Source organism: Nocardioides sp. GY 10113 (assembly GCF_004919105.1).
Taxonomy (GTDB): domain Bacteria; phylum Actinomycetota; class Actinomycetes; order Propionibacteriales; family Nocardioidaceae; genus Nocardioides.
In genome coordinates this window covers 1-55,591 of sequence record NZ_STGK01000022.1, presented here as the reverse complement: position 1 = coordinate 55,591, position 55,591 = coordinate 1, and the positions used below count along the sequence as shown (strand labels likewise).

At 70.0% G+C, this 55,591-nt stretch carries 45 protein-coding genes; 23 read left to right on the top strand and 22 right to left on the bottom strand.

What is annotated here, in order from left to right; genetic code table 11:
- Nucleotides 1-243: 243 nt before the first annotated feature.
- Together E8D34_RS19740 and dndA are read right to left on the bottom strand one after the other, a co-directional pair.
- Entirely contained in the window at nucleotides 244-645 is a 402-nt protein-coding gene (locus tag E8D34_RS19740; RefSeq protein ID WP_136596312.1) for an Lsr2 family protein, read from the bottom strand.
- 59 nt (nucleotides 646-704) lie between these two features.
- Nucleotides 705-1,892, bottom strand: coding sequence for a cysteine desulfurase DndA (gene dndA / locus E8D34_RS19735; RefSeq protein ID WP_136596311.1), 1,188 nt, complete (start codon nucleotides 1,890-1,892; stop codon nucleotides 705-707).
- A gap of 120 nt (nucleotides 1,893-2,012) precedes the next feature.
- On the opposite strand from dndA, the gene dndB reads away from it, so the two are divergent.
- Genes dndB through E8D34_RS19710 form a run of 5 tightly spaced genes read left to right on the top strand, consistent with a single transcriptional unit; the run spans nucleotide 2,013 to nucleotide 8,482 of the window.
- A complete protein-coding gene (gene dndB / locus E8D34_RS19730; RefSeq protein WP_206056813.1) occupies nucleotides 2,013-3,137 on the top strand; it encodes a DNA sulfur modification protein DndB in 1,125 nt (374 codons plus the stop codon).
- Nucleotides 3,134-4,666: a DNA phosphorothioation system sulfurtransferase DndC gene (gene dndC / locus E8D34_RS19725; RefSeq protein WP_136596309.1), complete on the top strand. Its 1,533-nt coding sequence runs from the start codon at nucleotides 3,134-3,136 to the stop codon at nucleotides 4,664-4,666. Before dndB ends, dndC begins: the two co-directional genes overlap by 4 nt.
- Nucleotides 4,663-6,636 carry a DNA sulfur modification protein DndD gene (gene dndD / locus E8D34_RS19720; protein ID WP_136596308.1) on the top strand — a complete coding sequence of 658 codons (1,974 nt, stop codon included), beginning with the start codon at nucleotides 4,663-4,665 and terminating at the stop codon, nucleotides 6,634-6,636. The genes dndC and dndD overlap by 4 nt, the downstream gene beginning before the upstream one ends.
- 2 nt (nucleotides 6,637-6,638) lie before the next feature.
- Nucleotides 6,639-7,034 carry a DNA sulfur modification protein DndE gene (dndE, locus tag E8D34_RS19715; protein WP_136596307.1) on the top strand — a complete coding sequence of 132 codons (396 nt, stop codon included), beginning with the start codon at nucleotides 6,639-6,641 and terminating at the stop codon, nucleotides 7,032-7,034.
- Nucleotides 7,031-8,482 carry a DNA phosphorothioation-associated putative methyltransferase gene (locus E8D34_RS19710; RefSeq protein ID WP_136596306.1) on the top strand — a complete coding sequence of 484 codons (1,452 nt, stop codon included), beginning with the start codon at nucleotides 7,031-7,033 and terminating at the stop codon, nucleotides 8,480-8,482. The genes dndE and E8D34_RS19710 overlap by 4 nt, the downstream gene beginning before the upstream one ends.
- Nucleotides 8,483-8,491: 9 nt before the next feature.
- Here the strand turns inward: E8D34_RS19710 and E8D34_RS19705 are convergent, their stop codons facing one another.
- From E8D34_RS19705 to E8D34_RS19690, 5 genes are all read right to left on the bottom strand, one after another.
- Nucleotides 8,492-8,965 (bottom strand): DNA phosphorothioation-associated protein 4, encoded by a 474-nt coding sequence (locus E8D34_RS19705; RefSeq protein WP_276606607.1) that lies wholly within the window; start codon nucleotides 8,963-8,965, stop codon nucleotides 8,492-8,494.
- A complete protein-coding gene (locus tag E8D34_RS19700; RefSeq protein WP_136596304.1) occupies nucleotides 8,962-11,019 on the bottom strand; it encodes an AAA family ATPase in 2,058 nt (685 codons plus the stop codon). Before E8D34_RS19700 ends, E8D34_RS19705 begins: the two co-directional genes overlap by 4 nt.
- The gene (locus E8D34_RS20950) at nucleotides 11,016-11,177 is read right to left on the bottom strand and encodes a hypothetical protein (RefSeq protein ID WP_168929541.1); all 162 of its coding nucleotides are present in this window, start codon (nucleotides 11,175-11,177) and stop codon (nucleotides 11,016-11,018) included. Before E8D34_RS20950 ends, E8D34_RS19700 begins: the two co-directional genes overlap by 4 nt.
- Before the next feature lie 34 nt (nucleotides 11,178-11,211).
- Nucleotides 11,212-13,260: a DEAD/DEAH box helicase family protein gene (locus E8D34_RS19695; RefSeq protein WP_206056812.1), complete on the bottom strand. Its 2,049-nt coding sequence runs from the start codon at nucleotides 13,258-13,260 to the stop codon at nucleotides 11,212-11,214.
- A gap of 83 nt (nucleotides 13,261-13,343) precedes the next feature.
- Nucleotides 13,344-15,563, bottom strand: coding sequence for a sigma factor-like helix-turn-helix DNA-binding protein (locus E8D34_RS19690; RefSeq protein WP_136596303.1), 2,220 nt, complete (start codon nucleotides 15,561-15,563; stop codon nucleotides 13,344-13,346).
- Nucleotides 15,564-15,950: 387 nt separating this feature from the next.
- Here E8D34_RS19690 and E8D34_RS19685 point away from each other — a divergent pair, with 387 nt between their 5' ends.
- Nucleotides 15,951-17,807: a DUF262 domain-containing protein gene (locus E8D34_RS19685; protein WP_136596302.1), complete on the top strand. Its 1,857-nt coding sequence runs from the start codon at nucleotides 15,951-15,953 to the stop codon at nucleotides 17,805-17,807.
- A gap of 206 nt (nucleotides 17,808-18,013) precedes the next feature.
- Here the strand turns inward: E8D34_RS19685 and glnA are convergent, their stop codons facing one another.
- On the bottom strand, nucleotides 18,014-19,435 hold the full coding sequence (gene glnA, locus E8D34_RS19680; RefSeq protein ID WP_136596301.1) for a type I glutamate--ammonia ligase: 1,422 nt from the start codon (nucleotides 19,433-19,435) through the stop codon (nucleotides 18,014-18,016).
- A 234-nt stretch (nucleotides 19,436-19,669) separates the two neighbouring features.
- Complete coding sequence (locus E8D34_RS19675) at nucleotides 19,670-21,847, bottom strand: glutamine synthetase III (RefSeq protein ID WP_136596300.1); 2,178 nt, start codon at nucleotides 21,845-21,847, stop codon at nucleotides 19,670-19,672.
- A gap of 184 nt (nucleotides 21,848-22,031) precedes the next feature.
- Between E8D34_RS19675 and E8D34_RS19670 the strand changes: the two genes are divergently transcribed.
- Both E8D34_RS19670 and E8D34_RS19665 read left to right on the top strand, forming a co-directional pair.
- On the top strand, nucleotides 22,032-22,445 hold the full coding sequence (locus E8D34_RS19670; protein ID WP_136596299.1) for an RDD family protein: 414 nt from the start codon (nucleotides 22,032-22,034) through the stop codon (nucleotides 22,443-22,445).
- Between the two features lie 78 nt (nucleotides 22,446-22,523).
- On the top strand, nucleotides 22,524-22,811 hold the full coding sequence (locus E8D34_RS19665) for a hypothetical protein (RefSeq protein ID WP_136596298.1): 288 nt from the start codon (nucleotides 22,524-22,526) through the stop codon (nucleotides 22,809-22,811).
- Between the two features lie 24 nt (nucleotides 22,812-22,835).
- Here E8D34_RS19665 and E8D34_RS19660 read toward each other — a convergent pair whose 3' ends face one another.
- The 6 genes from E8D34_RS19660 to lipB all read right to left on the bottom strand — a co-directional run bounded on the left by E8D34_RS19660 (nucleotide 22,836) and on the right by lipB (nucleotide 27,701).
- Entirely contained in the window at nucleotides 22,836-23,069 is a 234-nt protein-coding gene (locus tag E8D34_RS19660; RefSeq protein WP_136596297.1) for a DUF3099 domain-containing protein, read from the bottom strand.
- 117 nt (nucleotides 23,070-23,186) lie between these two features.
- Nucleotides 23,187-23,906, bottom strand: coding sequence for a DUF4191 domain-containing protein (locus tag E8D34_RS19655; protein ID WP_136596296.1), 720 nt, complete (start codon nucleotides 23,904-23,906; stop codon nucleotides 23,187-23,189).
- Between the two features lie 92 nt (nucleotides 23,907-23,998).
- Nucleotides 23,999-24,940, bottom strand: a complete 942-nt coding sequence (lipA, locus tag E8D34_RS19650) for a lipoyl synthase (RefSeq protein ID WP_136596295.1) — start codon at nucleotides 24,938-24,940, stop codon at nucleotides 23,999-24,001.
- Between the two features lie 51 nt (nucleotides 24,941-24,991).
- Nucleotides 24,992-25,957, bottom strand: a complete 966-nt coding sequence (locus E8D34_RS19645) for an ABC transporter permease subunit (RefSeq protein ID WP_136596294.1) — start codon at nucleotides 25,955-25,957, stop codon at nucleotides 24,992-24,994.
- Nucleotides 25,954-26,868 (bottom strand): ABC transporter ATP-binding protein, encoded by a 915-nt coding sequence (locus tag E8D34_RS19640; protein ID WP_136596293.1) that lies wholly within the window; start codon nucleotides 26,866-26,868, stop codon nucleotides 25,954-25,956. Before E8D34_RS19640 ends, E8D34_RS19645 begins: the two co-directional genes overlap by 4 nt.
- A 110-nt stretch (nucleotides 26,869-26,978) precedes the next feature.
- A complete protein-coding gene (lipB, locus tag E8D34_RS19635) occupies nucleotides 26,979-27,701 on the bottom strand; it encodes a lipoyl(octanoyl) transferase LipB (protein ID WP_240771472.1) in 723 nt (240 codons plus the stop codon).
- 85 nt (nucleotides 27,702-27,786) lie between these two features.
- On the opposite strand from lipB, the gene E8D34_RS19630 reads away from it, so the two are divergent.
- A complete protein-coding gene (locus E8D34_RS19630) occupies nucleotides 27,787-28,380 on the top strand; it encodes a hypothetical protein (protein WP_136596291.1) in 594 nt (197 codons plus the stop codon).
- On the opposite strand, the gene E8D34_RS19625 is transcribed toward E8D34_RS19630, so the two are convergent.
- The 3 genes from E8D34_RS19625 to lpdA all read right to left on the bottom strand — a co-directional run bounded on the left by E8D34_RS19625 (nucleotide 28,317) and on the right by lpdA (nucleotide 32,562).
- Nucleotides 28,317-29,225, bottom strand: coding sequence for a TIGR01777 family oxidoreductase (locus E8D34_RS19625; protein ID WP_136596290.1), 909 nt, complete (start codon nucleotides 29,223-29,225; stop codon nucleotides 28,317-28,319). The genes E8D34_RS19630 and E8D34_RS19625 overlap by 64 nt on opposite strands.
- A gap of 124 nt (nucleotides 29,226-29,349) precedes the next feature.
- A complete protein-coding gene (gene sucB, locus E8D34_RS19620) occupies nucleotides 29,350-31,080 on the bottom strand; it encodes a 2-oxoglutarate dehydrogenase, E2 component, dihydrolipoamide succinyltransferase (protein WP_136596289.1) in 1,731 nt (576 codons plus the stop codon).
- A gap of 108 nt (nucleotides 31,081-31,188) precedes the next feature.
- On the bottom strand, nucleotides 31,189-32,562 hold the full coding sequence (gene lpdA, locus E8D34_RS19615; RefSeq protein ID WP_136596288.1) for a dihydrolipoyl dehydrogenase: 1,374 nt from the start codon (nucleotides 32,560-32,562) through the stop codon (nucleotides 31,189-31,191).
- A gap of 165 nt (nucleotides 32,563-32,727) precedes the next feature.
- Between lpdA and E8D34_RS19610 the strand changes: the two genes are divergently transcribed.
- Nucleotides 32,728-33,063: a hypothetical protein gene (locus E8D34_RS19610; RefSeq protein WP_136596287.1), complete on the top strand. Its 336-nt coding sequence runs from the start codon at nucleotides 32,728-32,730 to the stop codon at nucleotides 33,061-33,063.
- Here the strand turns inward: E8D34_RS19610 and E8D34_RS19605 are convergent.
- Nucleotides 33,041-34,594, bottom strand: coding sequence for a leucyl aminopeptidase (locus E8D34_RS19605; protein WP_136596286.1), 1,554 nt, complete (start codon nucleotides 34,592-34,594; stop codon nucleotides 33,041-33,043). The genes E8D34_RS19610 and E8D34_RS19605 overlap by 23 nt on opposite strands.
- A gap of 41 nt (nucleotides 34,595-34,635) precedes the next feature.
- On the opposite strand from E8D34_RS19605, the gene gcvT reads away from it, so the two are divergent.
- From gcvT to E8D34_RS19540, 13 genes are all read left to right on the top strand, one after another.
- Nucleotides 34,636-35,730 carry a glycine cleavage system aminomethyltransferase GcvT gene (gcvT, locus tag E8D34_RS19600; protein ID WP_240771470.1) on the top strand — a complete coding sequence of 365 codons (1,095 nt, stop codon included), beginning with the start codon at nucleotides 34,636-34,638 and terminating at the stop codon, nucleotides 35,728-35,730.
- Between the two features lie 55 nt (nucleotides 35,731-35,785).
- Nucleotides 35,786-36,052, top strand: coding sequence for a hypothetical protein (locus E8D34_RS19595; RefSeq protein ID WP_206056811.1), 267 nt, complete (start codon nucleotides 35,786-35,788; stop codon nucleotides 36,050-36,052).
- Nucleotides 36,053-36,077: 25 nt separating this feature from the next.
- On the top strand, nucleotides 36,078-36,929 hold the full coding sequence (locus E8D34_RS19590; protein WP_136596284.1) for a PhzF family phenazine biosynthesis protein: 852 nt from the start codon (nucleotides 36,078-36,080) through the stop codon (nucleotides 36,927-36,929).
- Nucleotides 36,930-36,939: 10 nt separating this feature from the next.
- Nucleotides 36,940-37,734, top strand: a complete 795-nt coding sequence (locus E8D34_RS19585) for a thymidylate synthase (RefSeq protein WP_136596283.1) — start codon at nucleotides 36,940-36,942, stop codon at nucleotides 37,732-37,734.
- A gap of 11 nt (nucleotides 37,735-37,745) precedes the next feature.
- The gene (locus E8D34_RS19580) at nucleotides 37,746-38,267 is read left to right on the top strand and encodes a dihydrofolate reductase (RefSeq protein ID WP_136596282.1); all 522 of its coding nucleotides are present in this window, start codon (nucleotides 37,746-37,748) and stop codon (nucleotides 38,265-38,267) included.
- A gap of 37 nt (nucleotides 38,268-38,304) precedes the next feature.
- A complete protein-coding gene (locus E8D34_RS19575; RefSeq protein ID WP_136596281.1) occupies nucleotides 38,305-39,258 on the top strand; it encodes an LLM class F420-dependent oxidoreductase in 954 nt (317 codons plus the stop codon).
- Between the two features lie 111 nt (nucleotides 39,259-39,369).
- On the top strand, nucleotides 39,370-40,254 hold the full coding sequence (gene dapA / locus E8D34_RS19570; protein ID WP_136596280.1) for a 4-hydroxy-tetrahydrodipicolinate synthase: 885 nt from the start codon (nucleotides 39,370-39,372) through the stop codon (nucleotides 40,252-40,254).
- The gene (locus tag E8D34_RS19565) at nucleotides 40,251-41,936 is read left to right on the top strand and encodes a ribonuclease J (protein WP_136596279.1); all 1,686 of its coding nucleotides are present in this window, start codon (nucleotides 40,251-40,253) and stop codon (nucleotides 41,934-41,936) included. The genes dapA and E8D34_RS19565 overlap by 4 nt, the downstream gene beginning before the upstream one ends.
- Before the next feature lie 186 nt (nucleotides 41,937-42,122).
- Nucleotides 42,123-44,786, top strand: coding sequence for a DNA translocase FtsK (locus E8D34_RS19560; protein WP_136596278.1), 2,664 nt, complete (start codon nucleotides 42,123-42,125; stop codon nucleotides 44,784-44,786).
- A 5-nt stretch (nucleotides 44,787-44,791) separates the two neighbouring features.
- Nucleotides 44,792-46,405: a helix-turn-helix domain-containing protein gene (locus E8D34_RS19555; protein WP_240771474.1), complete on the top strand. Its 1,614-nt coding sequence runs from the start codon at nucleotides 44,792-44,794 to the stop codon at nucleotides 46,403-46,405.
- A 156-nt stretch (nucleotides 46,406-46,561) separates the two neighbouring features.
- On the top strand, nucleotides 46,562-47,971 hold the full coding sequence (gene rimO, locus E8D34_RS19550) for a 30S ribosomal protein S12 methylthiotransferase RimO (RefSeq protein ID WP_206056814.1): 1,410 nt from the start codon (nucleotides 46,562-46,564) through the stop codon (nucleotides 47,969-47,971).
- Entirely contained in the window at nucleotides 47,968-48,582 is a 615-nt protein-coding gene (pgsA, locus tag E8D34_RS19545) for a CDP-diacylglycerol--glycerol-3-phosphate 3-phosphatidyltransferase (RefSeq protein WP_136596275.1), read from the top strand. The genes rimO and pgsA overlap by 4 nt, the downstream gene beginning before the upstream one ends.
- A 127-nt stretch (nucleotides 48,583-48,709) precedes the next feature.
- Nucleotides 48,710-49,021, top strand: a complete 312-nt coding sequence (locus E8D34_RS19540) for a helix-turn-helix transcriptional regulator (protein ID WP_136596274.1) — start codon at nucleotides 48,710-48,712, stop codon at nucleotides 49,019-49,021.
- Between the two features lie 196 nt (nucleotides 49,022-49,217).
- Here the strand turns inward: E8D34_RS19540 and htpX are convergent, their stop codons facing one another.
- The 3 genes from htpX to E8D34_RS19525 are packed head-to-tail and all read right to left on the bottom strand — an operon-like array spanning nucleotide 49,218 to nucleotide 55,547.
- The gene (gene htpX, locus E8D34_RS19535) at nucleotides 49,218-50,093 is read right to left on the bottom strand and encodes a zinc metalloprotease HtpX (RefSeq protein WP_136596273.1); all 876 of its coding nucleotides are present in this window, start codon (nucleotides 50,091-50,093) and stop codon (nucleotides 49,218-49,220) included.
- A gap of 54 nt (nucleotides 50,094-50,147) precedes the next feature.
- A complete protein-coding gene (locus tag E8D34_RS19530; protein WP_136596272.1) occupies nucleotides 50,148-50,948 on the bottom strand; it encodes a DNA-formamidopyrimidine glycosylase family protein in 801 nt (266 codons plus the stop codon).
- 27 nt (nucleotides 50,949-50,975) lie between these two features.
- A complete protein-coding gene (locus E8D34_RS19525) occupies nucleotides 50,976-55,547 on the bottom strand; it encodes an ATP-dependent helicase (protein WP_136596271.1) in 4,572 nt (1,523 codons plus the stop codon).
- Between the last annotated feature and the right edge of the window lie 44 nt (nucleotides 55,548-55,591).

Here is a 55,591-nt window from a genome sequence, read left to right as displayed (position 1 = left end):
CATGGCCCCGACCGCCGTCCAGGCGGCCTAACCCCAACTGTCACCTGTCCGTGCAGCAGTCCCCCTCTCGCTGGTGACGGGACAGGGCGGCGACCTCGGCGGGCGAGAGAAGAGCAAGACGATGCATGGCGCGAGCGAACGACATCCGGCGGGCGGTCACTCGTCGAGCAGCCGAACCTGTGTATGAGCACCCGGATCGCGGCGCTGTGGGCGCCAAGCGGCGCACGGTATGGCGCCGGATGGTCACCGAGACTGGGACATCGGACTGAGAAGCCGGCCGATCGTGGTCACGTCGCGGTGTACGTGCGCCGCCTTGTATGCCTCGCGCACCAACTCCGGCACACGGCCACGGGCGGGGACGTCGAACCCATTCTCGAGCGCCCACTGTCGCAGGGTTTGCGGGTCTGGAAGCCCCGCCTTCGACTCGTCGTTGACCGATCTCGGGTCATGGCTGCTCGTGGTCCGAACCCGTCTCGCAGCGGCAACGAACGGCGCCAATGCCTCACGCAGGGCTTCGTGTTCCTCAGGCGAAAGGTCGATCTCGAACGCATCGCCATCCAAGCCGAAGGGCACGCCGACGCCTTCGCTGCGGATCTCAGCCCCGCTCAGATCTGAGTAGTAGGTGACGATCGTTCGTCGCGCCATCGTTCCTCTCCTTCACCCACGAACCGTGACAGTACGGCAACTAGGTCCACTATCTGTGTTCAACGTCGCACGAGCTGAAGCAGGCGCTCCGCGATCAGATCCGTTGGGACGTCCGTCGTGTCCGGCCCCCATGAGAACCGGAGTGCGCCCTCGACAAGTTCGCGCGGCAATCCAGCTGCTGTCAGCACATGGCTGGGTTCGTAGCTCTGCGAGGTACACGCCGAGCCATTCGAGACCGCCACTACATCCTTGAGGGCCACGATCGCCGCTTCGGAGTCAACACCGGGGATTGACACGTTGAGCGTGGTGGCGACTGTCCGGTCCGGGTCCCCGTTGAGCACCGCGCCCAGGGGGCGGAGCGCCTCGATGAGCTTCGCCTTGATGGCCACTGCGGCTGCCGTCCGTTCGTCGGCCTCGTCGAGGGCTAGCGCTGATGCCGTTCCCAGCCCAGCGATGAGCGGCACGGGCAACGTGCCCGGCCTCAGGCCGCGCTCCTGACCGCCGCCGTACATCAATGGAGTCAGCGGCGGTCGCTTGTAGCCACGCCGCCGGGCAACGAGTGCCCCGATGCCCTTCGGTGCGCCGAGCTTGTGGCCGGAGATGGCCAGTAGATCAATTCGCGGGTGCTGCAGGGGTTGGACCAGCTTGCCGAAGGCTTGTGCACCGTCCACATGGAGGAACGCGTCATGCTCTGTCAGCACGCTGGCGATCTCCTCGATTGGCTGGATGACGCCAGTCTCGTTGTTGATGGCCATCACCGAGACCAGCAAGGTGTCTGGACGCAGCGCTGCCCGCACAGACTCGGCCGGGACCCTGCCGCCCTCATCTGGGGGGAGAAGGGTTATGTCGAAGCCGCGTCCGCCAAGCACCTCAAGAGGTTCAAGCACAGCCTTGTGTTCGATCTGGGTCGAGATAATGTGCCGGCGACCGCTGGCCTCGCCGTGACGTGCCAAACCGAGGATCGCCAGGTTGTCACTCTCGGTAGCGCCGCTAGTGAAGATCACCTCGTCCGGCTTGGCGGCGACCAGAGCGGCGACTTCCTGCCGAGCTCGGTTGACCCGCTCCTTGGCGACTTGGCCATAGGTATGAGTGCGGCTGCCCGCGTTCCCGAACTCCTGCAGCATGTAGCGCATGACCTCGTTCGCAACGCGCGGGTCGACGGGCGCCGTCGCATTGAAGTCCAGGTACGCCGGACGGGCGCCGGTGGAGGAACTCGCGAACGTGTCGGACGTGCTCGCTACGGTCATGTTTGGAAGTGTAGCCTTGCGTACGGACGATGTTTGGATCTATATGGGGCGGTGTTTGGAGTCGGTTCCAGACCGCGTTCCAGGCGAGGTGAGGCAAGCGAGGGTATGACGGAGACACAGGTGACCACGGGCCCCTCCCGGGCGGCAGGGGAGTTCGAGTACCTGTTCCCGGCCATCAAGGGTGTGCAGGCGGGACGCGAGTACTACGTCACGATGTGCCCGCTGCGAATCATCCCGAGGCTCTTCCTGTTCAACGAGGAAGAGCTGCCGCCTGAGATGCGCGCTCAGCGTTCGCTGAACAAGAGCCGCGTGCCGGAGATGGCTCGTTACGTTGTCGACAATCCCGACAGCTACATCTTCTCCGCGCTGACGGCGAGCGTGAATGCCGAGGTCCGCTTCGAGTCGTTGGCCGGGGGAAGCGGGGCCGCGGAGCGGGTGGGCATGCTCAGCATTCCGATGTCGGCGACATTCGTGATCAACGACGGGCAGCACCGTCGAGCGGCGATTCAGCAGGCGCTCGCGGAGAACCCTGCGCTTGCTGACGAGACGATCGCGATCGTCATGTTCATCGATGTCGGTCTGGACCGCTGCCAGCAGATGTTCGCGGACCTCAACCGCTACGCCATCCGACCGGCGCCCTCGATCGGTGTCCTGTATGACCACCGCGATCCCATGGCCGAGTTGACTCGACAAGTCGTGACGGGGGACCCGTTCTTGCGGGACGCAACCGAGATGGAGCACAGCAGCCTTTCTCTGCGATCTCGCAAGCTCTTCACGCTGTCGGCAGTTCACTCAGCGCACGCTTCGTTGCTTGACGGCATCAGCGAGGACGACTTCGACCGCAGGGTTGAGCTTGCCACCCTCTATTGGCAGGCAGTCGCCGACCAGTTCCCGCAGTGGGTGCAAGCGTCGCGTGGTGAGATCACCGCCGGCGGTCTGCGGCAAGACTTCATTCACACGCACAGCATCGTGTTGAACGCCCTGGGCAGGGTGGGGAACGCGCTCCTCCGGAAGAGCGACGACCCGAAGGTGTGGATCCGCACGCTCAAGAAGCTGCGGACGATCGACTGGCACCGCTCGAACGCCTCGATCTGGGAGGGGCGGGCGACGTCGGGCGGCAATGTGACGAACAGCCGGCGCAACGTCGAGCTGACGACGGCGTACATCAGGGGCGCTATCGGTCTACCTCTCCCACCAGATGAACAACGTGCCGAGGACGCTCTAGCTCGAGGAGAGAAGAAATGAAGACGACCCTGCCCATTCGGCCGCGTTCCGCCTTCGACGATCTGGGGTTCGCTGGCACCGTCGACTCCCTCGTCTCGCAGACCCAGCAGCTCTACCTCGCGGACGCTGTGCCGTGGGTAGTCGGCTACTCGGGTGGCAAGGACTCGACGGCCACGCTCCAGATCGTGTGGCTCGCTCTTGCCGGACTCGCGCCCGAGCAGCGCACCAAGCAAGTACACGTGATCAGCACAGACACGTTGGTTGAGAACCCGGTCGTTGCTGCTTGGGTGACGCACTCGCTTGACGTCATGGCTGAGGCTGCTGAGGAGCAGGGTTTGCCGCTGACCCCTCACCGGCTTACCCCCGCCGTCACGGACACCTTCTGGGTGAACCTCATCGGACGGGGTTACCCCGCGCCGAGGCCCAAGTTCCGCTGGTGCACTGAGCGGCTCAAGATCAAGCCGTCCAACTCGTTCATCCGCGAGATGGTCCGCTCGCACGGTGAGGCCATCTTGGTGCTCGGCACCCGCAAGGCGGAGAGCTCGGGTCGCCACGCCCGCATGGCGGCTCTCGAGTCACGGCGCGTCCGTGACTTGCTGAGCCCGAATGATTCTCTTCCCAACGCTCTCGTCTACTCGCCGGTGGAGAACTGGTCGAACGACGACGTCTGGACCTTCCTGATGCAATCGAGCAACCCCTGGGGCTACTCCAACAAGGAGTTGCTCACGATGTACCAGGGGGCCTCAGCCGATGGGGAGTGCCCGCTCGTAGTCGACTCGAGTACGCCGAGCTGTGGCGACAGCCGCTTCGGCTGTTGGACCTGCACTCTGGTCGAACAGGACAAGTCGATGGCCGCAATGATCCAGAACGACGAGGAGAAGGAGTGGATGCTCCCGCTCCTCGACCTGCGCAACGCCCTCGACGTCGCTGACGACAAGCACTTGCGCGACTTCCGACGCATGAACGGAACGGTGCAGCTCTTCCACGATCAGCCGATCCACGGCCCCTACAAGCAGTCGGCCCGTGAGGACTGGCTCAAGCGTCTCCTGGAGGCGCAGGCCTGGATCCGGGAGAACGGGCCGAAGTACGTCCGCTCGCTCGACCTGGTGACGCTGGCCGAGTTGGAGGAAATTCGCCGCATCTGGGTCGTGGACAAGCACGAGTTTGAGGACCGGCTGCCCGGCATCTTTGAGCAGGCGATGGGCGAGCCGTATCCGGGTGGACCGCTCGACGAGCACCTCCCGCTCGGCAGCGACATGATCGACTCGCTGCAGGCGGTCGTTGGCGAGGACCGACTCCACTTCGAGCTCGTGCGGGAACTGCTCGACATCGAGCAGCGCCAGCGTGCTCAGGTGCGCCGCGCCGGCCTGTTCGAGTCCCTGGAGAAGGCGCTGCGACGCGGCTTCTACGACGACATCGAGGACGCCACCGAGCGCGCCCGTAAGCGCAAGTCGGCACTCGACCGGGTCCCCGAAGAGTCCGCAGAGGCAGAGCCTGATCCGCTTGATCTGGCTGATGGCTACGTTCGCGCGAAGGAGCCCACCTCGTGATTCTGAACGAGCTGGTTCTTCACAATGTCGGCACCTTCGCAGACCGGCACGTCATCGACCTGACGCCGCCCTCGCGAACCAAGCCGATCGTCCTCGTCGGCGGTCTGAATGGCGCCGGCAAGACGACGATCTTGGAGTCCATTCAGCTGGCGCTCTATGGCTCGCTCTCGCAGAACACCGGCCGCCGAACCGGCAGCTACGAGAACTACCTTCGCGGCCTCATCCACCGCGGTGTGCCTGAGAGCGAAGGCGCAGCCATCGAGCTGACCTTCACCGCCCATCAGGAGGGGCGCGAGCATCGCTACTGGATTCGGCGCAGCTGGAAGAGCACAGGCGCCTCGATCCGGGAGATCCTGCTCGTCTCCGTCGACGGCAAACACAACCAGTCCCTCACCAGCACGTGGAACGAGCATGTCGAGACGTTCCTGCCGCGCGGTATCGCCGGCCTGTTCTTCTTCGACGGGGAGCAGATCGAGGCGCTCGCCGACCTCGACCGCTCTCGTCAGGTGCTCGGCTCAGCGCTCGACGCGTTACTCGGGCTCGACCTCGTTGAGCGATTGAGCACCGACCTGTCTGTTCTCAAGCGCCGCCACCGCGGCGCGCAGGTTCCAGACCACCTGCGTCAGAGCGTCGAAGAGAAGAAGCAGCTCGTCACGGCACATCGTCAAGCCGAAGAGGCCGCGGCCGGAGAGGTAGCGGCCCGGGAGACGGAGCTGGAGCGCGTGCAAAAGCTCTTCTTCGAGGCGACCGAGGCCTATCGTGCATCGGGTGGGGAACTGCTTGAACAGCGTGAATCTGCAGAAGCAGCCGCCACCATGGTCCGCTCGGGCCTCGCGCGCTGCGAGGACGAGATTCGCCACGAGCTCGCCGACGTGACGCCACTTCTGCTGGTCCCGTCCCTGCTTACCCAGGCCGCCACGCAGGTGCGAAAGCAGGCAGACGCCAAGCGCGACGCGCTGCTCGTTGAAGCCTTCTCCGCGCGTGACGACACGCTCCTTGAGAAGCTCGCCGACGCAAAGGTCAAGGCCTCCACCATCGCGGCCGTCGAGAAGTTCCTAAAGGGCGACCGCGAGCAGCGGCGCAGCTCGGCGGACACCCAAGAGCTAATCGACTTCCCCGATCATCTGGCGCTGGAAGGCCTGCTAGCTACGACGCTTCCCGAGTCACGCAAGCGGCTCGAATCGGCCCTGCGGCGCAGAGCGCAGTTCAAGGCTGAACTCGACCAAGTCGAGCGAACGCTGGCAGCAATCCCGGATGCCGAGGCGCTGGCTCCGCTCCACATGCGGCGCGAGGAGGCACGCGAGACCTTGATGCGTGCCGAGGCGGCCCACCACGTCGCGACCGAGCGTCTCGCCATGACGGGGGCGGATCGAGCGAAGGCAACTGCCGCCTACGAGGCGGCGCTCGACAAGGCAGCGCACGCTAACCTCGCGGCCGACGATGACCGGCGCCTGATCGAGCACGTCGACCGGGTTCGAGCCACGCTCGACGGCCTTCGGGTCGAAGCCACGAAGCGTCACCTGGTACGGATTTCCCAGCTGGTCCTCGAGGCGCTCGGACAGTTGCTTCGCAAGCAGCGCCTCGTCACGGACGTGCACATCGATCCCGAGACCCACACGGTCACCCTCACGGGTGTCGACGGGCACACCTTGCCGGCCAAGAACCTCTCGGCCGGTGAGCGGCAGCTGCTTGCAGTCGCACTCCTGTGGGGCCTGGCGCGCGCTGCCGGGCAGCCGTTGCCGGTGGTCATCGACACGCCCCTTGGACGTCTCGACGGCTCGCACCGTGGTCACCTTCTGGAGCGCTACTTCCCACAGGCCAGCCACCAGGTCGTGTTGCTCTCTACCGACACCGAGGTCGACGAGGAAGCCTTTGCGCGCCTTGCCCCGCACGTCGGACGCAGCTACCACCTGGAGTTCGACCCCGAGAGCAACGCAACCTTCGTCAACGACGGCTACTGGTGGGAGTGACCATGCCGCTTGATCACATTCGAGTCAGCCAACAGGCCCGCGACCAGCTGATCACCCTGAAGCGGCGTACCGGCATCCAGCACTGGAACGTGCTGTGCCGATGGGCACTGTGCCGTTCGCTTGCCGAGCCCGCGAAGCCGCCGACGATCAAGCTGACTTTGGACAGCAACGTCGAGATGAGCTGGCGCACCTTCAGCGGGGAGCTGGGCGACGTGCTTTGGGCGCTGCTGCAGATGCGTTGTCACGACGACGGTCTGCCGCTCGACGAGGAGACACTAGCCAACCAGTTCCGGCTGCATCTCCACCGCGGCATTGGCTACTTGGTGGGCGACACCCGTGTCACTGATGTGGCCGGCTTTGCCTCGCTCGGCCTCGAAGCAGGTTCGCCGGCGGCATGACCGTGGGGGCGGTTGCCCGGCACAAGACAGCGCTCACGCGGGTGGCGCTGTCTCGTCCCATGGCGACCGCGATGGCAGACGGTCTACTTCCCGAAGGCGCGACGGTCTTCGATTACGGCTGCGGCAAGGGTGACGATCTTCGGCATCTCCGAGCGCTCGGCTACCCGGCTGAGGGGTGGGACCCCACGCATCGACCCAACGCCGAGCGGCGCTCTGCTGCGGTGGTGAATCTCGGCTTCGTCGTCAACGTCATCGAGCATCCGAGGGAGCGGCGCGAGGTACTGCGTTCCGCCTGGGAACTAACTGAGCAGCTGCTGGTCATCTCGGCGCGCATGACGTGGGATGGCCGCGATCTCGTCGGACGCCCGATGGGCGATGGGCTCCTCACGCGGACTGGCACGTTCCAGAAGTTCTACGACCAGAACGAGTTGGCCGAATGGATTGAGTCGTCGCTCGATGTGAAGCCCTTTGCCGCAGCTCCTGGCATCTTCTACGTCTTCCGCGATGAGGCGGCAGCCCAGCGCTTCGTGGCCTCCCGCGTCTATACGTACCGGCCGCGCATGACCATCGACCCGCAGGCGCAGTACGAGGCTAACCAGCAGACCCTCGCCCCGCTGCTCGCATTCATGCAGGCGCACGCCCGTCCACCAAGGGTGGGGGAGTTGCCGCCCGGCGAGTTCGGGGCCGTTCAGGAGGCTCTCGGGAGCCTCGGCAAGGCGCAGCGCCTGATCCGACAAGTCACCGACGACGACTTTTGGGATCGGGTCACGGTCCAACGCCGGGCCGAGCTCCTCATCTATGTGGCACTGTCTCGCTTTGGCAGGCGCCCCAGGTTCTCCCAGCTCGACTCATCGCTCGCAGCTGACATCCGGGCGCTATTCGGCACCTACCAAGAGGCGTGTCTCCAGGCGGACCGCCTGCTGCTTGCCTGCGGTGACCAGGCCATGATCTATGTCAACGCACGGGGCTCCCAGATCGGAAAGCAGACGCCGAGCGCGCTGTATGTCCATCGCTCCGCGATGGCCGAGATCCCGCCCGTGCTGCAGGTCTACGAGGGCTGCGCTCGCGTACTTGCGGGCACGATCCCCAGTGCCAACATGGTCAAGCTTTCGGTGACGGAGCCGCAGGTGTCGTACCTGACGTACCCGAGATTCGACCGGGACCCGCACCCCACGCTGCGCTCTGCCATCACCGTCAACCTTCGAAAGCTGTCGGTCGAATGGCGCGACTACAGCCGCTCGGAGAACCCGCCGCTGCTGCACCGCAAGGAGGAGTTCCTCGGCGAGGATGATCCCAGGCGGCCGCTCTACTCCCGGCTCACACGCGCCGAGATGAGGGCAGGACTGTACGAGCATCCCGAACTCATCGGCACCGCGAAGGGTTGGCAGGCAACCCTTGCGAAAGCGGGGGTGTCCCTGCGCGGGCACAGGCTGGTCCGCTCCGGCTGACCGGCTAGGTCAGGCCCAAGTCACGCCGCCGAGCAACTCCTCTACTGTCGCCGGCTTGGCACCAGCATCGTCTGCAAGCGTCTCAGTTACGAGATCGAGAACAACCAGATCGACAGGCTGGTGCCTCACGTTGACCTGCTCCTGGATGAATTCGAGACCGCCATTGGCGAACTCCTCGAAGATCCTTACTCGTTCCTCTAGCCGTGGGGCATCCATGATCTCGGGATCGTCGGTGGCCACGTTTGCGGCGATCATGTTGATGAGCGTGTCACTGAATGCCGGTGCGGTGAGGGTCTCGTACCGGATCGGGTCGCCAGTCGACTCGGAGAACGGCGCGCGACGGTCGTGGTGATAGCCAACCGCCGCCGCGAACAGGAGGATGTCGCGGAACGTGGGAAACAGGGCCTCCTTCTGGAGCTCCGCCATCAACTGAGCGTGCTGCTCGGGCCGTCGAATCCGGATGTCGGAGGGAGCGGTCGTCACTTGATCACCTTCAACTGCGAGTAGTCGGCGTCGCTGGGTCGAATGTAGGGGTACTTCATGCCCTCGAGCTCGATGTCGTCGGAAGCGTTACCGCTCGCGGTCGTGTGCGTCTCGATCACCCCGAGGTTGCTGACGTGCGGCAAGAGCTCTGTCACCACCTTGCCGAGGCCCTGGCTCTTGCTCACCAGGACAACCAGTTGGGGCGCCATTCTCGCCAAGGCCCGTGAGACGGCTTCCTGGTAGTCCTGATCCAGCGACCCGAAGGCGGCATCCATCACGATGGGATACGTGCCCGCGTCCGGTGCGCTTTCGCCCTCCGCGCGGCGTCCGGACCGGATCTCTCGCGCCAGCTTTGATACGGCGGCGACAAAGCTCAGGCTCAAGATCTGGTTCTCGCCCGTCGACTTGGGCACCGGCAGCTGAACACCGTTGACGTCCTTGTACAGCGTCAGCTCGAAGCCCTCGCTCAGATGAGGCACATGGTTCTGGTGCGTGATGTCGGCGAACACGCGCTTGAGCTCCGCGTCGAGGCGCTGGCGCATGTCCTCTTCCCGGATGCGAAGGATCTCCTCCAAAGCACGCTTGACCTTCTGCACGAGGTCAGACCGAGAACGCGCCTTCGCCGCGATCTGGTCGTCCACCTGGGCACGCCCACGATCCTTGTTCTTCTGCTCGAGCTCCCTCACGGTGGTGTCAAGCTCAGTCTTCAGCGCACCGATCCTCTGGTCCTTCACTCGGATGCGGGCATCGAGGTCCAGGTGCTTGCTCTCCAAGGCCTGAACGTCCTCCATGCGGCTATCGCGGAGCTTGCCGTCGAGCTCGGACTTCCGCTCCTCAAGGCGCGTCACTCGGTCCCGCGCGTCACCGATCCGTTTCACCAGCCCAGCCAATTCGTCGCGCAGCTGGTCGCGCGCCGCGCTGAGCGGTTGGATCTGACCGCTGACCTGCTGCCACGCGGTCTCTACGGCCTGCAGGCCGGCCCGCTGTCGCCATTCCTTGACCTGATTCCAAGCGTGGTTGTGTTCAGTGAGGGCGGTACCGCAGATGCACGTTCCCTCGTCGAGCAGCTGGTCGACGAACTCACGCTTCAACGGCGCGGGCAGCGCGCCGCGGCGGTAGAGGCCGTCGGCCATGACCTTGGTCTTCTCGCCCAGGCCGTCTGTGAAGGCGAGGAATCCTCGCGAGGCCGCTACAGCCTTGCGCTCAGCGATCGCGGACTCACGGGCTGCACGTGCTTCGGCCAGCTCCTTCGTCACAGTGTCCCGCTCCTGCTGGATCGGTGCCGCCGCTTCGTGCTGCCGCAGCAGATTTCGGACACTCTCGCGCTCCTCGTCCAAGGTCGCGAGCTGTCCCTCTTGGAGCGCGAGTTCTTCCTTGAGCTTGGCTTCCTTGTCCTGAAGAGCGTCGATCGCCTCCTGGATCTGCGCTAAGCCGACGCCCTTGTTCTTGGTCAGTTCGCTAGTGATGCGGCGATCGACCTTCGGCAGATGCGCAATCGCTCGCTCCACCTGCTCCAGGTCCAGAAGGACCTTGATGTCCTTCTGGACCTCGGCGTAAGCACCCTTCTTCACGAGGTTCTCGATGCGCTCGCCGTTGAAGAAGAAGAAGCGACTGACTCCACGAGGAAGGATGCTGAGGACTGTCTCCTGGGGCGCTCCGACCACCTCGGACGATCCGTCCGGGCGAGTCACCCACAGCTGGATTTCGGGCGAGGGGACGCCCTGATGGTCTGACTCCTTGCGCAGACTGGCTGATCGCACGAGCCGGTAGTTGAGACCCTCGTGGTCGAACCGAAGCTCCACGGCGACCGTGGCTGAGTCGCCGATCGCCAGCTCCCGCCAGACCACATCCGTGACCATGCGGTCCTGCTGTTCGACGTCTTCGCTCATCGCGCCATAGAGGCACCAAGTGAACGCGTTCAGAAAGGTCGTCTTCCCGGCCCCGTTCGCGCCGAAGAGGAGCGATACGGGACGGCGGCTATCGGACGTGAGGTCGAACGTCTGAGTTCCTTTGAACTGACGAAAATTCGTCAAAGTGATCGACTGAAGCTTCACGGGAGGATCTCCTTCACCGCGGCCAGCAGGTCATCTGTGGCGTCATAGGCGGTCAGGTGCAACTTCGCACGCTCCACCTCCAGCACGCGCTTGAGCAACATCCGCTCCTCGTCGCTTAGCTCGCTCAGCACGTCGCGTTCGGTGCGCTCGTTGCTCACTTTCGAAGCTCCCTCAGTCGTTTCATTCATGCCATCACATGTCCATCAGTTGGTAGCGCTCCTTGAGGGGCCGCAGCACCTCGAGCGTTTCCTCGTAGTTTTCTGAAAGCTTTCCGAACTCATTCGCTCGCTGGAGCTCGCGAACAAGTAGGGACCGTTCAACGGAGAAGTTGATCGGAACGTCCCCGGGCGGCACGGCGAGGTAGTCGTAAATGATTGCGCGCTCTTTGCCCGGCGCTCTCCGCAACAGCCGCCCCCGGCGCTGGATGAACTGGCGCGGGTTCGAGCTGCTCGCGAGCAGGTAGCCGACTCGGGCGTCGGGGATGTCGACGCCTTCGTCGAGGCACCGCATCGCGACCAGCACCTGGAGGTCGACGCCGGTGTCGAAGCGCTTGAGCAGGTGCTTCCGCTCCGGGCGCGGAGTGTCTGACACGTAAGAGTGGGCGGCGAGACGCAGGTCGTTCCCGACGAGATGCATGACCTCTCGCAACTGCACGGGGCCCTCGGATTCGCCGGGAGCGACAGGACGCCTGCCCTCGCCGCAGTAGACCAACTGGTATCCAGATTCCCGGTGCGAGGCCATGTCGGCCTCAAGCGCCGCCAACTTGCCGGCGGCGTGGCCGAGAACCTTAGAGCGCTGCAGGAGTAAGAACCCGAGCGGCGAATTGGGGTCTGACGTGGCCAGATCCTCGCCCGCAGCGATCCGCGCCCCGATCTGGGCAGTTAGATCCGCGTAGAGTTCGGACTCGTTCGAGTCGAGCTCAACCAGGCGCGGGTAGTAGAGGTAGCGCGTGAGCGCTCCCATCTCGATTGCCGCCGACATATCGAGCTCGAACACGATCTTGTCGAAGTAGTCGATGAGGGCGTCAGTGCCCTCATCGTCGAACCAGCGCTCAGGCGTCGCGGAAAGCGCGAGCCGGTACGTCGCATTGCCAGGAAGCAGCGGCCGGTATGCCGCTGAGCCGAGGTTGTGGGCTTCATCAGCGATGACCATGAGGGGCTGGGTCACGCGTGACAGCAACGACTGGAACCTGGCGCCGGCGAACGACGCGTACGTCGCCACCAAGGCGACGACGGGGCGCTGCCCGAGGCGTGCTTCGGACAGTTGTTCCTCCACAAGCGGAAGCCATCGCTCGCTAGATTCGTAGACCGCGATGGGGCGGATTCCGAAGTCCTCGACCTCGGCGATCCACTGATCGACCAAGTGCTGGAGAGGTGCTAGGACCAAGACCACAAGGGGCTGTTCTTGCTGGCGAAGGGCGTTTCCGAGCTGGGTGGCCGCGAGCATCGCCGTCTTCGTTTTGCCAGTGCCCGTCGCCATCTTGAAGAGGCCTTGGCCGCGATTCCGGAGCCATGCCTCGACCGCTTCCCTTTGGTAGTCGCGCGGCTCGAGCCACGACGGAACCGTGAGACGAGCTTGGCGATTGGACGGTTCTACAACGGGGATGAGGGCATCGTCCGTGCCTGGTATAGGACTGGGTTTGCGGTCTGTGGCGAGCCGCACCAACCGTTCCCGTGCGACGTCCGGGAAGCGAATGACGCTCAGATTGGGTGTCTTGTCTGCCCAGAGCTTCTGGAAGTCGGCCTCGATGTCGAGCGCGCGCGCCCCGTCGCCCGCTTCCCAGCCGCGGTAAACGTCGATGGACTCGAAGTTCGCCTGCAGGCCGCCGTATGTCTCGTTGCTGCTACCCGTGAAGGCCACGAGGTCCCCGAACTCGTCGCGAAAGACGCCGATCTTCTCGTGGTAGATCCCGACGTGGCCTTCCTTCACGACAAAGGCAAGCTTGATATCGAGCCGGTCTTCTGCGATCAGGCGCCCGAGCACGCCGAGGCCATCGAGCACTGACTCGCGCTCCTCGATCTCGAGGGTGCGGATCGTGGCTCGCTCCATGACCTCGCGTACGTCGTACCCGCGTTCGATGTCGGCAACGTCCTCGTCGTTCAGATGGGGAGACGCCACGAGGCGCATCGACCCACCGCGTTTGGCGAAGGCGTCGATGCCGCGGGCGTACAGAGCCAGACTCGTCGAGGTGAAGTAGCCGACGGCGCGGCTATAGCTGTTCGCCGCCTTGAAGGAGGGCACGAAGAAGCCAGCAACTACGTCTTGTTCGGGACTCCGGTACCGCCGCCTGAGGTCGAGTGTGCGCAGTCCCCGGGGGCTATCAATCACAGGAGATCCAGGATGTCGTCAACGTCAGCAGTGTGCGTCCGAGCTTCCGGATTGTGGCCGGTCTCGAGGTACTCGCGCGCAGCCAGGATCAAGTCCGCCACGTCGTCGTCGCCGCGGGACCGGTACCCCGCAATGAGGCTGGATACAGGAGAGTCCTCCGGAAGCCCGATCGCGCTGGCCAGCGTTCGGCGGGCGGGCTCACGCTCGAACACCGACGCGGCACCGATCAGAGAGAGAGCGTCCGCGAGAGGATTCTGGATCAGTTCTCGTGCCTGCTCGAAGGTGAACGTCCGGTCATCGTGAATCACGAGGAACGCCTCGGTGCCGACGGGAATGTCCTCCTCCATCAAAAAGCGGCGGATGGTGCCGAACGACGGTTGGATCCCGGTCCACGACACAGTCTGAGGTCCGAGCGGCGACGGCAACTGGACTGACTGACCTGCCGGCAGACCCAAGATGGTCGCAACTGCCCTCGGTGCCACTGAACCGCTGCCTCGCAGATGGTCGGTCGTGATCCGCACCCGGTACGCCCAGGCGTCCTTTCGCCGGAACAGCCGGCGCGTCCGTTCTGGCGCGGTGTGGGCGGTGACGTCGCCGGCCAACTGAACGACACCATCCTTGGTCATGAACGGCGCCGCCGCCGCGTACGCAACAACGCTGCTGCTGGTGACGCTGAACCTCGCAGTGATGTACTCCACCAGATCGTCGAGTCGCGCCTTGCCCCCGGCGCGAGCGACCTGCTCGCGGATGACAGACCGAATCCCGCTGTAGGCGTCGAGACCCCACTCCTTAAGCGCCCACCGATCACGATCGACCCGCTCGAAGCGGTCGTCGATGCCCATGGCGTTGCGGGTGGATCCTGCCGATCGGTCGTGGACGAACCGATCAACGATCTCCTGAACGCTGAGTGGCGACCCTTCGATGGACAGAATCGCGGCCGCATAGTCACCGACTGATGACGTGCGGGTCAGTGCGAAGTCGCCGTCAACGATGTAGCCACAGTGGGTGAGCCAGGCTCCGGTCAGCGAAGCGAGGCGGTCTGGGTGCGACGACTGAATGAGACTGAGCTCGTCGAGCCGGACGACGCCATACTGGTTGGCGCTTTCCTCGAGCAGTTTCTGAGTGATGAGCTCTGCCTCTGTCATCGTCGGAACTACGCACCAACCATCGACAATCTCGTAGGCATCGTCGAGGCGATCGAGAACGCGCCACGCAGGCTGGCCAACCCGCTCGACGGTTCGCCCTAGCGCTGGGATGAGCTCGAGGAGGTCCTCTAGCGGCCGAATGGTCCCGATCAGCTCTCGAGCGCTGTCCGCGACCGCTGAGAGCGGCCCGGCTTCAGAGATGAAGCTGAGCATGGCCCCGCGTGCCTTGCCCTCGATCTGGCGGATCCGCTCACGGGTTACGTCGTGCACCTGGCCCAGCTGATCGAGCGTGGCCGGGTCATCGGCGAACAAGCGATGCGCAAGGACATGGACCGCGCGTGCGTCAAGGAGGCCCAACGCGTCGTCGAACAAGCCGGCGACATCCAACTCGAGTTCGCCCTCGCCAAGGATGTCAGCAGGGCATAGCGCTTCGATGCGCTGCCGAGCCTTGATGACCTCGGGGGGAGTCCCGGCCGGGGTCGGCATACCGAGGAGCGGCCGGCCGGGGAGTCCGACGGTTCCGTACCAGCCGGCGACCGTGTTGAGATCGTCCACGAGCGCGGACAGCCAATCAGGCATCCGGACCGTGTCGAAGGAGAACGACGTCCCCGGAGGCGGTTCGTACTCGTGTTGCGACACCGGCGGGGTAGCAGCGGACGTTGATGCATCCGCAAGGCGCTGCAGGATCGCGTCGACCGTGCCGACGCCGACCTGACGCCAACCGAGCACCTCGTCGAGGGTCAGCGCCATCAGTTCGCCCGACGTCCGGCACTCGAATCGCCCCAGAGCGTTGATGGCGCGGGCGGGCAGGTCAGTCGCGAGCAGGTCCAGGTTGGGGGAGAGGCCCGGGAAGATCTGCCCGATGGGCCACTGCGTGAGCCGCTCCATCGCGAGCTCAGAGATCTGCGCGAGGTATGACTGGCGGCTCGCGAAGTCGGTGTCGTCGATCGGGCGGTCGCGCCACGTTGCGCCCGTGACGCCCGCTGCGCCGGACAGCCACGGGAACGCGTCTGCCCACGTGCGCGGGCGGACGTCATCGAACGCGAAGTCGAAGTCGAAGTCGTCGGTCACCGTTTCTCTCTCCCTGTGAGGCCAGGGCAGTTCTAACCGAGACCTCCGACAATCTTGCCAAGGGAGCGGGGTGCGCGGAGCGATTCACTCGAACTTGGTGCCGCACGTGCCCTGGTCGCGAACGATCAAGCCTGCGCACGTGCTGGGCTCGACGCCGTCCATGCGCCGTCCAATGGCTCGCCAGCGGTCATCCTCTCCGATGCGACGCTCTGCGAGCCAGCGTGGTGACGCGCCTGTGCCGGAGCCAGTTCAAGTTCTCGTGACTTCAAGACGCGTGCCGCCTCTCGGACACACAAGTGCGAACAGCAGGGAAGCGACTTGGATCCGATCGCCGGTCTCTGGAGCGCCACCTCGCTAGGGTTCGAGTCGACGACGAGGAGGGTAGTCATGCTTCACGGTGCAGCTTCTGTCGACGCCTTCAGCATGAAGGTGGGCGACGTGCTCGGCGAGCGCTATCCATTTGCTGTGCCGCGGTACCAGCGCGCATATGCCTGGGACGATCAGGCGATTGACTACTTCGTTCGTGACATTGAGTCCCTGTTGGATCAACCAGCAGGCGAAACCAGTCACTTCTTCGGTGGCGTCGTATGCATCCAGCTGACCGATAATCAGCGAAATCGGCCCACGAGTTACGAAGTCGTCGATGGCCAGCAACGGCTCGCCACTCTCATGCTTGCTCTCTCGTGCGTGGTCGAGGTTGCAGGGGAACTGGCCGAGCGCAGCAAGGCGCGGAACAAGCAGGTGGCAAAGCGCGCGCGGACGCTTGAGGAGGACACTCGAGACAACTTCGTGACGTGGAAGGAGTCCGACGTCGCCGCTGGGTCGACGATGATCCGTCCCCGGATGAAGCTCTCGCTTGCCGATGACGACGTGTTCCAGGCGCTAGTGATGTCCGCGCCCGTCCCTGCGCCGACACGCGAGAGCCATCGTCTGCTGATCGAAGCACGGGGCGCGCTGCTCGGGATGACCCGAGCGTACGTCGGCACGTCCGGGCCCCTGAACAACCGCGTAGACCGGCTGCTGCGCCTCCGCCAAGCGCTAGTTCAGGACGCTCACGTGATCCACATCGTCTCGAAGGATCGACGCCAGGCGTACCGGCTCTTCTCGGTGCTCAACCATCGCGGTGAATCGCTTTCCGACGCCGATCTGCTGCGCAGCCGAAGCCTAGAACTGCTCGACGGTTACCCCGAAGAGCATGAGGAGGTCGCGGCGCACTGGGACGAGATGCTGGCGGCGCCCGCGGCGGACGTCGAGGACTTCTTCCGGGCACTTTATCCCTCGGTGACGGGACAACGAGCACGAGGTGATTTGTTCGAGGCTACCGCTGAGCGGTTCTTCCCGGAGGCGCCACCGTCGAAGCAGACAGACGCGCGTGAACTTGTCGAGACCATCGAGTGGTTGCGTGACGAACTTGTGGTCTTCCTGAAGCTCCTCGACGGCGAGTGGCCCTTCGAGCGCAAGGCGGGGAAGCCGACGAAGGTTCGAGCATGGCAGGTCGACCGACTTCGGCGTTTGGTGATCACGTTGAAGCATGAACTGGCGTTGCCGGTCTTGCTGGCGGGGGCACGCAGCCTCGACGAAGCGACCTTCGCGGACATGGTCTACATGCTCGAACTCTTCGCGTTCCGCTACAAGAACGTCTGCAACGGCCACGCAACGCGCCCGGCAAACGTGTACTACGCGCAGGCCAAGGCGATGCGGGAAGCGACGAAGAAGTCTCCTTATGCGCTGAAGCCCTTCCGCGTGGCCTTGGGTGGTCTCATCACGAAGCACGCGGGTGACTCGATCTTCAAGCAGTTGCTTGTGGAGAATCTGCGCTACTCAAACGCCAGCCAGCGCGCGAACATTCGCGAGTTTCTTACGACGCTTGAGGACCATCGCTCCTGGTGGCTCAAGACTGGTGCCAAGGACAAGGCGGCCAAGCCGAAACCGAAGATGACCAAGGTCATCGACATCGAGGACGCGACGCTCGAGCACATCTACCCGCAGAGCCCGTCGGCCGCTGACAAGGATCCGGCGCTGGAGCCGCTCAAGCACACGCTCGGCAACCTGACCTTCTTCGGCAGCACCGACAACGTGGCTGCTGAGAACAAGCCATTTTCGGCCAAGCGCAAACTCTACTACGAGCCGAGCGAGATCGCCATGACCGCTGACCTCGCCAAGAAGACGAGTTGGGGGAAGTCGGATGTGACGGACAGACAGAAGGACCTACTCGACCAAGCGGTACGGATCTTCATGGTCTAACTGGCTCCGGTCCGACCCGCGTTGTCCGCCATCAGCGAGGTGCGCAGACGAGACACGCAGTCTCGTCCCAAGCGAGTCGCGCTTGGGGTGCACTGGGTACGCACAAGGATGAGAAACGGCGTCTGACGCTGGAAGACGTTGGAAGACGTTTTCGCAGGTCAGACGCCGTTTCAGGCACCTAGGCGCAGGTCAGCGAGACCTGCGAATCAGATGTCGTAGTACAGCTCGAACTCGTGCGGGTGCGGCCGCAGCTGCACCGGCGCGATCTCGTTGGCCCGCTTGTAGTCCACCCAGGTCTCGATGAGGTCGGGGGTGAACACGTTGCCGACGGTGAGGAAGTCGTGGTCGGCCTCCAGCGCGTCGAGCACGGCACCGAGGCTGGTCGGCACCTGGGCGATCTCGGCCATCTCGTCCGGCGGGAGCTCGTAGATGTCCTTGTCGATCGGCGCGGCCGGCTCGGTCTTCTTCTGGATGCCGTCGAGGCCGGCGAGCATCAGCGCGGAGAAGGCGAGGTACGGGTTCGCCGACGGGTCGGGGAACCGGGTCTCGATGCGCTTGGCCTTCGGGTTGGAGCCGGTGATCGGGATCCGGACCGAGGCCGAGCGGTTGCGCGAGGAGTAGACCAGGGAGATCGGCGCCTCGTAGCCCGGCACCAGGCGGTGGTACGAGTTCACCGTCGGGTTGGTGAACGCCAGCAGCGCCGGGGCGTGCTCGAGGATGCCGCCGATGTACCAGCGGGCCATGTCGGAGAGACCGCCGTAGCCGGTCTCGTCGTAGAACAGCGGCGAGCCGTCCTTCCACAGCGACTGGTGCACGTGCATGCCCGAGCCGTTGTCACCGAAGATCGGCTTCGGCATGAAGGTGACCGACTTGCCCTGCTGCCACGCGGTGTTCTTGATGAGGTACTTGAACTTCATCACGTCGTCCGCGGCCTTGAGCAGCGTGTCGAACTTGTAGTTGATCTCCGCCTGGCCCGCGGTGCCGACCTCGTGGTGGGCGCGCTCGACCTGGAGGCCGCAGGCCTCGAGGTTCTTGACCATGTCGGCCCGCAGGTCCGAGTAGTGGTCGTAGGGCTCGACCGGGAAGTAGCCGCCCTTGAGACGGGTCTTGTAGCCGAGGTTGTCCTCGCCCTCCTTGCCGGAGTTCCACCAGCCCTCGACGGAGTCGATGTGGTAGTAGCCCTCGTTCACGCCGGTCGAGTACCGGACGTTGTCGAAGATGTAGAACTCGGCCTCGGGGGCGAAGAAGGCGGTGTCGGCGATGCCCGTGCTCGCCAGGTAGGCCAGCGCCTTCTTGGCGATGTTGCGCGGGTCGCGCGAGTAGGCCTCACCGGTGATCGGGTCGTGGATGAAGAAGTTGAGGTTCAGCGTCTTCGACTTGCGGAACGGGTCGATGTAGGCCGAGGTCGGGTCGGGGAAGAGCTGCATGTCCGACTCGTTGATGGCCTGGAAGCCCCGGATGGAGGAGCCGTCGAAGCCGAGGCCGTCCTCGAAGACCGACTGGTCGAACGACGACACCGGGACGGTGAAGTGCTGCATGATGCCGGGCAGGTCGCAGAAACGGACGTCGACCATTTCGACGCCCTCGTCGGCGATGAACTTGAGCAGCTCTTCGCTGTTGTTGAACATTCGTTCCTCCTTGGCTGGGCTCGGGCGCCAGCCATCGGTCAGCCGGTGACGGTCAGGGCCGCGGGCGCATCACTGCGCCGCGTCGCCGCCACGAACCTATCTGACCGGCAGTTTCCCGACCATCACTGGATTGTTTCCCGCATGTAACAAGATTTTCGTCGGGTGGAGGAACCGAGTCCCGGGGCCGCGGCGACGCCGCGACCCCGGGCTCGGAGATGGGCCGCTTCGGCGGCCTCAGAGGATGTAGAGCATCTCCTGGTACGTCGGCAGCGGCCACAGGTCGTCGGCGACGACGGCCTCGAGCGCGTCGGCCGCCGCGCGCACCTCGCCCATGGCGGCGAGCACCACGTCGCGGACGTAGACCGCCTCGGCGATGCCCTCGTGCTCGTGGGCCCCGGCGATCGCCTCGTCCAGCTCCCCGATCGCCGCGGTCAGCTGCGACAGCGGCTTCGAGACGGCCTCCAGCATCGTGGTGTCGGGGGTGACGCCGGCCTTCTTCAGCGCCGCCACGTTCTGGGCCAGCTCGGTCTGGTACCGGATCGCCGCCGGCAGCACGATCGTGGTGGCGATCTCGGAGGCCAGGTTCGCCTCGACGCCGACGGTGAGCAGGTAGTGCTCGATCGCGACCTCGTAGCGGGACTCCAGCTCGCGCTGGTTGAAGACGCCGTACCCGGTGAAGAGCTCGACCGACTCGGGGGTCAGCCACTCGGGGATCGCGTCGACGGTGGTCCGGAGGTTCTTCAGGCCGCGCTGCTCGGCCTCGACCTGCCACTCCTCGGAGTAGCCGTTGCCGTTGAAGATCACCGCGCCGTGGTCGGCGACGATCAGGGCCAGCAGGTCCTGGACGGCCGTGTTGAACTCGGTCCCCTCGGCGACCGCGGCCTCCAGCTTGGTCGCGCAGTAGTCGAGCGCCTCCGCGACGATCGTGTTGATGACGACCATCGGGGCGGCCACCGTCTGCAGCGAGCCCGGCGCGCGGAACTCGAACCGGTTGCCGGTGAACGCGAACGGGCTCGTCCGGTTCCGGTCGCCCGGGTCCTTGGTCAGGTCGGGGAGGGTGTCGACGCCGATCATCAGCGTGCCCTTCTCCTTCGACCGCGTCGCGCCGCCCTTGGCGATCTGGTCGAACACGTCGGCCAGCTGGTCGCCCAGGAAGATCGAGATGATCGCCGGCGGCGCCTCGTTGGCGCCGAGGCGGTGGTCGTTGGAGGCCGACGCGACCGAGAGGCGGAGCAGGCCGCCGTACTTGTGGACCGCGCGGATGATCGCGGCGCAGAAGACCAGGAACTGCGCGTTGTCGTGCGGGGTGTCGCCCGGCAGCAGCAGGTTGCCCTGGGGGCCGTTGCCGAAGGAGAAGTTGACGTGCTTGCCGGAGCCGTTGACGCCGGCGAACGGCTTCTCGTGGAAGAGGCACTCCATGCCGTGCTTCTTGGCGATGGTGCGGAAGGTGGTCATCAGCAGCTGCTGGTGGTCCGAGGCCAGGTTGGCCCGCTCGAACATCGGGGCCACCTCGAACTGCCCGGGGGCGACCTCGTTGTGGCGGGTCTTGGCCGGGATGCCGAGCTTGAACAGCGCGCGCTCGGTGTCGTGCATGAAGCCCAGCACGCGCTCGGGGATCGCGCCGAAGTAGTGGTCGTCGAACTCCTGGCCCTTCGGCGGCTTGGCGCCGAACAGGGTGCGCCCGGCGTTGAGCAGGTCGGGGCGGGTCAGGAAGAAGTGGTTGTCGACCAGGAAGTACTCCTGCTCGGGGCCGCAGAACGAGACGACGTTGTCGGGCTCGTCGTGGCCGAACAGCCTCAGCACCCGGATCGCCTGGGCGGACATCGCCTGCTGCGAGCGGAGCAGCGGCGTCTTGTGGTCCAGCGCCTCACCGGTCATCGACACGAAGACCGTGGGGATGCACAGCGTGTTGCCGTTCGGGTTCTCCAGCACGTACGCCGGCGACTGGATGTCCCAGCCGGTGTAGCCGCGCGCCTCGAAGGTCGCTCGCAGGCCGCCGTTCGGGAAGGACGAGGCGTCCGGCTCGCCCTGGACCAGCGTCTTGCCGGCGAACTCGGCGATCGCGGTGCCGTCGCCGACCGGGTCGAGGAAGCTGTCGTGCTTCTCCGCGGTCAGGCCGGTCAGCGGGTAGAAGACGTGGGCGTAGTGGGTCGCGCCCTTCTCCATCGCCCAGTCCTTCATCGCCGAGGCGACCGCGTCGGCGACCATCGGGTCCAGCGCCGTGCCGCGCTCGATCGTCGACTGCACCGACTTGAAGACCGACTTCGGGAGCCGGCGCTGCATCACGGTGAGGCTGAAGACGTTCTCGCCGAAGATGCCTCCGGGCGTCTCGGCCGGGTCGAAGGACGCCTCGGGCGGCTCGTAGGCCTCGACGTCCTGGATCGCCCCGAGTCGAACGATGTTGGCGGTCATGCGCTGCTCCTCGCGTTGGTGCTGTCCCCTAGTTGGTGGCCCGAAACTAGGGGCGCCACGTTTCGGTCCCGTGGTGCGAGGTTTCGGTCCCATGAACGGGGCCGCGAAACGCGGTCGTGGCGCGGAAGGCGGGGGAGGGCGCGGGGTTTCGGTCCGACCGGCGGGCTCGCCCTAGGCTGCTGACGTGTCCACCGCAGCACTGCCCACCGCCTCCTGGGGGCGCCGGATCCTCGCGCTGATCGTCGACTGGCTGGCCTCGACGCTGGTCGTGATCGCCTTCGTCGGCCTCGACAGGTACGCCGAGCCGGGGTCGACCGCGTCGTTCTGGACCCTAGTGGTCTACGTGATGGAGTCGACGACGCTGACCTGGCTGGTCGGCGGCTCGTTCGGCAAGCTCGTCACCGGCCTGCGGGTGGTGCCGGTCGACGGTCGCATCCGGCCGCTGAACCCGCTCAAGCTCTTCGTGCGCCAGGTGCTGGTCGCGCTGGTCATCCCGCCGCTGGTGTTCCGCCCCGACGGCCGCGGCCTGCACGACCTCTTCGCGGGCACGGCGACGGTCACGAAGGAGACCTTCCACAGCCTGGTCGCCGCCCGGTAGCGGCCGCCCGCGCGAGCGCTCGTGGTGCGCGGTGCGGCCCGTTGTCGCCCGCGCCGGTTCGGAGGAACATAGGGCGCTATGGCTGTGGTGATCCGGTACCTGCTGAGCCCCGCGAGCCGGGAGCAGCTCCTTGCGCTCGACACCTTGGTGGGGGACTCGCTGCTGGGGGCCGGTGGCCCCCCGGCGGGCCTGATGTCGCACGTGGGCTACCCCGTCGGCGACGGGGTCGAGATCGCGGACGTGTGGGCGAGCGAGGAGCAGGGCCGGGCGTGGGTCCAAGAGGTGCTGCGGCCGCTGCTGGCCCGCGCGGGGCTCACCGCCGGTGAGGTCGACGTCGTCCCGGTCTGGTCGTTCGCACGGCCCTGAGGGCCTCCCGGCGGTGCCGGCTCGTCAGTGGTCCTCGCCCCAGTTGGCGACGATCACCGCGATGGGCGGGATCACCGCCGCCACGGCCGACATCACCACCGCCGCCGTCGTGGACCAGAAGCGGACCACGTTCCAGGCCAGCAGGATCAGCGTGATGCAGACGCCCATCAGCGCGAAGTACCACCGCTGCCGGCGGCGCAGGCGATCGCTCTGCGAGCGCGGCACGTCGCTGATCCGGTAGCGCCGGCGGCGTCTCATGCCCCCCACCTACCCATGGTGGGCCGCGCGAGAACCCCCTCACCCCATCAGGGCCGCGGAACGACGAACGCCCCGACCGAGACGGTCGGGGCGTTCGTCGTACGGGAGAGCGGGTGATCAGCGGCCGCGCAGGTTGCCGCGCATGCCCTTCATGCTGGTCGGCACCGGGCCCTTGGGGAGCGGAACCTTGGGGCGCTGGGCGTCGAGCGCGCGGAGGCGGCCCTTCAGCTCGGTGATCTCGGCGGGCTTGACCTGCTTGCCGAGCTTCTGCACGTGGCGGACCAGCTTGGGCAGCGGGACCTCGCCCTCCCCGGTGCCGACGACGATCTCGTGGACCGGGTAGTCCGTGGCGACGCGCTCGTGCTTCTTGCGCTCGCCGGCCATCAGCGGCTTGAGCCGGCCGGCGTTGCCCTCGCCGACGAGGATGATGCCCGGAGGGCCGACCACTCGGTGCACCATGTCCTGCTGGCGGGTGAAGGCCACGACCTCCTCGACCGTCCAGCCGCGGCGCAGCATGGTCAGCGCACGGGCGCCGCCGCCCGGCTGGCCCTCGAGCCGCGCGTACGCCGCCTTCTGGGCGCGGCGGCTGAAGACGATCATCAGCGCCAGGAAGCCGACCAGGATGCCGCTGATGACGGCCATGATCGTGGTGAACAGGTTGTCGCCCGGCAGCGCCATGAACAGCCCGAAGCCGAGCGCACCGAAGACCAGGAAGGAGCCGAGCAACCACCAACCCAGGGCGGGGTCGACCTGCTTGGACATCCGGTAGGTCTCGATGATCTGCCGGGTCCGGCTCATCGACGAGGGGTCGAGGGGTGCGTTCTTCTTCTCGGCCATGGTGGGTGCGGGTGTGCTTCCTGTCAGCGGTGGGTTCTGCGGGTGCGGTACTGCGGGTGACTGGGCGGGCCAGTGACCGGGTGGATCGGCGACTAGGCGCTCGCCTCGGCGGCGCGCGCGTCCATCGCCTGACGGTACAGGCGACCGGCACGGTACGACGAACGGACGAGCGGACCGGACAGCGCTCCCGCGAATCCGATCTCCATGGCCTCCTCCTGGAGCTCGACGAACTCCTCGGGCTTGACCCACCGCTCCACCGGGTGGTGGCGCAGCGAGGGGCGCAGGTACTGGGTGATGGTGACCAGGTCGCAACCCGCGTCGTGGAGGTCCTGCAGCGCCTGCGAGACCTCCTCGCGGGTCTCGCCCATGCCCAGGATCAGGTTCGACTTGGTGACCAGACCGAACGCGCGCGCCTGGGTGAGCACGTCCAGGGAGCGCTCGTAGCGGAACGCGGGCCGGATCCGCTTGAAGATCCGGGGCACGGTCTCCACGTTGTGGGCGAGCACCTCGGGACGGGACTCGAAGACCTCGGCCAGCAGGTCCGGGAGGCCGTTGAAGTCCGGGATCAGGTTCTCCACGCCGGTGCCCGGGTTGAGCTCGTGGATGGCGCGGACGGTCTCCGCGTACAGCCAGGCGCCGCCGTCGGGCAGGTCGTCGCGGGCGACGCCGGTGATCGTGGCGTACCGCAGGCCCATCGTCTGCACCGACTCCGCCACCCGGCGGGGCTCGTCGCGGTCCAGGGGCTGCGGCTTGCCGGTGTCGATCTGGCAGAAGTCGCAGCGCCGGGTGCACTGGTCGCCGCCGATGAGGAAGGTGGCCTCGCGGTCCTCCCAGCACTCGAAGATGTTGGGGCAGCCGGCCTCCTGGCAGACCGTGTGCAGCCCCTCGGACTTCACCAGCTTCTGCAGCTCGGTGTACTCCGGTCCCATCTTCGCGCGCGTCTTGATCCACGACGGCTTGCGCTCGATCGGGGTCTCGGCGTTCCGGACCTCGAGGCGGAGGAGCTTGCGGCCTTCAGGAGCGGGTGCACTCACACGTGCCAGCCTACTCGGCGCCGGTGCGCCGTCCGATTCGGCACCGGCCGATCACGGCACGTCGCGACGGCGGAAGGACCACACCGATCCGAGGGCCACCACGACGAGGCCGCTCCCCAGGTACCCGGCGCCCTGGCCCAGGGTGCGCAGCTCCTCGCGGCCGCAGTTGTTGTCGACGTCCTCGGGGGAGCCGCAGGGCAGGTCCACCCAGTACCGGGTCCCGTCGCGCAGGACGGCGTCCACGTTGGTCGCCGGGTTGAGCGCCCCGCTGAACCCGGTCGCGGCCAGCACGATCCCGCCCGCGACCGCGACCGCCGCGATCACCCCGAGCGCGCCGACGGTGCTGCGCAGCAGCATCGTCAGGGCGTAGCCGCCGACGGCCGCGCCCGCCGCGACGACCGCCGCCCGCCAGCCCATCTGCAGGCAGTCGAGCAGCACTCCGTCGCCCACGGGCAGGTCGCGGCGCGCGGCGACCGCGCCCAGCAGCAGCCAGTACGCCGTCAGCGAGACCGCCGCCCAGGCCAGGGCGGTGACCGCCAGCGCCACGGCCTTGGCGAGCCAGACGGGCACTCGACGCGGCGTGAAGAGCAGCTGGTTGCTCACCGACCCGCTGGCCCAGTCGTGGCCGATGAAGGTGGTGCCGGCCAGCAGCGCCAGGGCGATCACCACGAGCGCGGCCGCGGCCCCGCCCTCGGTCTGGTCGCTCCGGAGGTCCAGGGTGGGGCGGTAGATGTACCACTCGGGGCTCGGATCGATGTTCCTGGTGCAGAACCGCTCCGCGTCGGCGGCCCGCGGTGCCCCCCACCTCCGGGGGTGCTGGATGCACTCCTGGAGGTCCCGCTGGGCCTGCGCGGCGGCCTCTGCGCGCTCGCCGTCCGACAGCGGCCGGCTGTTCCAGGCGACGAGCCCGCCGATCGCGAGCGGCACCAGCAGGATCGCCGCGGCGATGACCAGCACCGCGCGGCGCCGGCGGAGGCGGATCAGCTCGACGCGGAGCACGCGGGAGAAGGTGCTCATGCGGCCAGCCCCTCGCCGCGGGTGAGGTCCAGGAAGACGGTCTCCAGGTCGGCCCGGGCGGGGGCGAGCTCGGAGATCCAGATGCCGGCCTCGCCGAGGGTCCGGCTGATCGCGGCGGGCTCGGCCGCGTCGACGACCAGCCCGCCGTCGACCTCCAGCACGCCGAAGCCCGCTCCCAGCAGCACGGCGGCGGCAGCGACCGGGTCGGTCGTGACCACCCGGTGCCGGTCCGTGGACCCGAGAAGATCCTCGACGGCGCCCGAGGCGAGCAGGCGCCCCTTGCCGATGATGGTGGCCGAGGTGCACACCTGCTGCACCTCGGCGAGGATGTGGGAGCTGAGCAGCACGGTCACGCCGTCCGCGGCCAGGGTGCGGATCGTGTCGCGGATCTCGCGGATGCCGGCGGGGTCGAGGCCGTTGGTCGGCTCGTCCAGGATCAGCAGCTCGGGCTCCTTGAGCAGGGTCGCCGCGATGGCCAGGCGCTGCTTCATGCCGAGCGAGTAGGTCTTGAAGCGGTCGCCGTCGCGGCCGGTGAGGCCCACGGTCTCGATCGCGCGGTCGACCTGGCGGCGCGGCGCGTCGATCGAGGTCGCCAGCAGCTCGAGGTTGGTGCGCCCGGTCAGGTTCGGCGAGAACTTCGGCGACTCCACGACGGCGCCGATCCGGTCGATCACCGACGGCAGCTGCCGGGGGACCTCCTCGCCGAAGAGACGCATGGTGCCGCCGGAGGCCCGGGACAGCCCGAGCAGCATCCGGATGGTGGTGGTCTTGCCCGATCCGTTGGGACCGAGGAAGCCGTGCACGCCGCCCGCGGGGACCGCCAGGTCGAGCCCGTCGACGGCGACCCGGCGTCCCTTCCGCCCGTGGTACTCCTTGCGGAGCCCCTCGGTCTCGATCACCAGCTCGGCCATGCCACGCCCCCCGTCGTCCGGGGTGCGCGTCTCGTCCCCCGAAGACGGAACGATCCAGCATGCCGGACGTTCCGCGCCGGCGACGCGCCGGGACGTCGGTCGCCTGTGACTCAGCCGACGGTGGCGGGGCGGATCAGCGTGACCTGGGGGTGCTTGGCCGGGTCCGGTCGCGGCTCGTAGTCCGGCGTCGGCACGTAGGGCTCCCAGGCCAGCAGGTCATCGAGGTGGCGCCGTACCGAAGGGATCACCTCGGCGACGGTGACGTCGCGGCCGAGCTCGGAGGAGAACGAGGTGACGCCGGCGTCGGCGATGCCGCAGGGCACGAACCGGTCGTACCAGCCCAGGTCGACGTCGCAGTTGAGCGAGAAGCCGTGCATCGCGATGCCGCGGCGGACTCGGATCCCGATCGCGGCGATCTTGCGCTCCGGGCCGCGGTCGTCCGCCCGCAGCCAGACGCCCGTGCGGCCGGGGATCCGGGCGGTGGCGACGCCGAAGTCGGCGCAGACCCCGATCAGCGCCTCCTCGATCCGACGCACGTAGTCGACCACCTTGACGTGGTCGGGAAGCCGGAGGATCGGGTACCCGACCAGCTGGCCGGGCCCGTGGAAGGTGATCTTGCCGCCACGGTCCACGTCGATCACCTGCGCGCCACCGGTGTCGACGGGCTTCTCGGCCTCCAGCGTGCGTCGGCCGACGGTGAAGACCGGCGGGTGCTCGAGCAGCAGCACGGCACCGGGGTCGCCCTCGACGACGCCTGCGTGGATCTCGCGCTGCAGGTCCCACGCGGCCATGTAGTCGAGCGAACCCAGCTCCCGGAACTCCTGCGACGTCACGGCGCCGACCCTACTCCGGGGCTCGGCACGGCCTGCCTGTGGATGACCGGATGCGCCGGCCGGCGGATCGGCGTAGGACCGGAGCATGCAACCGAGGGCCGCCGGCGACCGCCGCTCGATGATCGTGGTCGGCGCCGTCGTCGCGGTCCTCGCCTGGGGAGTCCTCGGCCGGCCCGGTACGCCGGCGGGCCGGCCCGCCGCGACTCCGGACGTGCCGGTGGTGGTCGATGCCGCCCCGGTCGCCGAGACACCCGAGGGCGTCGCGCTGCGGGTGCTCCACACCTGGGACCGGCGCCGCGCTCGGGCGTGGGCGCGGCAGGACGCTGCGGCGCTGGGGAGCCTCTACGCCCCCGGGTCGGTCGCCGGGGCGCGGGACGCCGCGATGCTCGGCGCCTGGGCGGAGCGCGGCGTCAGGGTGCGGGGCCTGCGGATCCAGCTGCTGGGCATCGAGGTGCGCCAGCACGGGCCGCGGCGCCTGGTCGTGGTGGTCACCGATCGCGTGGTGCGGGGGCGAGGCGTCGGTCCGGGCGGCGTGGTGCGGTTGCCGCGCGACCGTGAGAGCACCCGTCGGCTGGTGCTCGTCCGGCCCGCTGGGCGGTGGCTGCTGGCGGGCGCCTACGACGTACCGGCCAGGCCGGTGGCCAGCACGTCCTCGACGGAGGGGTCGCGCAGCTCGTAGCCGGCCTCCCGCAGCGCGGCCGGCACCGTGCGCACCGAGCCGAGGATCTCCGGCGCGACGGGGCCCGCGACCACCCGCAGCACCGGGGCCGGCACCGGGAGAACGGCCGGGCGGTGCAGGAGCTCGGCCAGCGCCCGGGTGAACTCCCGGTTGGTCGGCGTCGGCTCGCAGCACAGGTTGACCGGGCCGGACGCGCTCGGGTGCTCGGCGAGGAACGCCACGGCGCCGACCCAGTCGCGCAGGCTGATCATCGGCATGTACTGGTCGCCGGAGCCGAGCCGACCACCCAGCCCGAGAGAGAACAGCAGCCGCAGCTGCGGCAGCGGCGGGGCGGACCGGTCCATCACCGGAGCGGTGCGCAGCACGCAGACGCGGGCGCCGGCCTCCGCCGCGGGAAGCGTCGCCGCCTGCCACTCCCGGCACGTCTGGGTGAGCAGCGACTGCCCGGCGCTGTCGGCGTCCTCGGTGAGCTCGTCGGCGCCGTGGTCGCCGTACCATCCGACCGCGTTGCCCGCCAGGAACGCCGGGGGCGTGCTCGCCCCGGCGATGGTCTCGGCCAGCAGCCGGGTGGTCGCCACCCGGCTCTCGCGGTGCCGCTCCGCCCACCGACGCGAGTGCGGGTTGCCGAGGTTGGGGGAGCCTGCCAGGTTGACCACCACGTCGGCGGTGCGGACCAGCGACCGGTCCAGCTCCCCGGCGTAGGGGTCCCAGGTCGACTCGTTGTCGGAGGCGGCCGGCCGGCGGACCAGGCTGACGACCCGGTGACCGCGGCGCTCCAGCTCCTCGCGCAGGTTGCTGCCGAGGAAGCCGGACGCGCCGGCGATGACCACGGAGAGCTCGCTCATGCCTCGAGTCTGCCCGGGCGCGCCCGCCGAAAACGCCGAGAGTCGGCAGAAACTCCCTGCCGACTCTCGGATTCCGGCGCCGCGTCGGCAGGGAGCCCCTGCCGACGCGGCGATCGGTGCTGGCTCAGACCTCGAACTGGCCGGCCTCCAGGCGCTTCTTCACGTCCTGGAGGAAACGGCCCGCGTCCGCGCCGTCGACCAGGCGGTGGTCGTAGGTGAGTGCGAAGTAGCACATGTGGCGGACCGCGATCGTCTCGCCCAGGTGCGGGTCGTCGATCACCACGGGGCGCTTGACGACCGCGCCCGGACCGAGGATCGCGACCTGCGGCTGGTTGATGATCGGGGTGTCCCAGAGGGCGCCCACGCTGCCGAGGTTGGTGATCGTGAAGGTGCCCCCGGACAGCTCGTCCGGACCGATCTTGTTGGTCCGGGTGCGCTGCGCGGTGTCGGCGATCTTCTTGGCCAGGCCCGAGACCGACAGGTCGCCGGCGTGCTTGATCACCGGGGTGATCAGGCCCTTCTCGGTGTCGACGGCGATCGCCAGGTGCTCCACGTCGTAGTAGGTGATCTCACCGGCCTCGAGGTCGAGCGTCGCGTTCAGCGACGGGTGCGACTTGAGGGCGTCGATCGCGGCCTTGGCGAAGAACGGCAGGTACGACAGCTTCACACCCTCGCGGGCCAGGAAGTCGGCCTTGGCCGACTCGCGGAGGCGGGCGACGTTGGTGACGTCGATCTCCACGACCTGGGTGAGCTGGGCCGAGGTCTGCAGCGACTCGACCATCCGGTCCGCGATGATCTTGCGAAGGCGGCTGACCTTGACCGTCTGGCCGCGCAGCGGCGACGAGGCGGCGGGCGCGGCGGCGGCCGGGGCGGTCGCGGCGGGAGCGCTCGCTGCCGGGGCGGCGTCCGCGGCGGCCTTCTGGGCGGCCGCGGCGTCGAGCACGTCCTGCTTGCGGATCCGGCCGCCGACGCCGGAACCGGTGACCGAGGCGAGGTCGACGCCGTGCTGGGCCGCGAGCTTGCGGACCAGCGGGGTCACGTAGCCGGCGCCGTCGCCCGGGGGCGCGGCGGCGGGTGCCGGGGCCGCGGGAGCGGCGGGGGCCGCCGGTGCGGGCGGCGGGGTCGGCGCGGCCGCGGGGGCAGCCGGCTCGGGCTCCGGCTCGGGCTCCGGCTCGGACTCCGGCTCGGGCTCCGGCTCGGGCTCGGGCTCGGGCTCCGGCGCGGCGGCGGGCGCGCCGCTTCCGATCATCGCCAGGACGGCGCCGACCTCGACGGTCTCGTCCTCGTTCGCCTTGATCTCGAGCAGGGTTCCGGCCACCGGCGAGGGGATCTCGGTGTCCACCTTGTCGGTGGAGACCTCGAGCAGCGGCTCGTCCACGGCCACGGAGTCGCCGACCTGCTTGAGCCAGCGGGTCACGGTGCCCTCGGTCACCGACTCACCGAGCGCCGGCAGGGTGACCTCGGTGGCGTCGCCGCCGGAGGCCGGTGCGGCGGGCGCGGCGGGCTCCTCGGCGGCCGGCTGCTCCTCGGCCGGGGCCGCGGGCTCCTGGGCCGGGGCCGCGGGCTCCTCCTCGGCCGGCGGGGCTGCGGGCTCCTCGCCGCCGGCGGGGGCCTCGTCGGAGTCACCGATGACCGCGAGCACGGCGCCGACCTCGACGGTGTCGTCCTCGTTCGCCTTGATCTCGAGCAGGGTTCCGGCCACCGGCGAGGGGATCTCGGTGTCCACCTTGTCGGTGGAGACCTCGAGCAGCGGCTCGTCGACGGCGACGGTGTCGCCGACCTGCTTGAGCCAGCGGGTGACGGTGCCCTCGGTGACGGACTCCCCGAGTGCCGGGAGGGGGACTTCGGTGGCCATGGATTCCTCGTCTTCGCTTCTGAACTTCTCTGGACGGATGGTGCCGTACTTCTGTCACTACTAGGTGACCTGGGTGTCGGTCAGTGGCTCTTCATGATCGGCGATGGATCAGCCGTGGTGGTGGAGCGGCTTGCCGGCGAGGGCCAGGTGGGCCTCGCCGAGCGCCTCGCTCTGGGTCGGATGGGCATGGACGAGTGGCGCCACGTCCTCGGGGTGCGCCTCCCAGCCGTAGATCAGCTGCGCCTCGGCGATCAGCTCGCCGACGCGGTCGCCGACCAGGTGCAGCCCGACGACCGGGCCGTCGGCGACCCGGACCAGCTTCACGAAGCCCTTGGTCTTCAGGATCTGGCTGCGGCCGTTGCCGGCCAGGTCGTAGGTGAACGTCGCGACCGCGTCGCCGTACCGGTCGCGGGCCGCGTCCTCGGTGAGGCCGACCGAGGCGACCTCGGGGCGGGAGTAGGTGATCCGCGGGATGCCCGCGTCGTCGATCGGCGCGGGGGTGAGCCCGGCGATCTCCTCGGCGACGAAGATGCCCTGGGCGAACCCGCGGTGGGCCAGCTGCAGGCCGGGGACGATGTCGCCGACCGCCCACACGCCCGGCAGGGAGGTGCGCAGTCGCTCGTCCACGGTGACGAAGCCGCGCTCGAGTGCGACGCCCTGCGCCTCGAGGCCGAGGCCGGCGGTGCGCGGGCCCCGGCCCACCGCGACCAGCAGGATCTCCGCGCGGAGCTCCTCGCCGCCCTCGAGCGTCACGGTGACGCCGTCGCCGTCCGCCACGGCGGAGGCGACCGGCGCCCCGGTGCGCATGCCGATCCCGCGCTTGCGGAAGGCGCGCGCCAGCGCCTTGGACGAGGCCTCGTCCTCCGGCGGCAGCAGCCGCGGCAGTGCCTCCACGACCGTCACCTCGGCGCCGAAGCTGCGCCACACGCTGGCGAACTCGCAGCCGATCACGCCGCCGCCGAGGACGACCACCGACGCGGGGACCCGGTCCAGGCGGAGGGCGTGCTCGGAGGTGATGATCCGCCCGCCGTCGACCTCGATGCCCGGGATCAGGCGCGGCTCGGAGCCGGTGGCCAGCACGACGTGGTCGGCGGTGTACGCCGTGCCGTCGACCGTGACCTCACGGGGGCCGGTCAGCCGGCCGGTGCCGGTGACGACGTCGATGCCGGCCGCGGCGACCAGCCCGGTCAGGCCGCGGTACAGGCGGGCGACGACGCCATCGGCGTACCCGACCACGCCGGTCGCGTCGATGCCCTCGAGGGTGGCGCGGACGCCGAACTGCTCGGCCTCGCGCGCCGCGTCGGCGACCTCGGCCGCGTGCAGCAGTGCCTTCGTCGGGATGCACCCGACGTGGAGGCAGGTGCCGCCGACCTTCGACTCCTCGACCAGGCGCACGCTCATCCCCAGCTGCGCGGCGCGAAGTGCGCAGGCGTAGCCGCCGGACCCCGCACCGAGGATCAGAACGTCGACCACGGCGCCCATCCTTGCACCTCACGCTCACGCGTGCGCACCGGCCCGTCCGCGACGTCCAGGTGACTCGCGGGTAGCCGTCGGCGTGCCTCTCGGGGCGTTGCCGGCCGCAGGTCAGGCAGCATCGGGCACACTGGGGACATGGGCTTGTTCGACCGTTTCCGCCGTGGTTCGCGGATGAGTGGTCCCGCGAAGGACGCCGCGAGGACCGGTTCCACCCGCGTGCGGGCCGCCGACCGCACCGATGAGCAGCACCTGCGCGAGTGGCTCGGCGCCAGGCGCGGCGTCGAGGGCTTCGTCGAGCCGCGCACGGCGGTCAGCGAGGTCACGCTGCTGCTCGTGGCCCACGACGGCGAGTGGACCCGACGGCGGGTGCCCGGGGTGCAGTGGGCCCACGACTTCTGCAACCGCAACCAGGTGCCGTCCTACGACGCGGCCGTCGTCGGCGTCCCGCAGCGGATGCGGGACTACAACTCGCGGCAGCGGGCGCTCAGGAAGCAGCAGGGGCTGTAGCTCCGGCGTCCCCGGGCTCGGTCGCCGCGGCGCCGGCCGCGGCGCGCGTCCGCAGGAGGTCCAGCAGCGTCGCCACGCCGTAGCCGGTGGCGCCGGGCGTGAGGTGGCCGCTCGGTCCGCCCTTGATGAAGGTCGGGCCGGCGATGTCCAGGTGCGCCCACGGCACCCCGCGGTTGAACTCGCGCAGGAAGGCGGCGGCGAACAGCCCACCGCCCCAGCGGACCCAGTCGTGCTGGGCGAGGTCGGCGACCGTGCTCGACTTGATCCGGGAGTCCATGTACTCCGGGATCGGCATCGGCCACGCGTCCTCGCCGGCGGACTTCGCCGCGGCCAGCACCTCCGCGACCACGTCGTCGTCGCCGAGCACGCCGGCCATCTTGTCGCCGAGCGCGATCACCATGTGACCGGTGAGGGTGGCCATGTCCACCAGAACGTCGGGCTCGCGCTCGGCAGCCCGGCCGAGGCAGTCGGCGAGCACCAGGCGACCCTCGGCGTCGGTGTTGGCGATCTCGACGGTCGTGCCGCCGTAGATGGTGACCACGTCGCCGGGGCGGTACGACGATCCGGCCACCATGTTCTCCGCCAGGCCGACGACGGCGGTGACCGCCACCGGGAGGCCGAGCCGGGCGGCGGCCAGCGTCGCCTGGACGACGCCCGCGGCTCCCGCCATGTCCTCCTTCATGGTCTGCATGCTGCCGGCGGGCTTGATGGAGAGGCCGCCGGAGTCGAAGGTGATGCCCTTGCCGACCAGCGCGACGTGTGCGGTCGCGCCCTCGGGGGCGTAGCTCAGCTCGACGATCCGCGGCGCGGCGTGGGAGCCCTGCCCGACCGCGAGCGTCCCGCCGCAGCCCAGCTCGGCCAGTCGCTCCTCGTCGAGGACCTCGACCGAGACGGTCGCGGCGCCCTTGGCCAGGGCCTTGTTGGTGGCCTCGGAGGCCGCCGCGATCGCGTCGGCGAACACCGGAGGTGTCAGGTCGCCCGGCGGCGTGTTGACCCAGTCGCGGGTGGCGATGACGGCGTCGGCGAGCACCTGGGCGTCGGCGACGGCGGAGGCCACCTCCTTGCGGCGGGCGCCGGGGGAGAGCAGCACCAGCTCGGCGGGCGCGGTCTGCTCCGGCGGGCTGCTCTTGTAGCGCGTGAAGGTGTAGGCGCCCAGGCGGTAGCCCTCGACGACGGCCGCGGCCTGCTCGGGGGTCTCGGCGGGCAGCGCGAGAGCGACGGAGGCGGCGTTGGGCACCGCGCGGGCGGCGGCGCCGGCGGCGCGGCGCACGGCGTTGGCGTCGGGGTCGGCGCCGAGCCCGACCAGCACCAGCAAGGGGGAGTGGATCGTGCCGCCGGTGGGGATCTGGGTGACCTCGCCCGGCTTGCCCTGGACGCCGAGGGTGGCCAGCAGTCCGCGCAGCTTGCGCCCGTAGGCCTCGGCGACGTCCTCTGCTCCCGGCGCCAGCTCGGGCCCGGGGAGCACGCCCACCACCACCGCCTCAGCGCGGGTCTTGGCAGGACTGGCGGTGCGGAGCGCGAAGGACGTCACCGCCGCAGGATAGCGAGCCGGCTCCGCATACGATGCCGGCCATGGACCTGCTGCACTCCCCGTTGCACGACCGTCACGTGGCGCTGGGCGCCAAGTTCTCCGAGTTCGGCGGCTGGCAGATGCCGCTGGAGTACGCCGGCGTGGTCGCCGAGCACACCGCCGTGCGCACCGGCGTCGGCGTCTTCGACGTCTCCCACCTCGGCAAGATCGTGGTGCTCGGCCCGGGCGCGGCGGACTTCGTCAACGCCACGCTGAGCAACGACCTGGGCCGGATCGGTCCCGGCGGGGCGCAGTACACCCTGTGCCTGGACGAGGAGACCGGCGGCATCGTCGACGACATCTTCAGCTACTACCGCGACCCCGAGCACGTGCTGCTGGTCCCGAACGCGGCCAACAACGCCGAGGTCCACGCGCGGCTGCTCGCGGCGGCCCCTGCCGGCGTCTCGGTGACCAACGAGCACGCCGACTACGCGGTGATCGCGGTCCAGGGCCCGCGGTCGGAGACGGTCCTGGAGGTCGCCGGCCTGCCGGTGGGCCACGACTACCTCACGTTCGTCGAGGCCGACGTCGACGGGGCCGAGGTGATCGTCTGCCGGACCGGGTACACCGGCGAGCACGGCTACGAGCTGATCGCGCCCGCCGCCGTCGCCGCCCAGGTCTGGGACCGGGTGCTGGAGGCCGGTGCCGGGTTCGGCATCGTGCCGTGCGGTCTCGGCGCCCGCGACACCCTGCGCACCGAGATGGGCTACCCGCTGCACGGCCAGGACATCGGGCCCGACGTCACGCCGGTGCAGGCGCGGCTCGGCTGGGCGGTCGGCTGGAAGAAGCCGGCGTTCTGGGGCCGCGACGTCGTCGTCGCCGAGCGCGAGGCCGGTGCCGGTCGCAAGCTGCTCGGCCTGGTCGCCTCGGGCAGGGGCATCCCGCGTCCGGGGATGGGCGTCTACCTGCACGGCATCCCGGTCGGCAAGATCACCTCCGGCACCTTCTCGCCGACCCTCAAGAAGGGCATCGCGCTGGCGCTGACCGACGCCGCGGTGCCCGACGACGCCGAGGTGGCCGTCGACATCCGCGGCCGGCACGAGACGTTCGAGGTGACCAAGCCGCCGTTCGTCGACCCGTCGGTGCGCAAGGGCTGAACCGGGTCCGCAGCGTCCGGCCCGCGGCGTCGGGCCCGTGGTGCAGACTCGGAGCGTGAACCTTCCCGAGCAGCCGCCCACGTTCGCCCCGCCGAGCCCCGCCGAGCGCCCCTGGCGCTGGCGGCTGGAGGATCCCGCCGGCGCTCCGGTCACCCTGCCGGGGGCGCTGGCCGCCGAGTACGACCAGGCGTTCCCCACCCGCGCCGACGCCGAGTCCTGGATCGGTGAGACCTGGTCGGAGATGGCGTCGGCCGGGATCGCCCAGGTGACGCTGTTCGACGGTGAGCGCGAGGTCTACGGACCGATGTCGCTCTCGGCGTGAGCGGCCCGGCCCGGACGAGATCGTGATGGCACCCCGGCCCTTCCGCCAGGTCGATGTCTTCTCCGACGCCGCGCTCGGCGGCAACCCGGTCGCCGTGGTCCACGACGCCGCTGACCTGGACGACGAGCAGATGCAGGCCTTCGCGGCCTGGACCAACCTGTCGGAGACGACGTTCCTGCTGCCGCCGACCGTGCCGGAGGCCGACTACCGGCTGCGGATCTTCACCCCCGGCAACGAGCTGCCCTTCGCCGGCCACCCGACCCTCGGCTCGGCGCACGCCTGGCTCGAGGCGGGCGGTCGCCCCGCCGGGGCCGACGTCGTGCAGGAGTGCGGCGCCGGGCTGGTGCGGCTGCGGCGACACCGGGGGCTGCTCGCCTTCGCCGCGCCGCCGCTGGTCCGCTCCGGTCCGTTGGAGCCCGCCCTGCTGGACCGGATCGTGGCCGCCCTCGGAATCGGCCACGACGACGTGGTGGCGTCGGCCTGGGTGGACAACGGCCCGGGCTGGACCGGGATCCGGCTCGCCTCCGCCGACGCGGTGCTCGCGCTGCGGCCCGACTTCGCCGCGCTCCCCGCCGACGTCGGCGTGGTCGGCCCCTACCCGCCGGGGTCGGAGTGCGCGGTCGAGGTCCGCGCCTTCTGCCAGCCCGCGATGGGCCTGGCCGAGGACCCGGTGACCGGTTCGCTCAACGCCTCGCTCGCGCAGTGGCTCGCCGGGGACGTGCTGCCCTCGTCGTACCTCGCGGCGCAGGGGACGGTGCTCGGCCGCACCGGCCGGGTCCACGTCGAGACCGACGGGGACGGCGTGATCTGGGTCGGAGGCGCGACGCGCACGACCATCCGGGGCCACCTCGACCTCGGTGGGGGTCGCGCCGACTAGGGTTGGGGCCGTGCAGGCCTACCACGATCTCGTCCGCCGGATCCTCGACGAAGGAGCCGAGAAGGGCGACCGCACCGGCACGGGCACGCTGAGCGTGTTCGGCCACCAGATGCGGTTCGACCTCGCCGACGGCTTCCCGCTGGTGACGACCAAGCGGATCCACACCCGCTCGGTCTTCGGGGAGCTGCTGTGGTTCCTGCGCGGCGACACCAACGTGAAGTGGCTGCAGGACCGCGGCATCTCGATCTGGGACGAGTGGGCCGACGAGAACGGCGACCTCGGGCCGGTCTACGGCTACCAGTGGCGCTCCTGGCCGACCCCCGACGGCGGTCACGTCGACCAGATCGCGCAGGTCGTCGAGCAGATCCGGCGCGACCCCGACAGCCGGCGGCACATCGTCTCGGCCTGGAACGTCGCCGACATCCCGCAGATGGCGCTGGCGCCGTGCCACACGCTGTTCCAGTTCTACGTCGCCGACGGCAAGCTCAGCTGCCAGCTGTACCAGCGCTCGGCCGACGTCTTCCTCGGCGTCCCGTTCAACATCGCCTCCTACGCGCTGCTCACCCAGATGGTCGCCCAGGTGACCGGGCTGGAGCCCGGGACCTTCGTGCACACGCTCGGCGACGCGCACCTGTACTCCAACCACCTCGAGCAGGCCCGGCTGCAGCTGACCCGCGAGCCGCGGCCGCTGCCGACGCTGTGGCTGGACCCGTCCGTGACCGCGCTCGACGCCTTCGACCTCGAGCACATCCGGGTGGACGGCTACGACCCGCACCCGGGCATCAAGGCCCCGATCGCGGTCTGAGGGATACCGAGATGACGACTCCCGCCGGGCGGCGGGTCACGATGGTGGCTGCCCTCGCCGAGAACGGGGTGATCGGTGCGGACGGCAACATCCCGTGGCACCTGCCCGAGGACTTCGCCCACTTCAAGAGCACCACGATGGGGCACGTCCTGATCCTGGGGCGGACCACCCACGAGGGCATCGGTCGTCCGCTGCCCGGGCGCCAGACGATCGTGCTGACCCGCGACCCCGAGTGGAGCGCCGAGGGCGTCCGGGTCGCCGCCGACGTACCGTCGGCCCTGGCGCTGGCCGACGAGCTGCTCGCGGGCGCGCCGGCCGACAAGCACGTGATGATCGGCGGCGGCGGCCACGTCTACCGGGCGGCGATGCCGTACGCCGACGAGCAGATCCTCTCCGAGGTGCCGATGACCCCGGAGGGGGACGCCCACTACCCGGAGTTCTCCACGAAGCGCTGGGTCGAGGTGCGCCGGGAGCCGCGCGAGGGCTTCACCGTGGTCTGGTGGGAGCGCGTCTTCGCCTGCGGCGGCGACTGACGTCAGCCGGCCACCAGGGGTCTGGAAGGCTGGCCCCATGGAGCTGCGCGTCTTCACCGAACCCCAGCAGGGAGCCACCTACGACGATCTCCTCCGGGTGGCACTGGCCGCCGAGGAGCTCGGCTTCGGGGCGTTCTTCCGATCCGACCACTACCTGACCATGGGCGGCGACGGGCTGCCCGGATCCACCGACGCCTGGACGACGCTGGCCGGGCTGGCTCGAGAGACCAGCACGATCCGCCTGGGCACGATGATGACCTCGGCGACCTTCCGTCACCCCGGCGTGCTGGCGATCCAGGCGGCCCAGGTGGACCAGATGAGCGGCGGCCGGGTCGAGTTCGGCATCGGCGCCGGCTGGTTCACCCAGGAGCACACGGCGTACGGCATCCCGTTCCCGTCCACCAAGGAGCGCTTCGAGCGGTACGCCGAGCAGCTGGAGCTGATCACCGGCCTGTGGGCCACGCCGGTGGGGGAGACCTACGACTTCGACGGCACCCACTACCAGCTCGCCGACTCCCCGGCGCTGCCGAAGCCGGTCCAGCTGGGTGGCCACCGCGGCGGTCCGCCGGTGCTGATCGGCGGTCTGGGAGCGAAGAAGACCCCGGCACTGGCGGCGCGCTACGCCGACGAGTTCAACCTGCCGTTCGTCGACCTGGAGACCACTGCGCTCCAGTTCGGCCGGGTGCGGGCCGCGTGCGAGGCGATCGAGCGCGATCCCGCCGAGCTGACCTGGTCCAACGCGCTGGTGCTCTGCGTGGGCAGCGACGAGGCGGAGATCGCCCGGCGGGCCGCGGCGATCGGCCGGGAGGTCGACGAGCTGCGGGTCAACGGCCTGGCCGGCACGCCCGAGGAGGTCGTGGACAAGATCGGCCGCTACGCCGAGCAGGGCGCCCAGCGGATCTACCTGCAGACCCTCGACCTGACCGACCTCGACCACCTCCGCCTGGTCGCGGCCGAGGTGATGCCGAAGGTGGGAGACCTGGCCGACTGACCGTGGCGCCCGTCCGCGGGTCGGCGGGCCTGCCGCCCCGCGGCGCCGCCGACCCGTTCCGCGGGAGAGCGGGGTGGTCGGAGCAGCGGTGGCACCCGGTAGCCTGCTCGCATGACTTCCGCACCATTCGGCACCGTGCTGACCGCCATGGTCACGCCGTTCCACTCGGACGGCACCGTCGACCTGGACGGGGTGCAGAAGGTGGCCAAGCACCTGGTCGACCACGGCCACGACGGCCTGGTCGTCTCCGGCACCACCGGCGAGTCCGCGACCACCACCAAGGAGGAGGACGGCGAGATCCTCGCCGCCGTCCGGGACGCGGTCGGTGACCGCGCCAAGCTGGTCGCCGGCGTCGGCACCAACGACACCTCGACCTCGATCTGGCTGGCCCAGCAGGCCGCCAAGAACGGCGCGGACGGCGTGCTGCTGGTGACGCCGTACTACAACAAGCCCGGTCAGCGCGGTGTGCTGCACCACTTCCGCCAGGTGGTCGAGGCCGCCGAGCTGCCGGTGATGCTCTACGACATCCCGGGACGCACCGGCACGCAGCTGGCGATGGAGACCTACCAGGCGATGGTCGACTGGGAGCCGGTCGTCGCGGTCAAGGACGCGGTCGGTGACCTGGCCCGCGGCACCCGGATCCAGCAGCTCGGCTTCAAGGTCTACTCCGGTGACGACGTGGCCAACCTGGCCTGGCTGGCGCACGGCGCGGTCGGCTTCGTCTCCGTCGCGGGCCACGTGCTCGGTGACCGGCTCCGCGCGATGTACGACACGTTCGGCACGGACCCGGCCCGCGCCCGGGAGATCTTCGAGGGGATGCTGCCCGCGATCGACGCGATCATGGGCGCCCCCAACTACGGCGCCACGACCGCGAAGGCGTCGCTGCAGCTGACCGGCGTACTGGAGAACCGGCGCGTCAGATCGCCACTCGTCGAGCTGGACGACGACGAGCTCGCCGCGCTGCGCGCCGGCCTGGTGGCGGGTGGCGTGCTGTGAGCCACCCGCACCCCGAGCTGAGCGCCCCGCCGGAGCTGCCCCAGGGCGGTCTCCGGGTGATGCCGCTCGGCGGCCTCGGTGAGGTCGGTCGCAACATGACGGTCTTCGAGTACGACGGCCGCCTGCTGATCGTCGACTGCGGCGTGCTGTTCCCCGAGGACCACCAGCCCGGCGTCGACCTGATCCTCCCCGACTTCGGCCCGATCCGGGACCGGCTCGACGACGTCGAGGCGCTGGTGCTCACGCACGGTCACGAGGACCACATCGGTGCGACGCCGTACCTGCTGCGCGAGCGGCGCGACATCCCGCTGGTCGGCTCGGAGCTGACGCTGGCGCTGGTCAACGGCAAGCTGCGCGAGCACCGGATCAAGCAGACGCCGTTCTACACGGTCAAGGAAGGCGACACGATCACCTTCGGGCCCTTCGAGCTGGAGTTCGTGGCGGTCAACCACTCGATCCCGGACGCGCTCGCCGTGGCGATCCGCACCGGCGCCGGCCTGGTCCTGCACACCGGCGACTTCAAGATGGACCAGCTTCCCCTGGACGGCCGGATCACCGACCTGCGGGCGTTCGCGCGGCTGGGGGAGGAGGGCGTCGACCTCTTCCTCACCGACTCCACCAACGCGGAGGTGCCCGGCTTCACCACCGCGGAGAAGAAGATCACCCCGGTCCTCGACCAGGTCTTCCGCGAGTCCGAGCAGCGGATCATCGTCGCCTGCTTCGCCTCCCACGTGCACCGCGTGCAGCAGGTCCTCGACACCGCGGTCGCGCACGGCCGCAAGGTCGCCTACGTGGGCCGCTCCATGGTGCGCAACATGGGCATCGCCCGCGACCTGGGCTACCTCACGGTGCCGCCCGGCGTGATGGTGGAGGCCAAGGAGCTGGCCAAGCTGCCGCCGGAGAAGCAGGTGCTGATCTCCACGGGCTCGCAGGGCGAGCCGCTGAGCGCGCTGGCGCGGATCGCCCAGCGCAACCACAACTTCGTCCACCTCGAGCCCGGCGACACCGTGGTGCTGGCCTCCAGCCTGATCCCCGGCAACGAGAACGCCGTCTACCGGGTGATCAACGGCCTGGCCCGACACGGCGCCCGGGTGGTGCACAAGGGCAACGCGCTGGTGCACGTCTCCGGTCACGCCTCGGCCGGCGAGCTCCTGTACTGCTACAACATCGTCAAGCCGAAGAACGTGCTCCCGGTGCACGGCGAGATCCGCCACATGCTGGCCAACGGCGAGCTGGCCAAGCAGACCGGCGTGGAGAACGTCGTCTACGCGGAGGACGGCGTCGTGGTCGACCTGGTCGACGGCGTCGCGGCGGTGTCGGGCAAGGTCGAGGTCGGCTACGTCTTCGTGGACGGACAGACCGTCGGCGACGTCACCGAGACCGAGCTGAAGGACCGCCGGATCCTCGGCGAGGAGGGCTTCATCTCGGTGATCGTGGTGGTCGACTCGGTCTCGGGCAAGGTCTCGGCCGGCCCGGAGATCCACGCCCGCGGTCACGCCTGGACCGATGCGATGTTCGACGACATCAAGCAGCCGATCATCGACGCGGTGAACTTCCAGCTCTCCGAGGGCAACACCGACACCTACCAGCTGCAGCAGGTGGTCCGCCGGACCATCGGGCGGTGGGTGAGCGGCGCGCACAAGCGGCGTCCGATGATCATCCCGGTGGTCGTCGAGGCCTGATCGGCGCGGCCGGGATCACCGGTCGACCGGGGAAGCTCGCAGTTGTCACCCGTTGCGCCGGGTGACAAGTGCGGGAACCCCCGGTCAACCGGTGATTCATGCGCTCCCTGTGACGCCCGCGACCCCTGCGCACCACGCCCGCGTGTTGTCGCTGGGACGGAAGTTCCGCGTGATTAGGTTGTCAGCATGGCGACCCGTACGTCTTCCCCAACGGCGTCGCGCAGCCGGACCACGTCGACGAGTCGCTCCTCGAGCGCCAAGAAGACGTCCAGCTCGCGGTCCAAGAGCTCGACCTCCCGTGCCAAGAAGAGCACGGCGAAGCGGCCTGCCCCGCGCGCGGTCCGCAACGGCAGCGGACCGGTCGCCCGGCTCTTCTCCGCGCTGGCCCGCGGCATCGCCGCGCTCTGGTTGGGCATCGCCCACGGCGTCGGCGCGATCGTCCGCGGCCTCGTCGGCGGCGCCAAGGAGATCGAGCCGGAGCAGCGCCGCGACGGGATCGGGCTGCTGCTGGTCGGCCTCTCGCTGATCATCTCGGCCGCGGTCTGGTTCGAGGTCCCCGGCGCGGTCATGGAGTTCATGCGAGCCGTCGTCTCCGGCAGCGTCGGCAAGATCGGTTGGCTGGTGCCGCTGCTGGTGATGGTCGCCGCCTGGCGGGTCATGCGGGACCCGGTCCACAACGGTCCGGTCGGACGTCAGGTGATCGGCTGGACCGCCTTCTCCTTCGGCATCCTCGGCATCGTCCACATCGCCAACGGCATGCCCGAGCCGGTCGCCGGCGACACGATGCCGCTGCGTGACGGCGGCGGCGCGATCGGGTACGTCGTCTCGGCGCTGCTGCTCGACCTGCTGCGCTCCACCTACGTCGTGGTCCCGCTCCTCGCGCTGCTCTCGTTCTTCGGGGTGCTGGTGATCACCGCGACCCCGCTCTACCGGATCCCCGACCGCCTGCGCGACCTCAGCAACCACCTGTTCGGCGTACACCCCGACGACGCCGATCGGCGCCGGGCGGCCGTCGACCTGGACGACACCTTCGAGCGGACCGGCGACCAGGCGTACGACAGCCCGGTGATCAGCGAGCCCAAGAAGAAGCGCAAGCGCAAGGGCGCCGAGGTCGAGGACGAGGCGGTCAACCCGGTGGAGGAGTCGATGGAGCTGCGCGAGCCCATCGACTTCGACTTCGACTACCTCGACAGCGACGTGGACCGCACCGCCGAGCGGCCCAAGGTCAGCCCGGACGCCGCGGGCGTCGGCGCCGCGGGTGCCGCCGCGGCCGCGGCGACCGCCGCCGCGATGCGGTCCGGCGGCGAGGACACCGACGCCCTGGAGCCGCCCCCGCACGCCGAGCTGCCGCAGCGCGTCGAGCAGCTGCAGCTCTCCGGCGACATCGCCTACACGCTGCCGACCGGCGAGATCCTCAAGGCCGGCTCGCCGCACAAGGCCCGATCCAAGGCCAGCGACGACGTCGTGGCCCGCCTGCAGGGCGTGCTCGAGGAGTTCAGCATCGACGCCCAGGTCACCGGTTACACCCGGGGACCGACGGTGACCCGCTACGAGATCGAGCTCGGCACCGGCGTGAAGGTCGAGAAGATCCTCGGCGTCCAGAAGAACATCTCCTACGCCGTCGCCTCGGAGGACGTCCGCATCCTCAGCCCGATCCCCGGCAAGTCGGCGGTCGGCGTGGAGATCCCGAACACCGACAAGGAGATCGTCTCCCTCGGCGACGTGCTGCGCTCCAACGCCGCACGGAACGACCACCACCCGATGGTCTCCGGACTCGGCAAGGACGTGGAGGGCGGCTTCGTGGTCGCCAACCTGGCGAAGATGCCGCACCTGCTGGTGGCGGGTGCCACCGGCTCCGGAAAGTCGTCGTTCATCAACTCGATGATCACCTCGGTGCTGATGCGCGCGACGCCGGACGAGGTCCGGATGATCATGGTCGACCCCAAGCGCGTCGAGCTGAACGCCTACGAGGGCGTGCCGCACCTGATCACGCCGATCATCACCAACCCGAAGAAGGCCGCCGAGGCGCTGGCCTGGGTCGTGCGCGAGATGGACATGCGCTACGACGACCTGGCGAACTTCGGCTTCCGCCACATCAACGACTTCAACAAGGCGGTCCGCGCCGGCAAGGTCGAGCTGCCCCCGGGCAGCGAGCGCGAGCTCTCGCCCTACCCGTACCTGCTGGTGATCGTCGACGAGCTGGCCGACCTGATGATGGTCGCCCCGCGCGACGTCGAGGACTCCGTCGTGCGGATCACCCAGCTCGCCCGTGCGGCCGGCATCCACCTGGTGCTGGCCACCCAGCGCCCGTCGGTGGACGTGGTCACCGGCCTGATCAAGGCCAACGTGCCCTCGCGCCTGGCGTTCGCGACCTCCAGCCTCGCCGACAGCCGGGTGATCCTCGACCAGCCCGGCGCGGAGAAGCTCGTCGGTCAGGGTGACGGCCTGTTCCTGCCGATGGGTGCCTCCAAGCCGATCCGCGTGCAGGGCTCCTGGGTCACCGAGGAGGAGATCCACCAGGTCGTCAAGCACTGCAAGGGGCAGCTGGAGCCGACGTACCGCGACGACGTCACGGCGCCCGCGGGCGGCAACAAGGTGCTCGACGACGACATCGGGGACGACCTGGACCTGGTGGTGCAGGCGATCGAGCTGGTCGTGTCGACCCAGTTCGGCTCGACCTCGATGCTGCAGCGCAAGCTGCGCGTCGGCTTCGCGAAGGCCGGCCGGCTCATGGACATCATGGAGAGCCGTGGTGTGGTCGGCCCCAGCGAGGGATCCAAGGCCCGGGACGTCCTGGTGAAGCCGGACGAGCTCGACTCCGTGATTGCGACCATCCAGGGGGAGGCGTGACCCAGATGACCGACCAGACCTCCGTCGCCGAGCGCGAGCTCGACGACGACTCCCGTGCCGAGCCCGCCGAGGCGGAGGCCACGGAGGAGCGCCCGACGGCGCCCACCGCGCCCCCGCCGACCTCGATCGAGGTACGACGCAACGTGGCGCTCGCCGGCGTCGTGGGCGGCCTCTCGGCCGTGCTCGCCGTCGCCTTCGGGGTGCGTGCGCTCGACGGCGGCACCGCGCTCGACTGGGCCTCGTTCGGCGTGCTGGTGCTCGTCGTGCTGGCCTACGGCGCGTCGCTGCTGGACAGCCGCGCGCCGCTGATGGTGGTCGACGTGCACGGCGTACGGCTGCGCAGCGGCGGCCGTTGGCAGGGCATCGCCTGGTCCGAGGTCGACTGCCTGGAGCACCTGCCGCGGCGGCGGGTGGTCCGCGACGGTCACCTCCTGGTCGTCGCCCACGACGACCGGCAGCTCGTCGTACCGCTGACGATGGCGACCCGTCTCTCCGGTGCCACGGCGTCGACCCTCAGCGACCGGCTGGCCGCCCTGGCGGCGGGCCGCGCGGACGTGGTCGAGGTGGTGCCCGGCCTGACCGACGACGTAGCCGACCACGCAGCCGAGGATGGCGTCGAGCACGCAGCCGAGGATGCCGTCGAGCACCCTGGCGAGACCGCGGCGGTGGCCGCGGACGGCGAGGACCAGGTCGCTGACGACCCGGCCCACGAGCCGGCGGAGCCGGACGACGACGGTGGCGACGCGGCCGCGGCCACCGAGCCGCCGGCGCCGGGACGCCGGCCCGTGTACCCGGCCCGGGTGGAGCACCCGTCCGCGCACACCCCCCGCAGCCCCGAGCCGGCGACCGCCGGCAGTGCGGACACGATGACCGTGGTGCTCGACGACCTCGCCGTGCACCCGGCGGACGCGCCGGTCGTCGGTCCGCAGCTGGCCGCGGCCCGCGAGCGGCTGCGCCTCTCGGTGGACCAGCTCTCCGAGCGCACCCGGATCCGCCCGCACGTGATCGAGTCCATCGAGGTGGACGACTTCACCCCGTGCGGCGGGGACTTCTACGCCCGCGGCCACCTGCGGACCATCGCTCGCGTGCTCGGCATCGACGCCTCCGAGCTGGTGGCCGCCTACGACGAGCGGTACGCCGAGGCGCCGCTGGACCCGCGACGGGTCTTCGAGTCCGAGCTGGCCACCGGCGTGGGCGGCTCCATCCGCGGCACCCGGGGCGGGCGCAACTGGTCGGTGCTGATCGCCGCGGTGATGGCTGCGGTGCTCGTCTGGTCGTTGGCACGGCTGCTGATGGACGGCCCGGTGCCGGTGAGCGACTCGCCGGTGCTCAGCCAGGTCGGCAGCGGCGGGATCGCGACGCGCGCGGAGAAGGCCGAGGCACTTCCGCTGACGCTGACCGCCGCCGGCGGCGGCGCCCACCTGGTGGTCCGCGACGGCTCCGGCGACGTGGTCCTGCAGGGGCCGCTGGCGTTCGGGCAGACGGCCGAGCTCGAGGTGGTGCCGCCGGTGCGGATCTCCAGCAGCGACGGCTCGGTGACGGCCTCGCTGGGCGGCGAGCCTGCGGCGGCGCTGGGCAGGACCGGCGAGGACGTCACCAAGACGCTGATCGCCCCCTGAGCCTGGAATCACCGATCCTCGGCTGAGTGTGATCTGCGTCGGGCCGGGAGCGGCGACGCGCCCGGCAGGGGGCCGGTGGGCTGCTCCTCGGTTCGTGCCGGACACCGGCCACGCGCCATACTGCGGGTAGCCATGACGACCTCCGAGAAGCAGCCTCTGTCCGTAGCGCTCCTGACGCTGGGATGCGCCCGCAACGACGTCGACTCCGAGGAGCTGGCCGGGCGGCTGGCTGCCGACGGGTTCGCGCTGGTCGATGATCCCGAGGACGCCGACACCGTGGTGGTCAACACCTGCGGCTTCGTCGACGCGGCCAAGAAGGACTCGATCGACACCCTGTTGGCCGCCTCGGACCTGAAGTCGAGTGGGCGCGCGCAGGCCGTGGTCGCGGTGGGCTGCCTGGCGGAGCGGTACGGCGAGCAGCTGGCCGACTCGCTGCCGGAGGCCGACGCGGTGCTCGGCTTCGACGACTACGGCGACATCGCCGGCCGGCTGCGCGCGATCGTCTCCGGCGAGCGTCCGCACCCGCACACGCCCCGCGACCGGCGACTGCTGCTGCCGATCTCCCCGGCCGAGCGGCAGGCGGTCGACCCCGCGGCGGCACCGGTGGCCGGCGCCTCCGGCACCCGCACCCGCCTCGACAGCGGCCCGATGGCCCCGCTGAAGCTGGCCAACGGCTGCGACCGGCGGTGCACGTTCTGCGCGATCCCGATGTTCCGGGGCTCCTTCGTGAGCCGCCGGCCCTCCGAGGTGATCGACGAGGCGCGCTGGTTGGCCGGCGAGGGTGTGAAGGAGCTCTTCCTCGTCTCCGAGAACTCGACCTCCTACGGCAAGGACCTCGGCGACCTCCGGTTGCTCGAGACCCTGTTGCCCGAGCTGACGGCCGTCGAGGGCATCGAGCGGGTCCGGGTCTCCTACCTGCAGCCCGCCGAGACCCGGCCCGGCCTGATCGAGGCGATCGCCACGACGCCGGGCGTCGCGCCGTACTTCGACCTGTCGTTCCAGCACGCCAGCGCGACGGTGCTGCGCCGGATGCGGCGCTTCGGCGACCCGGACAGCTTCCTGGGTCTGCTCGACCAGGCCCGGGCGCTCGCGCCGACCGCCGGCGTCCGCTCCAACGTGATCGTGGGCTTCCCCGGTGAGACGGAGGAGGAGTTCCGGACGCTGTGCGACTTCCTGGTCGCCGCGCGGATGGACGTCACGGGCGTCTTCGGGTACTCCGACGAGGACGGCACCGAGGCGGAGACCTTCTCCGGCAAGCTCGACGAGGACGAGATCAACGCGCGCGTGCAGCACGTCACCGACCTGGTCGGAGAGCTCAACGCGCAGCGCGCCAGCGAGCGGATCGGCGAGGAGGTGGTGGTCCTCGTCGAGGATCTCGCCCCCGAGGACGCCGATCCCGGTACGGTCGAGGGTCGCGCCGCCCACCAGGGCCCCGAGGTCGACGGCACCACCCGCCTGCTGGGCGCCGACGGCGTCGCCGAGGGGGACCTCGTGGCGGCCGTCGTCGTCGACTCCGACGGCGTGGACCTGATCGCCGAGATCCGCCGTACGGAAGGCCGCGCATGACCGAGCAGCAGCCCGCTCCCAGCAACTGGAACCTGCCGAACGCGCTGACCACGCTGCGCATCGCGGCGGTGCCGTTCTTCGGCTGGGCGCTGCTCTACGACGGAGGCGAGTCGGTCACCGCGCGCGTCATCGCATGGGCGATCTTCTTCGTCGCGATGATCACCGACAAGATCGACGGCGACATCGCCCGCTCCCGAGGCCTGGTCACCAACTTCGGCAAGATCGCGGACCCGATCGCGGACAAGGCGCTGACCGGGATGGCCTTCATCGGCCTCTCGATCATCGGTGAGGTGTGGTGGTGGGTCACCATCGTGGTCCTGCTCCGCGAGTGGTCCGTCACGCTGCTGCGTCTCTCGGTCGCGAAGCGCGTGGTGATCGCGGCCAAGGACCTCGGCAAGCTGAAGACCGTCGTGCAGTCGCTCGCGCTGGGCCTGCTCTCACTGCCGCTGCTGCTGCTGGACGGGTTGCTCGGCGACATCGGCGTGGTGGTCTTCTACCTGGCGCAGGCGCTGCTCGCCGTGGCCGTGGCCCTGACGCTCTGGTCCGGCTGGGAGTTCTACCGGGACCTGTGGAAGCAGCGCCACCAGTTGCGTGAGCCCGCCCCGCAGTGAGCGATCGGGGTGCCCCGCGTCGCGACACGCGAACGGTCCGGCGCGGAAGAACCACGGCTCAGGTAGCGTTGCACCCGCAGACCGGACCCGGCGGGTCCGGGAACGCCTGAACGAGAGGAGATCGGCGATGGTGTTGTTCCGCCAGCGTCTCGGTGATGTGCTGCGTGGTCGCCGGGGAGAGTTGGGCCTCACCCTCCGCGAGGTCTCCGGTGTGGCGCGGGTCAGCCTCGGCTACATCTCCGAGATCGAGCGCGGTCAGAAGGAGGCGAGCTCGGAGCTGCTCGCGTCCCTCTGCGAGGCGCTCGACATGCCGCTCTCCGACGTCCTGCGTGACGTCGCCGACGCCGTCGCCATCGACGAGGCCGCCGTGGCGGCGCCGCAGCCGACGCCGATCACCGCCCGCAGCCACGCGGGCGAGGTCGTCGCCTCCGCCGCCTGACCCGCCGACCCGGGCCTGAGGCCCCACCGAGCCGTGGCTCGGGCACCCTGGAGCCGTGGCTCGGGCTCTCTCGAGCCGTGGCATGGGCTTCCGAGCCGTGGGTTGGAAACCAACGAGTCCCCGCCCTGCTGCGCGCAGGACGGGGACTCGGTCGTTCCTGACCCCCGCCGGTGGGGCCTGAGGCCCGGGTCGGCCGTCAGCGGCGGCCGGCCATCGACTCCAGCCGCGCGATCCGGTCGGCCATCGGCGGGTGGGTGGCGAAGAGCTTCGACATGTCCTGGGCCCGGAACGGGTTCGCGATCATCATGTGCGAGGCGTTCTGCAGCTGGGGAGTGGGCGCGAGCGGGGCGCGGGCGGTGCCCGTCTCGAGCTTGCGCAGCGCCGAGGCGAGCGCGAGCGGGTCGCCGGTCAGCTTGGCGCCGTCCTCGTCGGCGTCGTACTCGCGGGTCCTGCTGATCGCCATCTGGATGACGCCCGCGGCGATCGGTGCCAGCAGGGGCGTGGCGATGAGGACCAGCGGGTTGGGTCGGTCCTCGTCGCGGCCGCCGCCGAAGATGGAGGCGAAGGCCAGGAACTGGGCGACCGAGCTGATCACGCCGGCGATGGCGGCGGCGACCGAGCCGGTGAGGATGTCGCGGTTGTAGACGTGCATCAGCTCGTGGCCGAGCACGCCGCGCAGCTCGCGCTCGTCGAGCAGGCCGAGGATGCCCTCGGTGCAGCAGACGGCCGCGTTCTGCGGGTTGCGGCCGGTGGCGAACGCGTTCGGCGCCTGGGTCGGCGAGACGTACAGCTTCGGCATCGGCTGGTCGGCCCGCAGGGAGAGCTCGCGGACGATCCGGTACATCGCCGGCTGCTGCTGCTCGGTCACGGGGTAGGCCTTCATCGCCCGGATCGCGAGCTTGTCGGAGTTCCAGTAGCCGTACGCCGTGGTGCCGACGCCGATCAGCGCGAAGAGCCAGATGATGTTGGCGTTGCCGGTGCTGCCGGCGATCAGGCCGCCGATGAGCAGCAGGAGTCCGAAGATCGCTCCGAAGAGGCCGGCCGTCTTGAGCCCGTTGAAGTGGCTGTGCATAACTGGGGAACGTACCGGGTGCGTGGCGCGTTCCCGCGCGCGAGGCGGGTCCCGTCACACCCGGGGCTGGCAGGTCGGGCACCAGTAGCTGACCCGTTCCTGGCCCGGTCGGTCGCCGCTCGTGCCGGTGCGCACGGGCGTCCCGCAGCGGCGACACGGCTGGCGGGCCCGGCCGTAGACCCACGACGGGGACCGTGGATCGCCGGTGGTGACCCGGCGCGGGCGGTCGGCGTTGAGCACCAGCAGTCGGTGGGCGCTCGTCACCACCGACGGGAGGTCCGGCACGTCGCGGACCGGGGTCTCGGGATGCAGGCCGGCCAGGAAGCAGACCTCCGCGGCATAGACGTTGCCGATGCCGGCGAGGAGCGACTGGTCGAGCAGCGCGCTGCGCAGCGGCCGTCCGGGAGCGGCCCGCAGGCGGGCCAGGGCCTGCGCCAGGTGCTCCTCGCCCCAGTCGGGATCGAGCAGGTCGGGACCGAGGTGGCCGACGACGCGGTCCTCGTCGGCGGTGCGGAGCAGGTCGACCGCGCCCAACGAGAATCCGACCGCCTCGACGTCCCCGGCGACGAGGACCACCCGCGCCGTGTGGCCGGGCCGCTCCCAGCGCGCGCCCGCACGGTGGACCCGCCAGGAGCCCTCCATCTTCAGGTGGGTGTGCAGCGTCAGCTCCTCGCCGCGGACGCGCAGTCGGGTGAGCAGGTGCTTGCCCCGGGGCACGGTGGCGAGCACGGTCCCGCCGCACAGGTCGGCGGTCGCGTGCCGCGGCACGCGCAGGTCGGCGCGCGTCAGCTCCCGTCCGGTCAGTGCCCGGTCCAGCCGCGTCGCGGTCTGGCGCACGGTGTCGCCCTCAGGCATCGGTCATCCCGGGCGTCCGTCCGATCCTCAGCCGCGCAGCCGCAGACCGCGCGGCGTGGCCACGAAGCCGGCGGAGCCCAGGGCGTCGCGCAGCGGCGTCGACGACCCCAGGAGCGGTACGCCGTCGGCCCGCTCCACGGTCAGCCGGCCCAGGTTGCCACGTCGGACGGCGGTCGAGAGCGCCTCGGCGGCGGGGCCGAGCAGCGCGGGCTCCTCGGTCCAGGTGAGCAGCGTCCGGCCGCCGCGCTCGACGTAGAGCGCGAGCTCGCCGTCGACCAGCACCACGATGGCGCCGGCCTTGCGACCGGGGCGGTGGCCGCCGTCCTGGGTCGCCTCGGGCCAGGGGAGCGCCGCGCCGTACGGGTTCGCCGGGTCGGTCGCGGCGAGCGCCAGGGCGACCGGCTTGTCGCTGGCCTCGGTGCCGGAGAAGGACCGGAGCCGGTCCACGGCCCCCGTGGTGGCGAACTGGGCGGCACCGAGTCCCTCGATGAAGTAGCCGCGCCGGCACCGGCCGGAGTCCTCGAACGCGCTGAGCACCCGGTAGACCCCGGCGAACCCTCCGGGGACGCCTTCGCTGACGACCGCGCCCCGGGTCACCACGCCGTGCCGGGCCAGCAGCCGCTCGGCGGTGGCGTGGCCCCGCCGGGTCGGGTCGAGGTCGACGCCCGGCAGCAGCGACCATCGTCCGGCGGTCTCCGGAGGACCGGTTCGGGTGAGCCGCCCTGGGCGTCCGCCGGCGGGGCGGGTGCGGTGCGCGGCGCGTCGCGTGCGGGTCAGCGCCCGCAACGGCGCGAGGGTGTCGTTGGTGAGCAGGCCGGCCCAGACCAGCGACCACAGCGCGACGCTCAGCGCGTCGTCGGTCGGCAGGTCCTCGCCGGCGGCCCGGGACGCGATCGCCACCTGGTCGTGGACCTGCCGGAAGAACCACGCCCCGCCGGGGGCCAGGGCGTCCAGCACGCGCGCGGCCAGCGAGCCCTCGGGCTCCCCGGGCTCCGGCAGCGACAGGGGGGCCTGGTCGGCCAGGTGGAGCGAGACCCAGCCGTCGCCGCCGGCCAGCGGGCCGTGGCCGGCCCACACCACCTCGCCGGTCGCGGTCAGCTCGTCCAGCATCGCAGGCTCGTAGTCGCGCACCCGCCCGCCGAGGACCAGGGCCTCGAGCGCCGACGCCGGGACCGGCGCGCCGGCCAGCTGCTCGACCGCGGTGATCACTCCATCCACCCCGCGCAGTGCGCTCCGGGTCGTCGACAGCCCGTGCCAGGACAGCGAGAAGCGCGCCAGGGCGGCCGGAGGCACCGGCTCGATCTCGTGGCGCAGGCGGGCCAGGCTGCGTCGCCGCAGGCGGCGCAGGACCTCCGCGTCGCACCATTCCGTGCCTTCGGCGCCCGCCGTGGGCAGGAACTCCCCGGAGATGACCCGGCCCTGGGCCTCCAGGCGCAGCAGCGTGTGCCGGACCACGGCGACCCCGAGTCCGAGGCGGACGGCGACCTGCCCGATGGTGAACGGTCCGTGCGTGCGGGCGTAGCGGCCGACCAGGTCGGCCAGGGGGTCTTCGACCGGCTCGGTGAACGCCGCGGCGACCCCGGGCGGTGCCGGCACGCCGAGCCCGTCACGCAGCCGGGCGACGTCCTCCACGACGGCCCAGGCGTCGCCGTAGGGCATCCGCACCTCGACCACGCGCCGGGCGCGTGCCAGCTCCGCCAGGAGGTCGGCGTGGAGCACGCCGTCGACCGTGCGGGCGCGGACCTCGTCGGCGGTCAACGGCCCGACGAGGCGGAGCAGGTCGACCACCCCTTCGGCGTCCCGGGCGCGCCGGTCCGGCGCGGTGCGCTGCAGCTCGGCCTCCACCTCGAGCAGCACCTCGGGGTCGAGCAGCTCGCGCAGCTCGGCGCGGCCCAGGAGCTCGGCGAGGAGCCCCTGGTCGAGGGTGAGCGCGGCGGCCCGCCGCTCGGCAATGGGGGAGTCGCCCTCGTAGAGGTACTGCGCGACGTACCCGAAGAGCAGGGTCCGGGCGAACGGTGAGGGCTGGGTGGTCTCGACCTCGCTGACGGTCACCGAGCGCTGGTCGACGCGGCGCAGCAGGCCGACGAGCCCGGGCAGGTCGTAGACGTCGTTGAGGCACTCGCGGACCGTCTCCAGCAGGATCGGGAACGACGGGTAGCGGCTGGCGACCTCCAGCAGCGCCGCGGCCCGCTGTCGCTGCTGCCACAGGGGCGACCGGCGGCCGGGGTCGCGGCGGGGGAGCAGCAGGGCGCGCGCCGCGCACTCCCGGAACCGGGCGGCGAAGAGGGCGGAGCCACCGACCTCGCGGGTCACCAGGTCCTCGATCTCGTCGGGCTCGAAGACGACGAGGTCGGCTCCCGGCGGCTCGGCGTCGGTGTCGGGGATCCGGATCACGATGCCGTCGTCGGCCGCCATCGCCTGGCCGTCCACCCCGTACCGTTCGCGGAGGCGAGCGTTGATCGCCAGCGCCCACGGTGCGTGCACGGCGGTGCCGTACGGCGAGTGCAGCACCAGCCGCCAGTCGCCGAGCTCGTCGCGGAACCGCTCCAGCATCAGCATGGTGTCGCACGGCAGCACGCGGGTCGCCTCGGCCTGCTCGTGCAGGTAGGCGACGAGGTTGGCCGCGGCGTAGTCGTCGAGGCCCTCGCTCCGGGTCCGCGCCCGGGCCTCCTCGGCCGGCAGCGATCCCACCTCGCGGGTGAAGGCGCCGATGGCCTCGCCGAGCTCGGCAGGACGGCCTGGGTTGTCGCCCTTCCAGAACGGCAGCCGGGCGGGGACGCCCGGGGCCGGGGTGACGATCACCCGGTCGTGGGTGATGTCCTCGATCCGCCAGCTGGTCGCGCCGAGCGCGAAGACGTCGCCGACCCGGCTCTCGTAGACCATCTCCTCGTCCAGCTCGCCGACGCGGCGGTTGCTGCCCTCGCCGGCCAGGAAGACCCCGAACAGGCCTCGGTCGGGGATGGTGCCGCCGCTGGTCACGGCCAGCCGCTGCGCGCCGGGCCGCCCGGCCAGCTCCCCGGTGACCCGGTCCCAGGTGATGCGCGGGCGCAGCTCCGCGAACTCGTCGCTGGGGTAGCGCCCCGAGAGCAGGTCCAGCACCGCCTCGTAGGCGGAGCGCGGGAGGCCGGAGTAGGGCGCGCTGCGCCGGACCAGGTCGAACAGCTCCTCGACCGGCCACGACTCCAGGGCGACCGCGGAGACGACGTGCTGCGCGAGCACGTCCAGCGGGTTGGCGGGGACGCGCAGCGACTCGATCCCGCCCGCGCGCATCCGGGAGACCGAGACCGCGGCCGGCACCAGGTCGCCCCGGTGCTGGGGGAAGAACACGCCACGGGAGACCTCGCCGACCTGGTGGCCGGCGCGACCGACGCGCTGCAGCGCGCTGGCGACGCTCGGCGGCGAGGCGATCTGGAGCACCTGGTCGACCGCGCCCATGTCGATGCCGAGCTCGAGGCTGCTGGTGGCGACCACCGCGGGCAGGCGGCCGGACTTGAGGTCGTCCTCGACGAGCGCCCGCTGCTCCTTGGAGACCGAGCCGTGGTGGGTGCGCGCCATCAGCGGGGCCGCCCCGGCGGCGGCGCCCGACTGGGCCATGATCTGCGCCGGCGGGGTGACACCCTGCGCGGAGACGTCGGCCGCGATCTCGTTCAGCCGGGCGGTCAGCCGCTCCGCCGTACGGCGACCGTTGGTGAACACGATGGTGGAGGTGTGCTGGCCGATCAGGTCGGCCACGCGCTGCTCGACGTGCGGCCAGATGCTGGCGGCCGTCGTCGGGTTGCCGAGCTCCGCGTCGATGGTCGCCTCGAGCGGGTCGGGTTCCTGGGAGCGCGGCAGGTCGGTCATGTCCTCGACCGGGACCACCACGCTCAGGTCCCACTCCTTGTGGGCCGGGGGCGCGACGATCTCCACGGGCGCGACGCCGCCCAGGAAGCGGGCGACCTCCTCGGTGGGCCGGACCGTCGCCGAGAGCCCGACCCGCTGCGCCGGTCGCGGAAGCCGCGCGTCCAGCCGCTCCAGGCTGAGCGCCAGGTGCGCGCCGCGCTTGGTGCCCGCCACGGCGTGCACCTCGTCGACGATCACGGTCTCGATCCCGTCGAGCGTCTCCCGTGCCTGCGAGGTGAGCATCAGGAAGAGCGACTCGGGGGTGGTGATCAGGATGTCCGGCGGTCGCGTCCCGAGCCGTCGCCGGTCGGCCGCGGTCGTGTCGCCGGAGCGGACGCCGATCTCCACGTCGTGCAGCCCCGCGTCGGCGCCACCGCCGAGTCGGGCCGCGGTCTGCCGGATCCCGGCCAGCGGTGCGCGCAGGTTGCGCTCGACGTCGACGGCGAGCGCCTTGAGCGGGGAGACGTAGAGGACCCGGGTCCGGTGTCTGCGCTCGGCGGGCGGAGGGGAGGTGAGCAGGCGGTCCAGGGAGGCGAGGAAGGCGCTCAGCGTCTTGCCGGAGCCGGTGGGCGCCACCACCAGCGTGTGCTGCCCGCGACCGATCGCCTCCCACGCTCCGGCCTGCGCCGGTGTCGGCTCGGCGAACGCGGCACGGAACCAGGTCCGGGTCGGCTCGCTGAAGGACCCCAGCGGGTCGGCGGCGTCGGATGCGGGCACGGGCCCAGTCTGGCGCACGGCTCCGACACCGCCGGGGCCTCGGT

Coding starts and splice junctions, on each gene's coding strand:
- E8D34_RS19630 (WP_136596291.1), top strand. CDS start 27,787: ATGCAACCGAGGGCCGCCGGCGACCGCCGCTCGATGATCGTGGTCGGC.
- E8D34_RS19655 (WP_136596296.1), bottom strand. CDS start 23,906: ATGGCCGAGAAGAAGAACGCACCCCTCGACCCCTCGTCGATGAGCCGG.
- sucB (WP_136596289.1), bottom strand. CDS start 31,080: ATGGCCACCGAAGTCCCCCTCCCGGCACTCGGGGAGTCCGTCACCGAG.
- E8D34_RS19640 (WP_136596293.1), bottom strand. CDS start 26,868: ATGGCCGAGCTGGTGATCGAGACCGAGGGGCTCCGCAAGGAGTACCAC.
- htpX (WP_136596273.1), bottom strand. CDS start 50,093: ATGCACAGCCACTTCAACGGGCTCAAGACGGCCGGCCTCTTCGGAGCG.
- E8D34_RS19610 (WP_136596287.1), top strand. CDS start 32,728: ATGAGTGGTCCCGCGAAGGACGCCGCGAGGACCGGTTCCACCCGCGTG.
- gcvT (WP_240771470.1), top strand. CDS start 34,636: ATGGACCTGCTGCACTCCCCGTTGCACGACCGTCACGTGGCGCTGGGC.
- E8D34_RS19580 (WP_136596282.1), top strand. CDS start 37,746: ATGACGACTCCCGCCGGGCGGCGGGTCACGATGGTGGCTGCCCTCGCC.
- E8D34_RS19555 (WP_240771474.1), top strand. CDS start 44,792: ATGACCGACCAGACCTCCGTCGCCGAGCGCGAGCTCGACGACGACTCC.
- E8D34_RS19645 (WP_136596294.1), bottom strand. CDS start 25,957: ATGAGCACCTTCTCCCGCGTGCTCCGCGTCGAGCTGATCCGCCTCCGC.
- E8D34_RS19740 (WP_136596312.1), bottom strand. CDS start 645: ATGGCGCGACGAACGATCGTCACCTACTACTCAGATCTGAGCGGGGCT.
- E8D34_RS19560 (WP_136596278.1), top strand. CDS start 42,123: ATGGCGACCCGTACGTCTTCCCCAACGGCGTCGCGCAGCCGGACCACG.
- lpdA (WP_136596288.1), bottom strand. CDS start 32,562: ATGGGCGCCGTGGTCGACGTTCTGATCCTCGGTGCGGGGTCCGGCGGC.
- E8D34_RS19590 (WP_136596284.1), top strand. CDS start 36,078: ATGGCACCCCGGCCCTTCCGCCAGGTCGATGTCTTCTCCGACGCCGCG.
- E8D34_RS19675 (WP_136596300.1), bottom strand. CDS start 21,847: ATGACCGCCAACATCGTTCGACTCGGGGCGATCCAGGACGTCGAGGCC.
- dndC (WP_136596309.1), top strand. CDS start 3,134: ATGAAGACGACCCTGCCCATTCGGCCGCGTTCCGCCTTCGACGATCTG.
- E8D34_RS19575 (WP_136596281.1), top strand. CDS start 38,305: ATGGAGCTGCGCGTCTTCACCGAACCCCAGCAGGGAGCCACCTACGAC.
- E8D34_RS19625 (WP_136596290.1), bottom strand. CDS start 29,225: ATGAGCGAGCTCTCCGTGGTCATCGCCGGCGCGTCCGGCTTCCTCGGC.
- dndE (WP_136596307.1), top strand. CDS start 6,639: ATGCCGCTTGATCACATTCGAGTCAGCCAACAGGCCCGCGACCAGCTG.
- E8D34_RS19665 (WP_136596298.1), top strand. CDS start 22,524: ATGGCTGTGGTGATCCGGTACCTGCTGAGCCCCGCGAGCCGGGAGCAG.
- E8D34_RS19540 (WP_136596274.1), top strand. CDS start 48,710: ATGGTGTTGTTCCGCCAGCGTCTCGGTGATGTGCTGCGTGGTCGCCGG.
- glnA (WP_136596301.1), bottom strand. CDS start 19,435: ATGTTCAACAACAGCGAAGAGCTGCTCAAGTTCATCGCCGACGAGGGC.
- dapA (WP_136596280.1), top strand. CDS start 39,370: ATGACTTCCGCACCATTCGGCACCGTGCTGACCGCCATGGTCACGCCG.
- dndA (WP_136596311.1), bottom strand. CDS start 1,892: ATGACCGTAGCGAGCACGTCCGACACGTTCGCGAGTTCCTCCACCGGC.
- E8D34_RS19685 (WP_136596302.1), top strand. CDS start 15,951: ATGCTTCACGGTGCAGCTTCTGTCGACGCCTTCAGCATGAAGGTGGGC.
- E8D34_RS19660 (WP_136596297.1), bottom strand. CDS start 23,069: ATGAGACGCCGCCGGCGCTACCGGATCAGCGACGTGCCGCGCTCGCAG.
- E8D34_RS19530 (WP_136596272.1), bottom strand. CDS start 50,948: ATGCCTGAGGGCGACACCGTGCGCCAGACCGCGACGCGGCTGGACCGG.
- E8D34_RS19710 (WP_136596306.1), top strand. CDS start 7,031: ATGACCGTGGGGGCGGTTGCCCGGCACAAGACAGCGCTCACGCGGGTG.
- pgsA (WP_136596275.1), top strand. CDS start 47,968: ATGACCGAGCAGCAGCCCGCTCCCAGCAACTGGAACCTGCCGAACGCG.